Annotated in this window: 45 protein-coding genes and 1 pseudogene (1 of these 46 cut by a window edge); 21 read left to right on the top strand and 25 right to left on the bottom strand. The window is 63.7% G+C overall.

Translation table 11 applies throughout. The annotated features are described in order from the left end of the window. The first annotated feature begins 21 nt into the window (after nucleotides 1-21). Nucleotides 22-324, top strand: coding sequence for a GDCCVxC domain-containing (seleno)protein (locus ACP7BY_RS14600; RefSeq protein ID WP_426288171.1), 303 nt, complete (start codon nucleotides 22-24; stop codon nucleotides 322-324). A 222-nt stretch (nucleotides 325-546) separates the two neighbouring features. Here the strand turns inward: ACP7BY_RS14600 and ACP7BY_RS14595 are convergent, their stop codons facing one another. Beyond that, on the bottom strand, nucleotides 547-1,782 hold the full coding sequence (locus tag ACP7BY_RS14595; RefSeq protein ID WP_405053036.1) for an integrase: 1,236 nt from the start codon (nucleotides 1,780-1,782) through the stop codon (nucleotides 547-549). 454 nt (nucleotides 1,783-2,236) lie between these two features. On the opposite strand from ACP7BY_RS14595, the gene rnk reads away from it, so the two are divergent. Continuing rightward, on the top strand, nucleotides 2,237-2,644 hold the full coding sequence (gene rnk, locus ACP7BY_RS14590) for a nucleoside diphosphate kinase regulator (RefSeq protein ID WP_033965536.1): 408 nt from the start codon (nucleotides 2,237-2,239) through the stop codon (nucleotides 2,642-2,644). Between the two features lie 72 nt (nucleotides 2,645-2,716). Here rnk and ACP7BY_RS14585 read toward each other — a convergent pair whose 3' ends face one another. Further along, nucleotides 2,717-3,727 carry a rod shape-determining protein gene (locus tag ACP7BY_RS14585; RefSeq protein WP_137902487.1) on the bottom strand — a complete coding sequence of 337 codons (1,011 nt, stop codon included), beginning with the start codon at nucleotides 3,725-3,727 and terminating at the stop codon, nucleotides 2,717-2,719. A 200-nt stretch (nucleotides 3,728-3,927) separates the two neighbouring features. Between ACP7BY_RS14585 and ACP7BY_RS14580 the strand changes: the two genes are divergently transcribed. Next, nucleotides 3,928-4,365: a hypothetical protein gene (locus ACP7BY_RS14580; protein ID WP_033965537.1), complete on the top strand. Its 438-nt coding sequence runs from the start codon at nucleotides 3,928-3,930 to the stop codon at nucleotides 4,363-4,365. 489 nt (nucleotides 4,366-4,854) lie between these two features. Here the strand turns inward: ACP7BY_RS14580 and ACP7BY_RS14575 are convergent, their stop codons facing one another. From ACP7BY_RS14575 to ACP7BY_RS14545, 7 genes are all read right to left on the bottom strand, one after another. Next, nucleotides 4,855-6,282, bottom strand: coding sequence for an efflux transporter outer membrane subunit (locus tag ACP7BY_RS14575; protein WP_137902486.1), 1,428 nt, complete (start codon nucleotides 6,280-6,282; stop codon nucleotides 4,855-4,857). Next, a complete protein-coding gene (locus ACP7BY_RS14570) occupies nucleotides 6,276-7,175 on the bottom strand; it encodes an efflux RND transporter periplasmic adaptor subunit (protein WP_033965539.1) in 900 nt (299 codons plus the stop codon). The genes ACP7BY_RS14575 and ACP7BY_RS14570 overlap by 7 nt, the downstream gene beginning before the upstream one ends. A 1-nt stretch (nucleotide 7,176) precedes the next feature. After that, a complete protein-coding gene (locus tag ACP7BY_RS14565) occupies nucleotides 7,177-7,401 on the bottom strand; it encodes a DUF1656 domain-containing protein (protein WP_033965540.1) in 225 nt (74 codons plus the stop codon). Next, nucleotides 7,398-9,464 (bottom strand): FUSC family protein, encoded by a 2,067-nt coding sequence (locus tag ACP7BY_RS14560; protein WP_426288170.1) that lies wholly within the window; start codon nucleotides 9,462-9,464, stop codon nucleotides 7,398-7,400. Before ACP7BY_RS14560 ends, ACP7BY_RS14565 begins: the two co-directional genes overlap by 4 nt. A 187-nt stretch (nucleotides 9,465-9,651) precedes the next feature. Next, nucleotides 9,652-9,903: a hypothetical protein gene (locus ACP7BY_RS14555; protein ID WP_033965541.1), complete on the bottom strand. Its 252-nt coding sequence runs from the start codon at nucleotides 9,901-9,903 to the stop codon at nucleotides 9,652-9,654. A 49-nt stretch (nucleotides 9,904-9,952) separates the two neighbouring features. Then, complete coding sequence (gene metB, locus ACP7BY_RS14550; protein ID WP_033965542.1) at nucleotides 9,953-11,122, bottom strand: cystathionine gamma-synthase; 1,170 nt, start codon at nucleotides 11,120-11,122, stop codon at nucleotides 9,953-9,955. 285 nt (nucleotides 11,123-11,407) lie between these two features. Continuing rightward, entirely contained in the window at nucleotides 11,408-11,818 is a 411-nt protein-coding gene (locus ACP7BY_RS14545) for a MarR family winged helix-turn-helix transcriptional regulator (RefSeq protein WP_033965543.1), read from the bottom strand. Nucleotides 11,819-11,893: 75 nt separating this feature from the next. Here ACP7BY_RS14545 and ACP7BY_RS14540 point away from each other — a divergent pair, with 75 nt between their 5' ends. Both ACP7BY_RS14540 and ACP7BY_RS14535 read left to right on the top strand, forming a co-directional pair. Continuing rightward, nucleotides 11,894-13,684, top strand: a complete 1,791-nt coding sequence (locus ACP7BY_RS14540) for a chloride channel protein (RefSeq protein WP_334685374.1) — start codon at nucleotides 11,894-11,896, stop codon at nucleotides 13,682-13,684. 123 nt (nucleotides 13,685-13,807) lie between these two features. Then, a pseudogene (locus tag ACP7BY_RS14535) lies at nucleotides 13,808-14,242 on the top strand (OmpW/AlkL family protein); the annotation flags it as partial. Between the two features lie 60 nt (nucleotides 14,243-14,302). Here the strand turns inward: ACP7BY_RS14535 and ACP7BY_RS14530 are convergent. The 5 genes from ACP7BY_RS14530 to ACP7BY_RS14510 all read right to left on the bottom strand — a co-directional run bounded on the left by ACP7BY_RS14530 (nucleotide 14,303) and on the right by ACP7BY_RS14510 (nucleotide 19,662). Further along, a complete protein-coding gene (locus ACP7BY_RS14530; protein ID WP_033965544.1) occupies nucleotides 14,303-15,106 on the bottom strand; it encodes a universal stress protein in 804 nt (267 codons plus the stop codon). A 77-nt stretch (nucleotides 15,107-15,183) separates the two neighbouring features. Beyond that, entirely contained in the window at nucleotides 15,184-16,521 is a 1,338-nt protein-coding gene (hemN, locus tag ACP7BY_RS14525) for an oxygen-independent coproporphyrinogen III oxidase (RefSeq protein WP_137902545.1), read from the bottom strand. Nucleotides 16,522-16,808: 287 nt separating this feature from the next. Beyond that, nucleotides 16,809-16,913 carry a cytochrome bd-I oxidase subunit CydX gene (cydX, locus tag ACP7BY_RS14520; protein WP_010405986.1) on the bottom strand — a complete coding sequence of 35 codons (105 nt, stop codon included), beginning with the start codon at nucleotides 16,911-16,913 and terminating at the stop codon, nucleotides 16,809-16,811. Between the two features lie 17 nt (nucleotides 16,914-16,930). Beyond that, nucleotides 16,931-18,079, bottom strand: coding sequence for a cytochrome d ubiquinol oxidase subunit II (gene cydB / locus ACP7BY_RS14515; protein ID WP_033965554.1), 1,149 nt, complete (start codon nucleotides 18,077-18,079; stop codon nucleotides 16,931-16,933). An 11-nt stretch (nucleotides 18,080-18,090) separates the two neighbouring features. Then, nucleotides 18,091-19,662: a cytochrome ubiquinol oxidase subunit I gene (locus ACP7BY_RS14510; protein ID WP_137902485.1), complete on the bottom strand. Its 1,572-nt coding sequence runs from the start codon at nucleotides 19,660-19,662 to the stop codon at nucleotides 18,091-18,093. Nucleotides 19,663-19,799: 137 nt separating this feature from the next. Between ACP7BY_RS14510 and cydD the strand changes: the two genes are divergently transcribed. From cydD to ACP7BY_RS14495, 3 genes are all read left to right on the top strand, one after another. Continuing rightward, the gene (gene cydD / locus ACP7BY_RS14505; RefSeq protein ID WP_137902484.1) at nucleotides 19,800-21,464 is read left to right on the top strand and encodes a thiol reductant ABC exporter subunit CydD; all 1,665 of its coding nucleotides are present in this window, start codon (nucleotides 19,800-19,802) and stop codon (nucleotides 21,462-21,464) included. Beyond that, nucleotides 21,461-23,083, top strand: a complete 1,623-nt coding sequence (locus ACP7BY_RS14500) for an ATP-binding cassette domain-containing protein (RefSeq protein WP_137902483.1) — start codon at nucleotides 21,461-21,463, stop codon at nucleotides 23,081-23,083. Before cydD ends, ACP7BY_RS14500 begins: the two co-directional genes overlap by 4 nt. Nucleotides 23,084-23,234: 151 nt before the next feature. Next, nucleotides 23,235-24,026, top strand: coding sequence for a formylglycine-generating enzyme family protein (locus tag ACP7BY_RS14495; protein ID WP_249340808.1), 792 nt, complete (start codon nucleotides 23,235-23,237; stop codon nucleotides 24,024-24,026). 22 nt (nucleotides 24,027-24,048) lie between these two features. Here the strand turns inward: ACP7BY_RS14495 and ACP7BY_RS14490 are convergent, their stop codons facing one another. Beyond that, nucleotides 24,049-24,654 (bottom strand): TetR/AcrR family transcriptional regulator, encoded by a 606-nt coding sequence (locus ACP7BY_RS14490; RefSeq protein ID WP_310065935.1) that lies wholly within the window; start codon nucleotides 24,652-24,654, stop codon nucleotides 24,049-24,051. 141 nt (nucleotides 24,655-24,795) lie between these two features. Between ACP7BY_RS14490 and ACP7BY_RS14485 the strand changes: the two genes are divergently transcribed. Both ACP7BY_RS14485 and ACP7BY_RS14480 read left to right on the top strand, forming a co-directional pair. Beyond that, complete coding sequence (locus ACP7BY_RS14485) at nucleotides 24,796-25,878, top strand: MBL fold metallo-hydrolase (protein WP_033963606.1); 1,083 nt, start codon at nucleotides 24,796-24,798, stop codon at nucleotides 25,876-25,878. Beyond that, nucleotides 25,875-27,659 carry a sulfatase-like hydrolase/transferase gene (locus ACP7BY_RS14480; RefSeq protein ID WP_137902482.1) on the top strand — a complete coding sequence of 595 codons (1,785 nt, stop codon included), beginning with the start codon at nucleotides 25,875-25,877 and terminating at the stop codon, nucleotides 27,657-27,659. The genes ACP7BY_RS14485 and ACP7BY_RS14480 overlap by 4 nt, the downstream gene beginning before the upstream one ends. Here ACP7BY_RS14480 and ACP7BY_RS14475 read toward each other — a convergent pair. The 8 genes from ACP7BY_RS14475 to hisN all read right to left on the bottom strand — a co-directional run bounded on the left by ACP7BY_RS14475 (nucleotide 27,656) and on the right by hisN (nucleotide 35,758). Next, nucleotides 27,656-29,242: a peptide chain release factor 3 gene (locus ACP7BY_RS14475; protein ID WP_033963605.1), complete on the bottom strand. Its 1,587-nt coding sequence runs from the start codon at nucleotides 29,240-29,242 to the stop codon at nucleotides 27,656-27,658. The two genes, ACP7BY_RS14480 and ACP7BY_RS14475, sit on opposite strands and share 4 nt — an antisense overlap. A gap of 17 nt (nucleotides 29,243-29,259) precedes the next feature. Continuing rightward, nucleotides 29,260-30,138 (bottom strand): aldose 1-epimerase family protein, encoded by an 879-nt coding sequence (locus ACP7BY_RS14470; protein WP_033963602.1) that lies wholly within the window; start codon nucleotides 30,136-30,138, stop codon nucleotides 29,260-29,262. Nucleotides 30,139-30,289: 151 nt separating this feature from the next. Next, nucleotides 30,290-32,653: a phenylalanine--tRNA ligase subunit beta gene (gene pheT / locus ACP7BY_RS14465; RefSeq protein ID WP_137902481.1), complete on the bottom strand. Its 2,364-nt coding sequence runs from the start codon at nucleotides 32,651-32,653 to the stop codon at nucleotides 30,290-30,292. Further along, nucleotides 32,650-33,726, bottom strand: a complete 1,077-nt coding sequence (gene pheS / locus ACP7BY_RS14460) for a phenylalanine--tRNA ligase subunit alpha (RefSeq protein ID WP_033963625.1) — start codon at nucleotides 33,724-33,726, stop codon at nucleotides 32,650-32,652. Before pheS ends, pheT begins: the two co-directional genes overlap by 4 nt. Further along, nucleotides 33,723-34,187, bottom strand: a complete 465-nt coding sequence (locus ACP7BY_RS14455) for a GNAT family N-acetyltransferase (RefSeq protein ID WP_033963599.1) — start codon at nucleotides 34,185-34,187, stop codon at nucleotides 33,723-33,725. The genes pheS and ACP7BY_RS14455 overlap by 4 nt, the downstream gene beginning before the upstream one ends. An 81-nt stretch (nucleotides 34,188-34,268) precedes the next feature. Beyond that, nucleotides 34,269-34,634: a 50S ribosomal protein L20 gene (rplT, locus tag ACP7BY_RS14450; RefSeq protein WP_010406000.1), complete on the bottom strand. Its 366-nt coding sequence runs from the start codon at nucleotides 34,632-34,634 to the stop codon at nucleotides 34,269-34,271. A gap of 18 nt (nucleotides 34,635-34,652) precedes the next feature. Then, nucleotides 34,653-34,856, bottom strand: coding sequence for a 50S ribosomal protein L35 (rpmI, locus tag ACP7BY_RS14445; RefSeq protein WP_010406001.1), 204 nt, complete (start codon nucleotides 34,854-34,856; stop codon nucleotides 34,653-34,655). 119 nt (nucleotides 34,857-34,975) lie between these two features. Beyond that, a complete protein-coding gene (hisN, locus tag ACP7BY_RS14440; protein ID WP_033963624.1) occupies nucleotides 34,976-35,758 on the bottom strand; it encodes a histidinol-phosphatase in 783 nt (260 codons plus the stop codon). A gap of 173 nt (nucleotides 35,759-35,931) precedes the next feature. Here hisN and ACP7BY_RS14435 point away from each other — a divergent pair, with 173 nt between their 5' ends. Next, nucleotides 35,932-36,984, top strand: coding sequence for a GGDEF domain-containing protein (locus ACP7BY_RS14435; RefSeq protein ID WP_033963597.1), 1,053 nt, complete (start codon nucleotides 35,932-35,934; stop codon nucleotides 36,982-36,984). Between the two features lie 366 nt (nucleotides 36,985-37,350). Continuing rightward, the gene (locus ACP7BY_RS14430; RefSeq protein WP_249340806.1) at nucleotides 37,351-38,817 is read left to right on the top strand and encodes a S41 family peptidase; all 1,467 of its coding nucleotides are present in this window, start codon (nucleotides 37,351-37,353) and stop codon (nucleotides 38,815-38,817) included. A gap of 3 nt (nucleotides 38,818-38,820) precedes the next feature. Here the strand turns inward: ACP7BY_RS14430 and ACP7BY_RS14425 are convergent, their stop codons facing one another. Further along, the gene (locus ACP7BY_RS14425) at nucleotides 38,821-39,342 is read right to left on the bottom strand and encodes a ferritin-like domain-containing protein (RefSeq protein ID WP_010406006.1); all 522 of its coding nucleotides are present in this window, start codon (nucleotides 39,340-39,342) and stop codon (nucleotides 38,821-38,823) included. A 227-nt stretch (nucleotides 39,343-39,569) separates the two neighbouring features. Here ACP7BY_RS14425 and ACP7BY_RS14420 point away from each other — a divergent pair, with 227 nt between their 5' ends. From ACP7BY_RS14420 to ung, 3 genes are read left to right on the top strand one after another with little or no spacing between them, the layout of a single operon-like run. Further along, entirely contained in the window at nucleotides 39,570-39,698 is a 129-nt protein-coding gene (locus tag ACP7BY_RS14420) for a hypothetical protein (RefSeq protein WP_260591484.1), read from the top strand. 2 nt (nucleotides 39,699-39,700) lie between these two features. Further along, a complete protein-coding gene (locus ACP7BY_RS14415) occupies nucleotides 39,701-40,009 on the top strand; it encodes an alkylphosphonate utilization protein (protein WP_033963595.1) in 309 nt (102 codons plus the stop codon). Between the two features lie 9 nt (nucleotides 40,010-40,018). After that, a complete protein-coding gene (gene ung, locus ACP7BY_RS14410) occupies nucleotides 40,019-40,723 on the top strand; it encodes a uracil-DNA glycosylase (protein ID WP_137902480.1) in 705 nt (234 codons plus the stop codon). 27 nt (nucleotides 40,724-40,750) lie between these two features. On the opposite strand, the gene ACP7BY_RS14405 is transcribed toward ung, so the two are convergent. Then, complete coding sequence (locus ACP7BY_RS14405) at nucleotides 40,751-41,497, bottom strand: hypothetical protein (RefSeq protein WP_052192076.1); 747 nt, start codon at nucleotides 41,495-41,497, stop codon at nucleotides 40,751-40,753. Between ACP7BY_RS14405 and ACP7BY_RS14400 the strand changes: the two genes are divergently transcribed. From ACP7BY_RS14400 to ACP7BY_RS14375, 6 genes are all read left to right on the top strand, one after another. Further along, complete coding sequence (locus ACP7BY_RS14400; protein WP_269430257.1) at nucleotides 41,496-41,630, top strand: hypothetical protein; 135 nt, start codon at nucleotides 41,496-41,498, stop codon at nucleotides 41,628-41,630. The genes ACP7BY_RS14405 and ACP7BY_RS14400 overlap by 2 nt on opposite strands. Before the next feature lie 40 nt (nucleotides 41,631-41,670). After that, entirely contained in the window at nucleotides 41,671-41,934 is a 264-nt protein-coding gene (locus ACP7BY_RS14395; protein ID WP_033963593.1) for a ribbon-helix-helix domain-containing protein, read from the top strand. Further along, a complete protein-coding gene (locus ACP7BY_RS14390) occupies nucleotides 41,918-42,211 on the top strand; it encodes a type II toxin-antitoxin system RelE/ParE family toxin (RefSeq protein ID WP_052192074.1) in 294 nt (97 codons plus the stop codon). Before ACP7BY_RS14395 ends, ACP7BY_RS14390 begins: the two co-directional genes overlap by 17 nt. 36 nt (nucleotides 42,212-42,247) lie before the next feature. After that, on the top strand, nucleotides 42,248-42,568 hold the full coding sequence (locus ACP7BY_RS14385) for a ribbon-helix-helix domain-containing protein (RefSeq protein ID WP_231564901.1): 321 nt from the start codon (nucleotides 42,248-42,250) through the stop codon (nucleotides 42,566-42,568). Beyond that, nucleotides 42,565-42,849 carry a type II toxin-antitoxin system RelE/ParE family toxin gene (locus ACP7BY_RS14380; RefSeq protein ID WP_033963589.1) on the top strand — a complete coding sequence of 95 codons (285 nt, stop codon included), beginning with the start codon at nucleotides 42,565-42,567 and terminating at the stop codon, nucleotides 42,847-42,849. The genes ACP7BY_RS14385 and ACP7BY_RS14380 overlap by 4 nt, the downstream gene beginning before the upstream one ends. A 141-nt stretch (nucleotides 42,850-42,990) precedes the next feature. Next, nucleotides 42,991-43,489, top strand: partial view of an MvdC/MvdD family ATP grasp protein gene (locus ACP7BY_RS14375; RefSeq protein ID WP_137902479.1) — the 5' portion only. It continues 461 nt past the right edge of the window; 499 of the gene's 960 nt are visible here — the first part of the coding sequence; its start codon is at nucleotides 42,991-42,993; its stop codon lies off the right edge, out of view.

Here is a 43,489-nt window from a genome sequence, read left to right as displayed (position 1 = left end):
AGTCGTTCCGCATTCCGATCGCTGCACCCATGGCCATGCCCTCCAATCGACAGCCATAGAGTCAGAGTTTCGCCGCTTTGGGAATCCCCCCGTGAGTCAGTATCATCGGAGGTTGGTATAAGTTCGACGATCACCTGTCCCGAGTGCGGCACGATGACGACCGAGCAGATGCCAACGAACGCCTGCCAGTTTTTCTACGACTGTACTGGCTGCAACGCTATGCTTCGGCCCAAGCCCGGCGATTGCTGTGTGTTCTGTTCGTATGGAACTGTTCCCTGTCCGCCGATTCAGATCGATGGCAAGGGCGCGCACTGTTGCAGCTAGTTTCCGGTGTTGTCGTGGACGAAGTATAATAGAACGAAGGATCGAAGCGAAACGGCCTGCAACAATCTGTGTCGAGGTCGCGGTCAGGTGTCCGCAACGTAAAGCGAAACTTCTCCTTCCTGTCCCAAGGTCGCGGCTAATTCGCTGGGCGATAGAAGGCGCCGAGTCGATTTCATGGGTAGGCGGTACCCCACGGTCTTGACCAGACGGGGAGCAACCTGGTCATCCCAGCTTGACCATCAGCCTTCCGGCTGCCCCCTGCTCCGCAGCCAGGTTGCGGTTGTAGGCAAGCGGCATGCGTGGAGATTTCCACCGCAGCGCGTCCATGATGCCGGCCAGATCCTCGCCGCTGGTAAACAGGTCCTGGTTGAGCCCCACGCGCGTCGAATGCGCGCTGATCCCCTTGAGCAGCCGGACCAGGTCGTCGGCGGTGAGATCGGCCAGAGCTCCACAGTCGAACGCGCGCTGGATCATCGACCGATAGATCGGGCCAACCGATGCGGGATGCAGCGCGCCCTCCCCCACATCATACTCGACCCGCGCAGGCACCGCAGATTTTGACAGTGTCTTGCGCAGATCCCAGCTTTCTCGCCCCGAGATGCTATCGATGGATCGCCCGCGCACCGCCGCCTTCGCCTTGTATCGCCGCACATTAACGCGGCGAAACACCGCCCCTTCCCCTATGCCGGCCGCCTCCAACCAAGCCGCAATCGCACGCACCGTACGCGGGCTCAGATAGGCGGTCGCCCCCTCCCCCTCCTGATCACCCTTGCTGCGCGGGATGCTGAGCAGCCGCGCGTCGGGATCGATCGCCTCGATGATGTGCTCGACCTCGATCGCGACCAGCTCCGAGGCCCGCAGGCCGGTATCGTAACCGGCCGAGAGCAGTGCGCGATCGCGCAGGCCCGGCAGATCCTCCGCGCAGCACTCAAGCAGCGCCCGCACATTCAGCCCGCGGGGTTCGTCACGTTCGACATTGCGTACCGGTCCCTTGAAGCGCAGCGGCCGCGCTTGCTTCTGCGCGGTGCCGAGACGACGACGGATCGCCTGCAACCGGAGTTTCACCAGCGACGCCGGCGTTGGATCCTTGAGATCGAGCAGCATGTGGATTTTGGCGATCGACGCTTTGTAGCGGCCGAGCGAAGCCGGCTTGCTCCCCTTCTCGGCGCGAGCGTCGAGATAGTCCGCCACGGTTTCAGGGCTCGCTGGCAACGCGACCCGGTTGTGGCGCCGGCACCAGAGATCGAATGCTTCGAGGTCGGACTTGAGGGCGCGGATGCTGTGGGGCGACGACGCGGCCTGATAGGCGGCAATCAGCGCCTCGTTGACGACGACGCGTTCTCCCGCGTGCATCTGCACGACCGCCCACGACAGATCGTCGGCCGACGCAGCTGGCGCGGGCGCTCCGCTTTCCCCCGTCACCAGGGCGGTTTCATCGATCGGCGCAGCGCGTTCCATCGGCGCCGAGCATACGCCACCTTATAAAGAGAGGCAAATACGGACATGTGATAACTGTATTATCAGCATGTGCATATCCGATGAAGCTCATGCATAATCAACTTAACATACCTATTATTATCAAACCGCAATCGCCGCGCTAGATGGAGATGTCATCCCCGCCGTTGATGGCGCGTGACTTGGATAATTTTGAGCTCATCGGTAACTAATATCGCTCGAACGCGAGAAAGTGGTGCCGCGTTTGACAATCCTTGGATCAACCTCCACATTGAAACGATGAGCACCGTCAATCTTTTGCAGCGTGTCCGCACGCACGCGGGTCAACTCCTGACCGGCAAATAGCCCCGGACTCCCTTGCGGCTTCCCGCTCGAGTTCGGGGTCGCTACCTTTCACACACATACATACGAGTGCGGCGCAAGCATTTGCGCGCCCGTCACATGAAAGTATCATATCATGACCCGCCCCGCGGCGCGCCCCCCAATACATCTTTTGGACAGCGAAGCTGACCGCCTCTCCGACCTGGCTATGAGCATTGAAGACCGCCAGCCGGAGGTCAGTGCTTTGCTCCTGTCCGAGATTGAACGCGCCAAAATTCATCGTCCAGGAAAGCTGCCAGCCGGGATTGTGACGATGCTTTCGACGGTCGAATTCGTCGATGAAGGGAGCGACACGCGCCGAACCCTCAAGCTGGTATTTCCGCCTGACGCAGACATCGAAGCCGGACGAATATCGATACTGACGCTCGTGGGTGCAGGCCTGATCGGATTGGCAGAAGGTCAATCGATTCTCTGGCCGGATCGCGAACATCACGAGCGACGGCTTCGGATCGTCAGGGTGACCCGGGACGGCGAACTGCCGTGACGGCCGATCGCGAATATCGAGCAGCCTGATAGTGCTAAAACTCAGTGATGCGCGATCGAGCCCTGCCCGACTTCAGACCATCATAGCGCCAAGACCCTTCGCGACGCAGCGAAGGGGTTCGTCGGCGACGTGCGTTCGCAGGCCTGTCGCCTGCGTTATAGCATGCTGAAGAATCTTCACTGAGGCACTGCCACCGCTGAGGTAGATCCCGCGATCATGAATATCGCGGGATAGCTCTGGCGGTGTCTCGTTCAAAGCGTCTCGAACAACGTCTACGATAAGAGCCGCATGGCGGTCGATAACGCCGATTAATTCTTGCGCGCTGACACAAAAAGTAGCGGGGCCTCCCGACAAAACGTTATGGCCTTTCAATTCCAGATCCGACGTATTGGATTGATCGTCAAAGAGTCGCTCAGAGATCTCCAGCTTTACGCGTTCGGCTGTTTCTTGCCCGATCAGAAACTTATGCCTGGAATGAAGATGATTGATGATAGCCTGGTTTAGGGCATGCCCGCCGATACGCACCGACCGTTGAACGCAAAGTGCACCAAGTGAGAGCACGCCGACTTCCGTCGTCCCGGCGCCACATTCTATGAGCATCGAACCTTCCGGCTCTTCCACGGGTAGTCCCGCCCCGAACGCTGCTGCGAGCGGCTCGGGCACCAGTTCAACAACGCGGACACCGGCATCGTTGGCGGTTGTTACCAAGGCGGTTCTCTCGGCATGTGTCGCATCGGCGGGCACTCCGATGATCGCGCGCGGTGATCGGAGTCGACGGCGACCGATGCTTGCATGGATCGCATGGCGCAACATTTCGCGGCCAGCTTCGATGTCGTTCAACACCCCACGGGCCAAGGGACGCGCTATGCGAAGCGGCCCCGACGTTCGACCGACGATGCGAGTGACGGCTTCACCAACAGCGAGCAACTTCGGTTCCCAGGTCTCATCGCTGAAACAGCAAAGCGAGGGTTCTTCGAACACGATTCCAGAACCGCGCACATAGATCCGCGTGTTCGCTGTTCCAAAATCGATCGCAAGGTCGGCAGCACCTCTTTTGAGGGCTGCATGCTGTGTCGTTGTCATAAGGACGCGCTAGCAGAATCTAGCTGGTTTGTATTCCTCGTGGGCATCGCGTGCGTTAACACCACGGTAGCCCGACATGCTGCCAGCGTTCAGGTCGGTTCGCTCAGCTTGTTGTGGTGCCGCCTTTCCTTAACGATAGAAACTTCACCCTCTCAGTCTTGCTATTTATATCGTAACGCGATATATAATGAGAAGCAGAAATGGAGGGGATTGCGGTCGAGCGAGTCACCGGAATCGGTGGCGAACTGACCCGTCCACATTCGATGAACATGCTTGATATCGCTTTTGAAGCAATCACGGCAGTCTTGGGCGGTCTAGCAGCCGCACTGGTGCTTACATGGCTGGGCTGGACTGCCTTCAAGGTCGTCCGCCATCCCGAATGGGGGCCGCCAGCCATGCTGGTTTTGCTCGTGGCAGTTTCTGGTGGTGCCCTCAGATCGAGCGACTTCCTGCGCATGGTGGTTCTGTTTAGCGCAATCGCGGGCATGCTCGTTTGGGCCGAAGGCGGCGACTGGCGCGAACGCCACAAATCAAAAGGACGAAACGCGAGTCCCGATGCACACCCTTCGTCTGAGAGTGGCGCATTACCATCCACGCGGGGAGCCAAATTCCTGGATCGAAATCACCTGAAAGGATGACGTAATGCCACGTACCTTGGCCATCTATCCTGCGATCGTGGCATGCATCAACGAAACGCGCTTGCCGGAGCGACAGGAGATCGAACTGGTTGCCGCTCGCGTGTGGAATGAGACCCGGGACGCAAAGACACGGCGGTCGTCGATGCTTGTCCCCGGATCAGCGGAGCACAGGAAAGTCCTTCGAGTTGCCGTAGTAGCGCTCGGTGTCAGAGGCGAAACTGCCATCACGAAAATGCTCGAACGACTGAACGACAGGCACACAAAGCTTTAGGGAACCGAATTCGCGGGGGAGCTTAAAACAAAGGACCGATATTGTGACAACCACCGGCCTAATCGTTGCGGCGGTAGCTGCTCTCGTCGTGCTCGGGTACATTGGTTGGATAACGCGACGCGCGAAGACAGGATCAGGCGCTGCTGCACCCCGTCAAAGACAGGGCTGATGCATTTTGTCGATCTCATGGCCGCGAACAACCGACGTGTGCAGTTTTCTCATTGCTTTGACGGTGTTGACCATCCTCCCCCGAGGGCCAAAAAAAGCGCAATCTGATCGCGATTGATATCGGTCTGCGCGGCTGTAACGGCTTGCTCGGCAATGATCCGACTGCGCTGGGCATCCAGCGCAACCAGACCTCCCAGCTTGCCACCCCGCCGCAAAGCGGCCGTTCGCTCGGAAACCTGTACCGCGCCACCGCGTGCCGCTTTCAAATCTTCCAGTCGCACAAGATCGGCCGCATAGTTGTTCAGTGCGCTTTCCACCTCCCGCAAGGCGCTCAGCACCGTGCCGTCAAAGGCCGCGAGATTAGCGCGTGTCTGCGCCTCGCTCTGCGAAATTCGCGCCCGAATTGCGCTTCGGTGGATGTTCCAGCTGATCAATGGGCCAATGCCAAACCGATTGGTCAACGACGATAGCAGGTCTGTCGCAGCGCCGGTGGAGCCAAGCGAAGCCCCGAGTTTGATGTCGGGATAGAGCGCGGCCGTTGCTATACCGATCCGTGCCGTCGCCGCAGCCAATCGGCGTTCGGCCGCGCGAACATCGGGTCGTCGCTTGAGCAGCCCCTGTCCGTCCCCAACCGGCATCAGCGAGCGCAGCACCAACGGCGCGTGACATCCTAGCAGGCCGTGATCGAATTCTGCAGGCACCCGTCCCATCAACGTCGCAATGCGGAATACAGCGTTCCGCTGGCCTGCTTCCATGCGGGGCAAGCGCGCCCTGGTGTTTGCCAGCAGGCTTAGCTGGCGATCCTGCTCGAACTTCGGCGCACGGCCATGCGCAATCATAAGGCGGGTGAGGCGCAGGTCTTCGTCCAGTACAGCAATTAGCTGGCGAAGGTCCGCGATCTCGTGCCCGGCGTTGCAGACATCGGCATAGGCCTGCGCTGTCTGGGCCGCGACGTTGATCCGGACCAGATCGCGGGCGGCAACCGCGGCTTCGTCCTCGGCGGTGGCTGCCTCGACACCGCGCCGGATCCCGCCAAACAGGTCAAGGTCGTAACTGATCGAAAGCCCGCCATTGTAGATCTGATGTTCCGGCGGTTGGACATGTTGCATGACCGCTTCTGCTGAAGGCTGCGCCCAGCTCGTCTCCAGATTTGCGGTGCCTCCGACCTCTCGACCGGTTCGTGCCTCGGCGAGCAGCGCGTCACTGCGCTGAAGATTGGCTTCGGCAACCCGCAGATCGGTGTTGGCGATGAGCGCTTGTTCGATCAAACGGTTCAAAACCTGGTCGTCGAATAGCTTCCACCATTGATCGGGTAGCGGATCGTTAGTGGTCCCCTGCCCGCCGGATATAAACGCGCCCTGCCCTTTTGGCGCGTTGACGAGGGCCTCGTCCGGCATCCGATAATTCGGGCCAACGGTTGCGCAGGCGGACAGGCAGAAGAGCGCGAGCGGCGCCAGCAGCCGGCGAAGGTTCACCATGGCAGGCTCCGGCGACCGGGCACATCGACAGCGCGGGCATGAACGATCACGGTCGCCGTTTGGCCCGGGATCAGCCGGACATTACTGGGCACTTTGTCGATTTTGATTCGCACAGGAATGCGCTGCGCCAATCTGACCCAGGTGAAGGACGGGTTGACGTTGGCAAGTTGTGCTTCCCCCCCGGCGCGTTCGCGATCTTCGACCCCGGCGGCGATGCTTTCGACATGACCGGTGATTTCGTCGGCGACGCCCATCAGGTAAACGCTCGCGGGATCGCCGAGATGGATAGCGGGCAATTTCGTTTCCTCGAAATACCCCTCCACCCGCAGCGACTGGCCATAGACAAGCGCGACCGCTGGCTTTCCGGCGTTCAGGTAGACGCCAGGCTGTAGCGTCATGTTCGACACCGTCCCGTCGACGGGCGCACGTACATAGGTACGATCCAGATTGAGCCGCGCCAGATTGCGCGCGGCAATGGCCTGATCCAGTCCAGTCCTAAGGGCATCGACCCGCGCCCGCCCCTGCTCGATCACCTCGGCCGCCAGCAACTCGGTCATCGAACGATTGCGACGATCCTCCCGCGCGGCCTGCGCCAGGCTCACCCGCTGGGTCGCCAGGTTCGCGTCAGCCTGATCGAGTGCCAGCTGATAGCGTGGGCGGTCGATGACCAGCAGAATCTGGCCCTTGCGCACGAATTCATCGTCACGGATGCGCACTTCGGTGACAAGCCCACTGACATCAGCGGCGACCGGCACGAGATCGGCCCGAACCTTGCCGTCACGCGTCAGCGGTTCAACCTGGTAGCGCATCCACAAGGCGTAGATTGCCGCGAGCACGATGCAGATCACCAGCGCGGTGACCGCTGTGCGCAGAAGGGAACGACGATGGATCATATCAGGATACCAGAGCACGGGAGAGGAAGTTGTCGGCAAGGAAGGTCAGAGCCCACCAAAGCGTCGCGAACAGCGCCAGCTCGAGAACGCCCGGGTGCCAAAGCAATTGGGAGAAAGGGAGGCGCTGCAGCAGATTGCGAAGACAATAAGCGAGGATTCCCGCTACAACCGCCCAGACGAGCGCGGCTGGCATATAGATGCCAAAGAGATGCAGTTCCTCGATCATCGCGCGCGCGCACTCTCGAAAGGCAGCGCTGCCGGGAACAGGTTGCACCGCATGCCGACGAGCGCCAGCAGCGCTTGATGGCGTGGCGCAAGCTGCGCGCTCGCAAGCATATCGTCGATTGCTGCATCGATCGCTTCAAGCAAAGACACCGGGGGTGACACGGCTTCACCGGCTTGTCGGCGCGCGCGAAATAAGGAGGATGTCTCAGACAGCACCATGCCGAGGGCGTGACGGACGTCATGGGGCACGGCGACCAGCGCGCGCCGGATCGGGATGATGTTCCGGCCGATACGCAGGTCGGCAAGACCATCGGTCTCGTGTAGCGCATCGCCGGCGGGCGCAACCGCCATGCGCGCCGCGATCTGTCCCAGCCGATCGACTGCCAGGCCCGTCCAGCGTTCGGCTTCGAACGGTCTGCGAATGTTAGCGAGTTGCTCGAGATCAGCCCAATTTCCCCGTACGATCCGGCGCGCCGTCCACAGCACATTGGTCGAACGAAACAACTTGGTCACGGCGAGCGTGGTCACGACACCCCCCACCTGGGCAAGCCCGGTGTTGATGAACACGGCAAAGTCCGCCTGAAAGCGCGCCAGAAAACCAAGGCCGACGATGAAACAGGAAAACATCGGTAAAGCCCGTACGGACCGCAGCGGGTCGGCTTGGATATACCCCATCCAGAGCAGCGCTGGCGCAAGAGTGACGATCAGCATTCCGTAGCCATCGACACGCGGCAAGATCGCAAACAGGTAGAGCGCCGCCAGAGGGAATGTCATCAGCGTCGCGCCAAGGTAACGGCCAATCACGGGCGCCGGGTCGTCCTGCACCGCGAACGAGCAGGTGATTAACGCGGCAAAGGCAGCCGTGGCCGATCCATTGGGCCAGGCCAGAAGAATCCACACTGCGCAATAGAGCGCGATCGCCGTGGCTGTTGCGAGCCCAGCAAGCGCCGCGACGCTATGGTCCCGCGCAAGCGGGTAGCTTTCGCTAACCGTTTCCGGCGTGACAGGCTGTGGCCCTTCGGGCGCACCCCCAATTTGCTGGACGAGCCGGCGGCTGTCATCCAGCGCTTCCAGAAACTCAGCCACGCGCTCGCAGACGCTGACGACCAAAAGCCCCTCCCAGTCGGCTGTTTGTTCATGAAGAGCTGCCAGGGATCGACACCGATCAACAAGCGCACGCTCAACAGCGCCAGGCGTGTCGATCACGCCCCCAAGCCAGAGGATGACGTCGTCAATCAGCGCCTCAAGCGGGGCGTCGAGCGGCGAAAGCTCCCGCAGAAGGTCGAGCCGGTTTGCTGCAGCCGATGCCAGTGGCAGCACCGTTGCCAGACGTTCTTGCAGGCTCAGAACCAACCGTCGCGTTGCTGGCGCCGCGCGTTGATCAAACGGAAGGTGGATGGCGATCATGCCAAGTTCGGTCACGTCGGCGGCAAGGGTCCGACGATGCTCATATTCCAGCGCCGTATGGCGGCTTCCAAGCGCCTCGGCGGTCCAGCGGGACGCATGCGCGAGAAACGCTTCCGCCTTGCTGCGGATGACCGGGGTGGCGCTCCATGGCTGGAGCAGGGCGTGCGCGATCGAAACGCAGACGATGGCCACCGTCATTTCCTCGACCCGGGATATGGTTGTGGTGAAGATATTACCCGGGTCGTCGAGATAAGGGAAACTGATCACGGCTGAGCTGAACGCTGCCATCTGGAACAGGAAGGCACGCGGCGTACGGTCGAGAACGGCAAGATAGATGCAAAAGCCTGTCCAGGCCGCCAGGCATAATATCAGAAGCTCGGGCGAATTCTGCAGGTTCGGAACCAGCGCGACCGTAACCACAGCACCCGTCACTATACCGCCGAGACGATAGAAGATCTTGGGCCTGAAGGCCCCTGCCATAGGTTGCGCGGTGACGTAGACGGTGAGAAGTGCCCACCATGGGCGCGGCAAGCTTGCGGAAAAGGCGATCGCAAGCGTAGCCGCTGCAGCAATATAACTGCTGAAGGAAAAGAGAAACTTCTGAGAGTCGATCGCGAAGAAGGGCTGCGCTGCGCCCGCGCTAGTCTGTACTGGCATGAAGATGGCTATCGCGTCGCTGTACAGACCGACGGCAAAAGCGACGGTCATTGTGAGAACATCGTCCGAAGACGAGCGCCTATTGCCTCACGGAAGCCGGTCTCCGAAGTTCAAAATATTTATGGCATAGCGCAAATATATTGCGGTACGTCTCCACGCGCATTTGGGGTGAACATCACCAGCGACCTCAGCGGAGGTGGGAAAGCGTGAACAGGAGGGTTATCGCGACACCAAAAGCAAGGATCATCACTCCAGAAATGCGCATTGCATAGCGGGCGGGATCCTCGTCGGTCAGCGGTTGCAAGCGAGCCGGCGCATGGCATTCATGGCGCAGCACTGACCACCATCGGCGCACCAGATTCTGGCGGAACGCCAGATGGAATCCCAGAACGATCAGAATTAGCCCCAGTAGATCGATGAGTATGACAGCTGTGGGCATGGCTCGCCTCCTTTCGCCTAGTGGTCGAATTCGGCGGTGAGTCGTCGCTTCAACATGCGGACAACCCAAGATCGAGCCCTGCGATCAAATCCCTTTCATCTTCCAGGCCAACCGACAGACGCAGCAGGCCATCGCTGATGCCAGCGATGCGGCGGGCCTCATCACCCATATCTGCATGGGTCATCGTCGCAGGGTGTGCGACGAGGCTTTCGACGCCTCCGAGCGATTCCGCCAGCGTGAACATACGAACATGCGATATAAAGCGACGGACCGCCTCGACACCACCGACAAGCTCGAAGCTGAGCATCGCGCCATAGCCTCTTTGCTGACGGCGGGCGATCGTGTGGCCTGGATGGGATTTGAGACCCGGGTAATGCACCCGCGCCACTGCAGCATGATGCTCGAGATGATTGGCGATCACGGTTGCGGTCAGTTGCTGCCGTTCGATGCGAGGAAACAGCGTACGCAAGCCGCGTAAGGTGAGCCAGGCGTCAAAGGGCGCGCCGATGGAGCCGACGACATTCGCCCATTTACGCAGCACCTCGACCTGTGCGGGATCAGCCGCGATGATCGCGCCACCGATAACGTCGGAGTGGCCATTCAGATATTTGGTCGTGGAATGAATGACGTAATCGGCGCCGAGCGTCAGCGGTCGCTGCAGCGCGGGCGAAAGGAAGGTGTTGTCGACAGCAACCGCGGCACCGGCACTTTTGGCCTTGGCGGCGATCGCCGCTATATCGACGATCCGCATGAGGGGGTTGCTCGGGGTTTCGATCAGAACGAGGGCCGGCACGTCCTCAAGCGCGGCATCGAGTGCCCTGTCATTCGACTGATCGACGAAGACGACCTGAAACTGGCGGCGTTCGGCGCGCGCATTCAACAGGCGATAGGTGCCGCCGTAGCAATCGTGAGGCGCGAGGACGAGATCATCGGGGCCAAATTGACCAAGAAGGAGATCGATCGCGGCCATGCCGCTCGAGGTAATGACGGCCCCCGCGCCACCCTCAAGCTTTGCAAGTGCGTCGGCGAGCAGATCGCGGCTAGGATTGCCGGATCGGCCATAATCATGAGCACGCGGTTGGTCATAGCCTTCGAACGTATAGGTGCTGGACATGTAGAGCGGCGGCGTTACCGCGCCGAAGGCCGTATCGCTCGCGACTCCATGCGAGGCAGCGATTGTTTCCAGAGCAGGGCGCCCCGGGGAAAGATTCTCAGTCATTGCGCTGGCGCCCTTCGCTCACTTCGCGGCGGGACACTCCCGAGCGAGACACCTTTGTCCCAGGATCTGGATGTGCCCTGGAGAGTCGGTTTTCGTCATTATCTGCACAACCTCAACATTGTGGCCCCCGCGCGCTCCGGTCTGCCAAAGCAGAATCCTCTCCGGGCGCGTTTATTGGGGGGCAATTCGTATGCGAACAGGTTGACGGTAACATGAGCATAAGACAAACGAGTATTATTGCCGGTTAATAGCAATATTTTGTGGATTTACCTGCGTGGAGCCACCCTAACCGAATTTGGCCAATAGATCCGCAAGGAGAGGTTTCAGCCGACGGATCTCCTCGCAATGGGTCGCAGATAAAGCAGCGAGCATCGTTTCCGCCTTAGGTGTGAGCCGAAGCATTGCCCGACGGCGGTCGACGCTTGCCTCGTGCCGGGTAACCAGCTCAAGCGCCTCCAGTCGATCAACCAGTCCGGTTGCGCTATGCGGCTTGAGGATAAGCCGCTCGGCGATAATGCCGACGGTCACCTCGGCCGGAGACGCCGCGCGGATTGCCAATAAGGCCTGATGCTGTTGGGGCGTGAGACCAACATTCGTCGCATTCGCCTCGCTGAATGCCTGGAAACGACGCAACGCATGGCGAAAGTCGGCCAGCGCAATGTAATCCTCATCCGTCAACGCAACGCTATTTGTCATGCAACCCCATCTCACCCATTGAATTATATCGCACTGCGATATAACGGATCGCCCACCCCGTATCAAAGGCGATTCATGACGTCCGCAGCAAAAGCCATATCAGAAACACATCGTCTGGCCGACCATAGCGCGAATTGGCGCATGCTCATGCTCGCCGCCATGGCGCTCGTCGTCGGCACGGGCGGCGCGCTCGGCGCCTGGATCCTGATCCGCCTGATCGCGATCGCTACCAACCTGTTCTGGTTTGGGCGGCTTTCGGCGCAATCGGTATCTATAACCGATACCACCGTCGGATTGTGGATCATCGCCATTCCGATCATCGGGAGCCTGATCGTCGGGCTGATGGCCCGCTATGGCTCCGATAAAATTCGTGGGCATGGTATCCCCGAGGCGATCGAGACGATCTTGTATGGCGAGAGCCGGTTGTCGCTCAAGGTCGCGATCCTGAAGCCGCTTTCGTCTGCGGTATCGATCGGCAGCGGCGGCCCCTTCGGCGCGGAAGGACCGATCATCATGACCGGCGGCGCGATCGGATCGCTGTTCGCGCAATGCTTTCATCTGAGCGCGGCCGAGCGCAAGACATTGCTCGTGGCCGGCGCCGCAGCCGGGATGACGGCGATCTTTGGTACGCCGCTCGCCGCGATTCTGCTGGCGATCGAGGTGCTGCTCTTCGAATGGAAACCCCGCAGCTTCGTGCCGGTCGTGGTCGGTGTTATAGTTGCGTTTGCATGGCGCCCCTGGCTGATTGGCAGCGGCGCCATGTTTCCGTTTGTCGCGCTCACCCCGACGGGCCTTTGGCCAATCGCGGCGGCGGCGGGCGTTGGTATTGTCGTGGGACTCGAGGCGGCCCTGCTCTCGACATCCCTCTACCGCGTCGAGGATCTGTTTCACCGACTGCCAGTTCACTGGATGTGGTGGCCGGCAATCGGCGCCATCGTGGTTGGTTTCGGCGGCCTGATCGATGCCCATGTGCTGGGCGCAGGTTATCAGAGCATCCAGGCCTTGCTGGACGGGTCGCTGACAACGCGGGTCGTCGTTGCGCTGCTCGTCGTCAAGGCGGTCGTCTGGCTCGTAGCGCTGGGTTCGGGGACATCGGGCGGTGTGCTGGCGCCGTTGCTGATTTTGGGCGGCGCGGCCGGGTGTCTGCTCGGACATCTCCTGCCAGGTGGCCCCGGCTTCTGGGCCATGATCGGCATGGCAGGCATCATGAGTGGTGCCATGCGGGCGCCCATTACCGGCGCCCTTTTTGCCGCTGAACTCACGGGCCATTTCGACGCTCTGCCGCTTACCGTCACGGCGGCAGCCTGCGCATATGCCGTCAGCGTCCTGTTGATGCGTCGATCGATCCTGACCGAAAAAATTGCGCGGCGGGGTCGCCACATTCTCCAGGAATACAGCGTTGATCCACTGGACCTCGTGCAAGCCGCTCAATTGATGACACGCGATCCCGCCACGCTTCCGGGTACAATGACGATCGCTACGGCCGCAACCTTCTTTGCCGATGGTGCGGATCATCGTAGCTATCCCGTTGTCGATGACGATAATGCGCTGCTTGGCCTCGTCTCCCGAACGGATGCCTTGCGGTGGCAGGTTGGCGAGCATCCCGCCGATACCAGCCTTGCCGAAACGCTCTCCGACGCATCGCTTCTTGTCGCCTACCCCGCGACGCCGATCGGCGTGGTGGCCGACCTCATGGTCGATTCCGGGGTCGGCCGGATACCGATCGTCGAACCGGGCAGCCGCCGCGTCGTCGGCATTCTTTCCCGCCAGGATCTGTTGAAGGCACGCAGCGCGCATCGCCAATCGGAAACCGGTCGTGCCCGTTTTGTCAGTCCGTCGAGCAAAGCGCCAGAAACTGCACTGTAGAACGGCATAGAAGCCTCTCGGGAATCAGTGCTTATCAAGTTCGCGACGGATCGAGATTTGTGCGACCCGCGCGCCTTCGCCGTGCAGCGCCGTCGTCCAGACGATGTCCGCAGCGTAATAATCATCGGTGCCGAGCTGATCCTCGCGACGACCGAACACAAGGCACAGGGCCGGGGCACCCTCTCCGGCGTTCCGACTCTGGCCAAGACCTGGGTGCTGCCGCCTACGCTGACGCTGCAATATCACTTCCTGCCCGATGCCAAAATCCGGCCCTATGTCGGCGCGGGCATCAACTACACGATCTATTATTCGACCAAGGCCAGCGACGAACTGGTCAAGGCGATCGGGCCGACCAGCGTCCATATGAATGACAGCGTGGGCTATGCGCTGCAGGCCGGCACCGATATCGACATCACCAAAAAAGTGTTCTTGAACCTCGACGTCAAATATATCGGGATGAAGACCACTGCGCGGCTCAACACTGGCGGCGCGATCAACACCGCGCGGATCGATATCGATCCGTTGGTGTTCGGCGTGGGCTTGGGCTTCCGCCTCTAAATCTAAATCCCCCGCCTCCAATCCCCCCGGGCCGCCAGTGCGACCCGGGGTTTTTGTTGGTCAATGCGCGAGCAGCGTCGGCACCGGGCATTCTGCCAGCATCCGCCGCGTAACCCCGCCGAACAAGGCCTCGGTCAGGCGCGCATGGCCGAACCCGCCCATCACCAGATAGTCCGCCGCTTGATTGCCGATTTCGTTCAGGATCACCGTGCTCGCGCTATTGCCGCCCGCGGCCAGCGTGCTGACCACTGGTTTGACGCCATGCCGCGACAGGTAAGTAGCGGCGTCGCCTGCGGGCAGCGCAACCGAGCCGTCGTCAATCTCGAGCAACGTTACCGATTTGGCGAGCTGCAACAGCGGGACGGCGGCGCGGAGCGCGGCTTCCGCTTCCGGAGAACCATCCCATGCGACCACCGCAGTGCCGGTGAGATCAAGGCCGGTGGCGTCTTCGGGCACCGCCAGGATTGGCCGATTGGTGCGGATCAGCAGTTCGCCCGGCAAGTTCGCCATGTCGTGCGTCGCGAAATTGGGGAGTTTTTCGCTGACTACGATGATGTCGCTGAGCCGCGCCGCCCGCACCACCTGATCACCGAGGTTGCCGGCGACGTCGATCCAGTCCCATGGCACGTCCTCATGCGCCAGGCGGGGTTCGATCCGTTTGCGGTTGCGGGCTTCGGCCGCGCGCTCGTCTTCCATCAACAGCGCAGCGCCTCCCAGCGATACGTAATCGTCCATCACCTCCGGGGCGATCGATACGTCGAGACAGGTGAGATGGCCCCGCAGGCCGCGAGTCAGGTCCAGCGCCACTTGCAGGCGCCCTTCCTGTCCCGAATCATCGTGTACCAGCAGCAGGATGCTTTTCATCGGTCGGCTCCTCGCATTGAGAGCAGGCAGGATTGGGCGATCCCGATCTTCGAACAATGCGTAGCTTTACGGACCGCTCACACCGCAGTGCTGAAACGCGCTTCACGCGCCTGCAGCGCGGTGTCGAACGCCGAAGCGACGAGACGCGCATAGGGCCGACCCACCGGGCTGATCGTTACGGTCGTGCCCCGCGTCAGGACGAGGCCGCGTTCGGCGAACTCTGCCAGCCGGTCCATGTCCCCAATTACGGCGCGACTGCTTTGGCCGTGTTCGGCGGCGACCTCCGCAACATCGACGCGACCGGTGCAGAGCAGCCGCTCAATCAACGCCCCGCGCATGCGGTCCTCGGGCGTGCGCAGCAAGCCGCGCGATCCCATCAGCAACCCGTTGGCGGCTCCCACCCGATAGCTGCCGACATGCTTCTCATTTTGCAGGAACAGCCCGTCAAACTGGCTGATCGCGGAGGCTCCAAGGCCGATCAACGTGGTTGCGCGATCGTCGGTGAAACCCTGAAAATTGCGGCGCAGCGTGCCGTCGCGCGCGGCGCGGGCGAGCGAATCTTCGGCGCGCGCGAAGTGATCGAAGCCGATCGCCTCGAACCCTGCTCCGATCAGCAAGTCATGCGCCAGTGCGCTTTGCCAGAAGCGCGCTTCGGCATCAGGAAGGAGTGTATCATCGATCCGGCGCTGTCGCGGCAGGAGCTGCGGCATATGCGCGTAACCGAACATCGCCACCCGATCGGGCGCGAGCAGAAAGGCAGCAGAGAGCGTTGCCGCGATATCGTCGAGCGTCTGGCCGGGCAGGCCGTACATCAGATCGAGGTTGAACCGGGCGATCCCTGCACGGCGCGCGTCGGCCATTGTCTGGGCAATCTGACGCCATGGCTGCAGCCGCCCGATCCTGGCCTGGACCTGGGGCGAAAAGGTCTGCGCGCCGATGCTGAGGCGCGACACCCCCGCCGCTGCATAGCTCTGCGCCGTTTCTTGTGTGAAGTGCCGGGGGTCGATCTCGACCGCCCATTCGGCATCGGCGGCGATCGCGAAATGCCGCCGCAAGGTCGCGCTGAGCGCGAGAAAGGCGGTTGGCGACATGGCATTGGGGCTGCCGCCGCCGAAATGCACAGATCCGACCGGCGCGCGGAGCATACTGCCAACGCGCGCGATCTCTCCCTCAAGCGCGGCGAGATAGCTGTCCATTCGTGCCGGGCGGCCAAGCGCACCGGTGTTGCACCCGCAATACCAGCAGATTTCATGGCAATAGGGGATGTGCAGGTAAAGCGAGACCGGTGTGTCGTCGGCGACACTGGCAAGGGCGGCAGCGTGCGCATCGGGCAGCGGCTTGAACGCCGCTGCCGTCGGGTAGCTGGTATAGCGTGGGACGGTGCGTCCGGCCAGATCGGGATAATAGCGGTGCATGATGGCGGCAGCGTGCATCGGCAATGCCCTTCGGGATTTGACGGCAATCAAGGAAAGCGCCGCTTCAGCGCCGTAGATCGCGTGCTGGATCATTAAAAACGGGAGAGCGCGATGCTGTCGGACACTTGGTTTCTGGGCCTCGTGGTTGGGGCAACGGCCTGCTTCATGGCGGTGATGCTGTTCGCTTCGGTCAGCGATCGCGATCCGAACCCGCCCCCCGGCACCGAATAGTCATTCGACCCTCCCTCCTGGCCGCTGCGGTACCCCTGCCGCAGCGGCCTTTTTGGTCAGGCGTCGCCATCGTCGGGCAAGTGGAATTCATGCCACAAGCCATTGAGGATGCCGAAGCCGACAGCGAGGCCGAGGCCGAGAACCCAAGTGAAATACCACATCGATCGCGGTCCTTTTCTTAGTAGAAGTCATGGCTGGCGGCGATCGCGCGCTCGCTCACCCGGCCGAACATCACGCGGTACGCCCACGCGGTGTAGGCGAGCACGATCGGCAGGAAGACGACCGTCACGATCACCATCAGGAACAGCGTCGATTCGCTCGATGAGGCGTTCCACACCGTCAGGCTCGAATGCGCGTCGATGCTCGATGGCAGGATGAAGGGAAACATCGACAATCCGACCGTCGCGATGATACCTGCGGCCGACAGTGTGGATCCGGCAAAGGCCGCAGGCTCGCTCTTGGCGCGAATGCCGACCAGCGCCAGCGCCGCGCCGACAAAGCCCAGCACAGGTGCCACCAGCATCCACGGATGCGCCGCATAATTGTTAAGCCACGCGCCGCCGGACGCGACCGAGGTTGAGCGCAGCGGGTTGGAAGGGCCGCTCGGATCGACTGCGGAGGTCAGCTCGAAACCCATGCCGCCGCGCGCGACGAACAGTCCGCCAAGCGCGAACAGCACGATCGAGGCGATAGCGGCACCCGTGCCATACAGGCGAGCCCGGTCTTGCACGGCACCGCGCTCGACCTTCATCGCCAGCCATGCGCTGCCATGCAGCACCAGCATTGCCACCGACAACAACCCGCAAAGAAGCGTGAACGGCGTGAACAGGCCGAGCAAACCGCCTTCATAGCTGGCGCGCATGTCGCTATCGATGCGGAACGGCGCGCCTTGCAGGACATTGCCGACCGCGACGCCGAACACCAGAGCAGGAACGAAGCCGCCAACGAACAACGCCCAGTCCCAGCCGCTGCGCCAGGCGCGCCCTGGCCGTTTCGACCGATATTTGAACCCCACCGGGCGCAGGATCAGCGCGGCCAGCACCAGAAACATCGCAAGGTAAAAGCCCGAGAAGCTGATCGCATAGACATACGGCCAGGCGGCGAAGATCGCCCCGCCGCCGAGGATGAACCACACTTGGTTGCCTTCCCAGGTCGGCGCGACGGTGTTGATCGTCAGGCGACGTTCGCCATCGGTTCGCGCGACGAAGGGCAGCAATGCGGCAACGCCAAGGTCGAACCCGTCGGTCAGCGCAAAGCCGATTAGCAACACCCCTAGCAGCGCCCACCAGATCAGGCGCAAGGTTTCATAGTCGAACAATAGATGCATCATCATGCTCCTCAGGCAGCGGGGGCCAGGGCGGGCGCGTCGGTGGGGTGCGGCGCGGCTTCGAGCGGATCTTCGACCGGCCCGTGCGCGATGGTCGCCAGGATCAGGCGTACCTCGATCACCGCCAGCGTTCCGTACAGCGCGGTGAAACCGATGATCGTCGTCCACAGCATCGCCGGGGTCAGCGTGGAATTGGCGAGGAAGGTCGGCAGGACACCGTCAATCGCCCAGGGCTGACGGCCGAGCTCGGCGGTCACCCAGCCCAGTTCGATCGCAATCCAGGGCAGCGGGATCGCCCAGAGCGCGATGCGCTGGAACCAGCGCGCCTTCATGTGCAGGCGCAGGCTCGCGAGGAGGAAGGCGGTGGCGAACAGCGCGATCATCAGGAAGCCGATTCCGGCCATGATACGGAACGTCCAGAACATCACCGGCACGCTTGGCACGACGTCCCACGCGGTCGATGCGATCAGCGCGGGGCTGGCTTTGCCGGGATCCGCGATATGCGCCTTCAACAACAAGGCGTAGCCAAGGTTGTTGCGGTGTGCCTCGAACACGGTGCGCGCCGCGCGATCGGTCGGGTTGCGCTTCAGCACGTCGAGCGCGCGATAGGCGATCACCCCCGATTCGATCCGCTCCTGCGCCTTCAGCACCAGCTCGGACATGCCGGTGACTTCCTTGTCGACGCTGCGGGTCGCGATCAGACCGAGCACCCACGGGACCTTGACGGCATAGCGCGTGGTGCGGGTGGCGATGTCGGGCAAGCCGAACAGTGTGATCCCTGCCGGTGCCGGCTCGGTGTGCCATTCCGCCTCGATCGCGGCGAGCTTCATCTTCTGGTTGTCGGTGAGCGTGTAGCCGCTCTCGTCGCCAAGCACGACCACCGACAGCGACGACGCCAGTCCGAACGCCGCCGCGACGACGAAGGAGCGCCGCGCGACGGCGGTCCACTTCCCGCGCAGAAGATAAAAAGACGATACGCCCAGCACGACGAGCGAGGCGGCGACATAGCCGGCGCTCACGGTGTGGACGAACTTTGCCTGGGCTACGGGGTTGAACAGCACTGCGCCAAAGTCGGTCACTTCCATCCGCATCGTATCGGGGTTGAAGGCCGAGCCCACCGGATTTTGCATCCAGCCATTGGCGACGAGAATCCACAGCGCGGAGAGATTGGTCCCAACCGCGACCATGAAGGTCACCGCCAGATGCCCCAGTTTCGACAAACGATCCCAGCCAAAGAACATCAATCCGACGAAGGTTGCTTCAAGGAAGAAGGCCATCAGTCCTTCGATCGCGAGCGGCGCGCCGAAAATGTCGCCGACATAATGCGAGAAATACGACCAGTTAGTGCCGAATTCGAACTCCATGGTCAGTCCGGTAGCGACGCCGAGAACGAAGTTGATCCCGAAGATCTTTCCCCAGAACCGCGTGATTTCGCGCCAGATCGCGCGGCCCGTCATCACATAGATCGCTTCCATGATGACGAGCATGAAGCTCATGCCGAGCGTCAGCGGCACGAACAGAAAATGATACAGGGCGGTTAGCGCGAATTGCAGCCGCGACAGATCGACGACACCAATATCCATGCGTGTAACTCCATCATCGCCGGTCGACGGCGCAGCCTCCCGGCACCGACGCCGGGCCTTCAACCGGAATGATGTTTAGCAGAGTATTGGGATTAGTACGTATTCGAGACGCTACTGCCGGGCGTATAGGCGGCGTTATGGCCGCACCTATCGTACAAGCCCGCGCTGGAGCGCGACGCGTATTGCCGGGCCCCGCTTTGGCCGCTGCGGCAGGCAACCGTGCCCGCGGATCGAGCGTGTGTCTGCTGGGGGACGCCGTTGCGGCGATTTTGTTTGCCGCCGGAGTCGCAGGGGGTGTCGCCGCAGTTGCGCGCGGTCTGCCGGCATGGCCCTGGGCGCTGCTGATGGGGCTGGCAGGTTTCGCCCGCGCGGCGTGTCTGTGGGGATCGCTTAGGCTGGGGAGCGGCGCGGCGGCGATTGCCAAATCCACGCTGCGGCGGACCGCTGCGCGGGCGGCGCTGCGTCGACCGGCTGGAAGTGGGTCGGTAGGCGCGCTGCTCGGTGCGGTGGTCGATGAGGTCGAGGCGATTGACGGCTACATCGCCCGTTTCCTGCCTGCGCGGCGCGCGGCGGCGATCGCACCGATGATCGTGCTGGGGGCAATCGCGTTCGCCAGTCCGGTAGCGGCACTGATCCTGCTTGGCACGCTGATACCTTTCATCGGGGCGATGATCCTTGCAGGCGGGGCGGCAGCGGACCAGTCGCGGCGACAATTCGATGCGCTGTCGCGCCTGTCTGGCCTGTTCGCCGATCGAGTCCGCGGCTTGCCGGTGATTCTCGCCTTTCACGGCGAATCCCGCGAGGCCGAGCGCCTCGGATATGTCGCACGGGAGGTTGCGGCGCGGACGATGCGGGTGCTTCGCGTCGCCTTCCTGTCCTCGGCGTCGCTGGAATTTTTCGCCGCGCTGTCGGTGGCGTTGGTCGCGGTCTATGCCGGGTTTGCTTTGCTTGGGCAGTTGCCCTTTCATGCTCCCGAACGGCTCGATTTGGTGCGCGCATTCTTCGTGCTGGCGCTGGCCCCGGAATTTTACGCGCCGATGCGCCGCCTCGCTGCTGCCTATCACGACCGACAGGCGGCCGAGACCGCCAGTGCACGGCTGGCCGCGCTCGATGCGGCGGCCATGCCGCCTGTAAGGGAAGGTCTTGCGGTGGTGGCGGCCCCGGCGATCGCGTTCGACCACATCACCATCCGTTACCCGGGGGAGGAACGCGATGCGGTCGGCGACTTGTCGATCGATATTCGGCCGGGCGAGATCGTCGCGCTGGTCGGGCCCTCGGGAAGCGGCAAAAGCAGTTTGCTGCACCTGTTGCTTGGGCTGGTTCCGGCGCAGGAGGGTCAGGTTACCATCGATGGCAAGCCGCTTCTGGAGATCGGCAGCGTCGCCCCTTTCGCGGCCTGGGCGGGGCAGGCTCCGCTCATGCTCGCGGGGTCGATTGCCGACAATATCCGGCTGGGACGCGCGGATGCGGCACCCGCCGAGGTCGCGGCGGTGGCGGCGGCGGTCGGGCTGGAGGATGCCCTGGCGCGGCGCGTCGGTGGGCTCGAGGAGCGGCTCGATCATCGCGGTGGCGGCTTGTCGGGCGGCGAGCGCCGTCGCATCGGGGTGGCGCGCGCGCTGCTGAAGGACGCGCCGCTCCTGCTGCTGGACGAGCCGACCGCCCATCTTGACCACGCCGCCGAGGCCGCGCTGATCGCCGTCATTGCCCGTGCCTGTGTCGGGCGTACTGTTATTATCGCGACGCACAGCGCCGCGCTGGCCGCACTTGCTGATCGCATCGTCGATCTCGGGGGTGTTGCGTGAACGGCACGTTGAAAGATTTGCTGGCCGACCGTCCACGCACCGAACGACAAGCGGTTCGCCGCGCCGTTCTGTGTGCTGCCTTGGTGGCGGTCGCCTCGGTCGCGCTGCTCGCCTTATCGGGGTGGTTCCTCACGGCGGCGGCGCTCGCGGCGGGGGCCGGGACGGCGCTGGCGTTTAATTACATGCTGCCCAGTGCCGCGATCCGGCTGTTTGCGATCGTGCGGACCGGTGCGCGCTATGGCGAAAGGCTCGCCAGCCATGATGCGGCCCTGTCGGCGATTGCGCGGGTGCGCCCGGCGCTGTTCGCCGCGCTCGCGGCGACACCGGTGGCGCGCGCGCTGAGCCTGTCGACCGGGGAAGCCTCCACCCGTTTGGTGCAGGATGCGAGTGCGATCGAAACGGCGCTGGTGCTGCGATCGGGTACAGTCGGCGGGGCCGTGGCGATCCTGTCGGGCGGAGCCTTGATCGCGCTCGCCGGCCCGCTTCCGGTCGTCGCCGTCGCGCTGGTCGCGGTCCTGCTGTACGCGGCGATCTGGACGGTGTCGCGCGAGCTCGAGGCCAGCGGAAGTGCGCTGTTGCGCGAGGCGGAACGGCTAAAGGCCCAGACCGCCGCTCTGGTCGAGGGCGCGGCCGAGCTGCGCTGTTATGCGCTGGAAGATTGGGCCGTGGCGCGCATCGTCGACGGCGGCACCGCACTCGCCGCCGCCCAACGGCGCGACAGCGATGTGCGTGCGTGGATCGAGGTGGCGTCGCCGGTTGCGATCGGGGGTGGGGCGGCGTTGGCGCTGGTCTTGGCGGCACCCCAAGGGGCGGCGATCGCTGCCTTGGCCGCGCTGGCGGCGGCGATGGCGCTTGACGGCCTGGCACCCGCGATCCGGCAAGTGACGCAAGCGCGCGCCGCGCACGCCGCTTATGCTCGGCTCGGCGCGTTGCTCGAGGACGCCCCCCGGACCACCGTACCAACGGTCGCGCTGAAACCAGACCTGATCCTTCGCGGTACGCCGATTGCGCCGCCAGCGCGGATTGCGCTGCGGGGGGTGTCAGGTAGCGGCAAGTCCAGCCTGGTCGAACGGTTGGTCGGGCTGCGTACCCCGATCGCGGGCGAAGTGGCGCTGGGCGGGGTCGATATCGCTTTGCTGCCCGCGACCACGTTGCGAGCGTCGTTCGCGTGGCTGCCGCAGGATGCGGCACTGCTGGCGGGGACGGTGCGCGACACGCTGTTGCTGGCGCAGGCCGATGCGCCGGATGCGGCGTTGTGGGAAGCGCTGGAGGATGCCGCCTTTGCGGAGCGGGTGCGCGCCATGCCGCAGGGGCTGGATAGCTGGATCGGCGACAATGGGGCGAGTCTGTCCGGCGGTGAACGGCGGCGGTTGGCGCTTGCGCGGGCGTATCTCAAGCCCGCGCCGTGGCTGCTGCTGGACGAGCCGACCGAGGGCCTCGACTCCGTCACCGCACGGATCGTTCTCGAACGGTTGGACGATCGGTTACGGCGGCGCGGGCAGGGGCTGCTGATCGTGAGCCATGCGCCGCTGACACCGGCGCTGGCGCTGGATGGTGAAATTATGCCCGCTTCGCGGACCGCGGCTTCAGACCATAGGGGCGTGCTGTTCGTCGGCTGAAATCTCGCTAGGGTGTCGGTTGGAGGGGATCGATGACCCGATGAGATTGCGGTGGTTGGCGATTGTTGGGCTGTTGGCGATGAGCGCCTGCTCGCGGGCTCCAGCGGGCGCGCCCGTTCAACACGCGTGTGCCACGTTCGCGCCCGGAGCGATGCGCTGGATTCCGGCGGGGCGCTTCGTCCAGGGGGAAGATCCGCATTATCCTGAAGAAGGACCGCCACGCACCGTCACCGTGCCCGGCTTCTGGATCGACACGCATGAGCTGACCAACGCCGAATTCGCCACCTTCGTGAGGGCGACCGGCTATCGCACGATGGCGGAACGGAGACCGCCGGTTCTGCCGGGCGCGCCGCCCGAGATGCGGGTCCCGGGGTCGGCGGTGTTCGCGGTCCCGTCCGGCGACGATCCGCGCTGGTGGCGGTGGGTGGTGGGGGCGACGTGGCAACATCCGGCGGGCCCGAACGAATCGATTGTCGGCAAGGGTACGACTCCCGTCGTCCAGATCGCCTATGAAGATGCCGAGGCCTATGCGCGCTGGGCGGGCAAGGCCCTGCCGACCGAAGCGCAATGGGAATATGCCGCGCGGGGTGGCCAGCCTGCTTTGCCCGAACCGATCGACGCGCACGGCACGCCGACCGCCAATTACTATCAAGGCGTGTTCCCGGCCCGCGATCTTGGCATCGATGGCTATCGCGGTCGCGCGCCGGTCGGATGCTTCCCTGCCAACGGCTATGGCCTGTACGACATGATCGGCAATGTGTGGGAATGGACCAGCGGGGTTGCCGACGGCGACCGGCGTGTGATCAAGGGCGGGTCGTATCTATGTGCCGCCAATTATTGCGCGCGCTACCGCCCGGCGGCACGGCAATTTCAGGAATTGGGGCTCGGCACCGATCATATCGGTGTGCGGCTGGTCGACAATCGCCGCGCGCCGCCGGGTTGATCGACGCGGACCGCAGGCCTGCTCAATCGTCGATATGGGCGAGGATCGCTTCGATGAGCCGCACCACCACGGCGCGGGCCTCGGCAATGGTCAATTCCTGGTCGTGCCGCAACAAGCGCCATGTCTGAAAGCTGAGCGGCACATTCAGCGCATCGACGAGCGTGGTGTCGGCAAGGACGTGCGGCGGCAGCACCGCTTCGAGCGAGCTGCGCTCCAGCCGCAGCATGCGGCGATAATCCTGCATCAGGAATTCCGACTGGAAGCGTTTGATATTGGCCGAGATACGGAAGGGCAGGATTGCCTCGAAGACGAGCGCGCGACGTTGAGTGATTTCCAGCAGCCGGTCGCGCCAGCTCGCCCCCGTCAAGGGTTTGAGCGCCATCGGCAAGACCTGTGCTTCGATGACCTGGGACATTTCGCTGTAGAGCGTGTCCATATCGGCAAAGTGCCGGAACACAGACCGCAAGCCGACACCGGCGGTTTCGGCGACGCGCGCAGCGCTCGGGGCGATATCGCCTTTGCCGACGAGATGGAGCATCGCGGCGACGATCTTGGCGCGGCTGTTTTCACTGCGCGCACGGCGCCCGTCGGCTGCTGAGTTGTCTTTTGGTCCAGAGACCGGCGTCATACTGCGCTTCATATCCACGTGGTGCGCTTATCCCTCCGATCCACCTCGGTCTATTGTCCTCCCAATGTGGCATTGAATGTGTCATAATTTTGTCGCAGGCTCAACCGCAACGACATACGCCCAAGGGAGGAGGGTGGCCGAATGCGCAAATACGGGAAGTGGACGTTGGCCGTTGCCCTGATTGGCCTTGTCGGGATGACGCTGGTCAGCCTCTTCCAGCGGCAAATCGCGACCGCCATGCTGGCGTGGATTGTCGATGCGCGGGTGGGGCGAGACGGTACCGAGACATTGCCGGATGGACTGCATGTCGCGTTGTGCGGAACGGGTTCGCCTTTGCCCGATCCGACCCGGGCGGGGCCGTGTTCGGTGGTGATCGCGGGGAAGCACCTTTTCGTGGTCGATATCGGGGAAGGCGGCGCACGCACGATCGTTGGGATGGGTTTGCCGATCGGGCGAATTGAGGGGCTGTTCCTGACGCATTTCCATTCGGATCATATCGACGGACTCGGTCCGTTGATGTTGCAAAGCTGGATCGCGAGCTCCGCCACGTCTCCGCTACCGGTGCACGGTCCGGTCGGAGTGGAGGCGGTAGTGGCGGGATTCGATGCGGCCTATGCGACCGACTCACGGTATCGCACCGCGCATCATGGTGCCGGCGTCGCACCCCCGAGCGGCGCAGGTGCGGTGGCGATTCCGTTCGCCATGCCCAAGCCCGATGCGCCCGAGGTCGTGTTCGCACATGATGGGCTGCGGGTTACCGCCTTCTGCGTCGATCATGGCCCGGTTCGCCCAGCGGTCGGCTATCGCTTCGACTATAAAGGCCGTTCGGTTGTATTCAGCGGGGATACGGGGCCAAGCGCATCGCTGGTTGCGGCGGCCAAGGGAGCGGACCTGCTGGTCCATGAGGCCTTGCAGCCGCGGCTGGTCGGCTTGTTGACCGCTGCGCTTGAGCGGAACCATCGCTACAATCTGGCGCAAGTCACGCGCGATATTCGCAACTATCACACGACACCCGAGCAGGCTGCGGATGCTGCGAAAGCCGCCGGAGTAAAGCGGCTGGTGCTCAACCATATTGTACCGCCATTGCCTTTGCGCTTCGCCTATCCAGCGTTTCTGGGCGACTCCGCGCGACATTTTGCGGGGCCGATCACGGTGGGCGAGGACGGGATGCTGTTCAGCTTGTCCGCTGGCACGACCACCATCGCGCAAAGCCGGCTCGAGTGAGGCGGGCGGCGCGACGGGGGCTGGCGACGGCGCTGGCCTTGCTGGCGCTTCCCGCCGTGGGTGCTCCGCCCGCGCCCCGCCCCAATATCGTCCTGCTGGTGGCGGACGATTGGGGCTATACGGACATTGGCAGCTTCGGCAGCGAGATTCGCACCCCCAATATTGATGCGCTCGCCGCGCACGGCGTCCGCTTCGCCAATTTCCACGTCGCCGGATCGTGCGCTCCCACCCGCGCTATGTTGCAGACCGGCGTCAGCAGCCACCGCGCCGGGCTCGGCAACATGCCCGAAACCATTCCGCCCGAGCATATCGGCAAACCGGGTTATAACACCGTGCTCAACCACCATGTGGTGACGTTGGCGGAGGTGCTGCACCAGGCGGGCTATCGCACCTATCTCACCGGCAAATGGCATTTGGGCAAGGCGAGCGACGGGCTGCCGACCGCGCGTGGTTATGACCATGCCTTTTCGCTGGCGGATGCCGGGGCGGACAATTTCGAGCAGAAGCCGATCGCCGGGCTCTATGACAAGGCCGACTGGACCGAGGACGGTAGACCCGCCACCTTGCCGACGCCGTTTTATTCCTCGACCTTCATCGTCGATACGATGCTGCGCTACATCGATGCCGGGCGGGGATCGGGCAAGCCGTTCTTCGCCTCGGTCAATTTCCTGGCCAACCACATTCCGGTGCAAGCGCCCGACGCGTACATCGCGCGCTATGCCCATGCCTATGATGGCGGTTGGCGCGCTTTGCGCGCGGCGCGGCAGGCGCGGGCAATCGCCATGGGGCTGGTTCCACCGGAAACGCGCGCGGCGGTGATGCGCTCGACCGCCGACTGGAACCGGCTGTCGCCCGATCAACGCCATGCGGCGGCCCGGGCGATGGCGGCTTATGGCGGGATGGCGGAGGCGGCCGATCATGAGATCGGGCGTTTGATCGATCATCTGAAGGCGACGGGTGCGTATGACAATACGATCTTCGTGTTCCTGTCCGACAATGGCCCGGAACCGACCGACCCGCGCGGGCGGCTGCTCAACCGGCTGGTGCTCGGGCTGCTGCGCGATTTCGCGCCCGACCATCAGGGCGAGCGCGGCACGTTGACCGCGATTGGGCCGAGTTGGGCAAGTGCCGCCGCCGCGCCGCTTGCGGGCTACAAGTTTTCGGCCGGAGAAGGTGGCTTGCGCGTGCCGCTGATCGTGAGCTGGCCCGGTAATCCTGCGATGCGCAGCGGCACGATCGTTGGCGGCTTCACGCATGTTACCGATATTGCGCCCACCTTGCTTGCGCTGGCCGGGGTGCCCGCGCAGACCGGGCACTTTGCCGGGCGGGCGGTGGAGCCGATGGTTGGGTTCAGCCTGGCTGATATGCTGCTGGGCCGACGCACCAATGTGCATGGCGATACGCCGCTTGGCTATGAGCTATCGGGCAATGCGGCGTTGTTCCGCGGCGACTATAAGCTCGTCAGGAACCTGCCGCCGCTCGGCGACGGTCGCTGGCAGCTGTTCGACATCACGCATGATCCCGGCGAGACACACGATCTGTCGACCGAGCAACCCGATCGTTTCATCGGCATGCGCCGCGATTACGACGCCTTTGCCCGGCGCGATCAGGTGCTGCCAATGCCCGCCGGTTACACCGCCGACCAGCAGATCAGCGACAATGCCCTTCGGTATTGGTTGCCCAGGCTCCTCCCGGCGGTGCTGGGGGTCGCGGCGGCGGCGTTCGCAGTCGGCGTCGTACTTTGGCGTCGACGTCGTCGTGCCGCGATCAAAGCGCGCTAGCGCTCGCGCGTCGCGGCGAAGGTGACCTTGGGATAGCGGTCCGCGACATAGCCGACGTCCCAGGCCGTCTTCGCAAGGTACACGGGATTGCCGTCGCGATCCTTCGCCATGGAGGTGCGATTCAAGTCCATGAACGCCTTGAGGTCGGCCGGATCGGCTGCGGACACCCAACGCGCGGTATCATAAGGGGCCATTTCGAGCCCGGCATCGACCTTATATTCGGCCTCGAGCCGCGAGAGCAGCACTTCGAGCTGGAGCTGCCCGACCACGCCGATGATCCAGTTCGAGCCGATTTCGGGGTAGAAGACCTGCGTCACGCCTTCCTCGGCCATGTCGTCGAGCGCCTTGCGGAGCTGCTTGGTCTTGGTCGGATCCTTCAGCGCAACGCGGCGCAGGATTTCCGGCGCGAAATTGGGGAGCCCCGTGAAGCGCACGTCGGCGCGTTCGGACAGCGTGTCGCCCACCCGCAAGGTGCCGTGGTTGGGGATGCCGATGATGTCGCCCGGAAACGCCTCATCGGCCAGTTCGCGTTCGCGCGCGAAGAACAGGATCGGCGAATGGATCGCGATCGGCTTGCCGTGGCCGGTCGGCGTCAGCTTCATGCCGCGCTTGAAGGTGCCCGAACACAGCCGCATGAAGGCGATGCGGTCGCGGTGGTTGGGGTCCATATTGGCCTGGACCTTGAACACGAACCCGGTGACATCGGCGCGCTCAGGCAGCACTTGGGCGGGCTCTGCGGGTTGCGGGCGTGGGCCGGGCGCATGGCGACCGAGCGCGTCGATCAGCTCGGCGACGCCAAAGTCCTTCAATGCCGAGCCGAAATAGACCGGGGTCTGGTCGCCCGCGCGATACGCCTCGACATCGAAGGCACCATAGCCGCCAAGCGCGAGCTCGGCCTCGTCGCGCAGCGTCGCGAGGCCGTTTGCGCTCAGCACGCCTTCCAGCGCGGGATCGTCTAGCCCGGTGAAACGCCTCGCCTTGCCCATGAATTCGCGGCTCGGCCCCTCGGGCTGGCTCAGCGCATTGGCGTGGAAATCGTAAATGCCTTCGAAATCGCTGCCCATGCCGACCGGCCAGCTCATCGGCGTGACGTCAAGCTGGAGCATCTCGGCCACTTCGTCGAGCAATTCGAACGGCGGGCGTCCCTCGCGATCGACCTTGTTGACGAAGGTGATGATCGGCACCGAGCGCAAGCGGCAGACCTCGAACAATTTGCGCGTCTGCGCCTCGATACCGCGCGCCGCGTCGATCACCATCACGGCGGAATCGACGGCGGTCAGCGTGCGATAGGTATCTTCCGAGAAATCCTCGTGGCCCGGCGTGTCGAGCAAGTTGAAGGTAAGGCCACCCATGCCTTCGATCTCGCGCTCGAAGGTCATCACCGAGGAGGTGACCGAAATGCCGCGCTGCTGCTCAATCTTCATCCAGTCCGAGCGCGCACGCCGGTTTTGCCCGCGCGCCTTGACCTCGCCCGCCAAATGGATCGCACCGCCGAACAGCAACAGCTTTTCGGTCAGCGTGGTCTTGCCCGCGTCGGGGTGGGAAATGATCGCGAAAGTGCGGCGGTCGGAAGTGTGATTCATCGCCGCGCTGTAGCGCTTCAGGCCTCCAACGTCACCTGCATCGCGCAGCGCCATGTCGCAGCCGGTGCGATGGTGACGATGCCGGGTTTCTCACGGATGTCGCCGGTGAAGCCCTCGGGGTCGGCGATGCCGTGCCATGGCTCGATACAGACGAAGGCGGCACCAGGTTTGGTCCAGATGCCGAGCATCGGCGTGTCGGGGAAATCAACGCGGAGCTGTGGGCCGGTCGAGGCACCATAACGGACGCTTTGCGAATGGACCGGATCCCAGATCAGCGCGTCCTGGGTGAACAGCGCGTCGTCGAGGGCGAGGGTTCGCCCTTGCAGCGGGGAGGGGCGGCGGCCGGTGGAAATCGCGCTGCCGACGAGTTCGCGCAAAGGGTCGGGCTCATCCTTGGCGAAGACGATGCGGTGGTCGGCGCGGGGCAGGCCGTAAGGCAGCGGCCAGGCGAAGGCGGGGTGGAAGCCGAAGCTGGCGGGCAGCGTGCCTTCGCTGCGATTCTCGATCGCCACCGCGATGGCGAGCGTCGCGTCGGTGATCGTGTAGGTCACGCGCAGCGCGAAGGTGAAAGGATAGGCCGTGCGGGTCTCGGCGCTGTCTTGAAGCAGAAAGACCGCGTGCGTCGCGCTTTGCTCCACCAGCGTGAACAGGCTGCGGCGGGCGAAGCCGTGCTGCTTCATCGGATAGGCCGCGCCGTTAACGCGCAGCACGTCGCCGTTGAGCCGCCCGACGACCGGGAAGAGCAAGGGCGCGTGGCCGGTCCAGAAAGCGGGGTCGGCATCGGTCATCAGTTCGCGGCCGTCGGCATCGCGCAGGTGGGTGAGTTCCGCACCGAACGGGTTGATCGCGGCGGAGAGCTGCGCGGTGGCGATGGTGATCAGGTTGGGTTGGGGCATAGCGTCGATCCTCCAATAAAAACCACGACCACCCCGGCGAAGGCCGGGGCCCAGGCGCGGGCCGGGCATGGCGAGTGCCGTGCCCTATTACCTCGACCCGCCCTGCTGGGCCCCGGCCTTCGCCGGGGTGGATGCGGGGTGACGCTCGGCCTTACCCCCGCAAACTTGCCCCAAGCTTCGCCGCCGCCGCCACGACCTTGTCCGCCACCGCCTTCAGGTCCGCCTCGGTGAAGCTCTTTTCGCCCGGCTGGAGCGTGACTTCGATCGCGATGCTCTTATGCCCCGGCTCGACGCCCGTGCCGGTGAACACGTCGAACACGCGCGCAGCCACGATCGCCGCTTTGTCCGCGCCGCGCGCCGCGCGCACCAGTGCGTCGCCCGACACGCTGTCGGGCACGAGGAAGGCGAAGTCGCGCCGCACCGCCTGCAACGCCGGTGGCGCATAGGCCGCGCGCGCGAAGCTCGACGCGCGCTTGGGCGGAATCGCATCGAGATACAGCTCGACCGCCGCGACCGGGCCATCGACGTCGAAGGCGCGCGTGGTCAGCGGGTGGACGATGCCGAACGCCGCTAGCACGGTCTTTGGCCCCAGCCGCAGCGTGCCCGATTGGCCGGGGTGCCAGGCATCGCCCGCGTCGCCCATGACTTGCAGATTGTCGACCGGTGCCCCAGCCGCCGCCAGCAGCGCCAGCGCCTCGGCCTTGGCGTCAAAGGCGGTGAACAGCGTCGCCTTGCCGTTCTGCCAGCCGCGTGGACGCGCTTCGCCGGCCAACACCACGCCCAGCGTCGAGCGTTCGCCGTCGCTGAGATAGCGCCGCCCAAGCTCGAACAGGCGGACACCGCCAGCACCACGCTTCAAATTGCGTTCCGCCGCCGACAGCAAGCCGGGGAGAAGCGACGGGCGCATCACCTTCAACTCCTCGCTGATCGGATTGGCGAGCGTCCAGGTGCCGCCGCCGATCGCCTCGGCCTGGGTTTCCGACAGGAAGCTCCAGGTGATCGTCTCGTTGAGACCGCGCGCGGCGGCGGCGCGGCGGACGCGGCTTTCGAGTCTTTGCGCAGGCGTCGCGGTCGGCTTGGCGACACCCGCCGCGCGCGGCAGCGGGGTTGCGGGTACCGAATCGATGCCGACGATGCGGATCACTTCCTCGACCAGATCGGCCGGGCCATCGACATCGCGGCGCGCGGGCGGGGGCAGGACGGTCCAGTCGGCCTCGACCGTGAAGCCGAGCGCGGTCAGGATCTCGCGCTGGCGATCGGGCGCAACTGCCAGACCGCCGAGCGTTTCCGCGCGGGCGGGATCATAAGCGATGCGCTTGCGCGTGGTCGGCGGGGTGCCGGCATGGGTCGGCAGGCTTGCCGTGCCGCCACACAGATCGAGCACCAGCCGCGTCGCGATGGCGAGACCCTGTTCGAGGAACGCCGGATCGACGCCGCGTTCGAAGCGCGAACGCGCGTCCGAGGTGAGCATCAGCGCCTGGCCGGTGCGGGCAATGCCGTCGGGATCGAAATAGGCGCATTCGATCACGACATCGGTCGTCTCGGGCGTCACGCCCGAATCCTCGCCGCCCATGATGCCGCCAATGTCATGAACGTGCGCGTCATCGGCGATGACGGTCATCGTCTCGGTGAGCGTGTACGTCTTGCCGTTGAGCGCGAGCACTTGCTCGCCCGCCGCCGCCTTGCGCGCGACGAGGCCGCCCGACAGCTTGACGCGATCATAGACGTGCAAGGGGCGGCCGAGATCGAACATCACGTAATTGGTGATGTCGACCAGCGTGGAAATCGACCGTTGGCCGATCGCGGTGAGGCGGCGGCGCATCCATTCGGGCGCGGTGCCGTTGACGAGGCCGGTGACGCTTTGCGCGTAGAAAGCGGGGCAGCCCTCGGCATCGTCGGTGCGGACATCGGGGCCAGCGCCTGTGCCTTCGACGGGCGCATAAGCGAGCGGCCTGGCGGTGCCGAGCCCGGCGGCGACCAGATCGAGCGCGATGCCGCGCACGCCCATGCAATCGGGGCGATTGGGGAGGACGTTGATCTCGATCACCGGATCATTCAGCCCGGCATAATCGGGATAAGCCATGCCGATCGGCGCATCGGCGGGAAGCTCGATGATGCCGTCATGGTCCTCGCCCAGTTCCAGCTCGCGCGTGGAACACATCATGCCGTTCGATTCGACCCCGCGGATGGCGGCGACTTTGAGCACCATGCCGTTCGAGGGCACCGTTGCGCCGGGGGAGCCGAACACGCCGACCAACCCTGCGCGGGCATTGGGCGCGCCGCACACGACCTGGAGCGGGCCGTCCCCGGCATCGACCGACAGGACTTGGAGCTTGTCGGCCTGCGGGTGCGGGGCGGCGCTGAGCACCTTCGCCACGCGGAACGCGGCGAGCTTGGCACCGGGGTTTTCGACGCCTTCGACTTCAAGGCCGATGCGCGTGAGCGTCTCGACGATCGTCTCCAGCGAGGCGTCGGTGTCGATATGCTGCTTCAGCCAATCGAGGGTGACCTTCATGCGCCGACTCCCTGGCTCAGCGTGGGCACGTCGAGTGCCGAGAAACCGTAATGCTTCAACCAGCGCGCATCGCCTTCGAAGAAGGGCCGCAAATCATCCATGCCGTATTTGAGCATGGCGAGGCGATCGACGCCGACGCCGAAGGCGAAGCCCTGCCATTGGTTCGGATCGAGCCCGCACGCGGCGATCACCTTGGGGTGGACCATGCCGCTGCCGAGCAGCTCCATCCAGCCCTCCGACCCGCCGAGCACACGGCGGCCCTTTTCCATCGTCCAGCCGACATCGACTTCGGCCGAAGGCTCGGTGAAGGGAAAATAGCTCGGGCGCAGACGCAGCACGATGTCGTCACGCTCGAAAAAGGCCTTGAGGAAGGTCTCCAGCGTCCATTTGAGATGGCCGAGCGTGATGCCCTTGTCGATCACCAGCCCCTCGATCTGGTGGAACATCGGCGTGTGCGTCGCGTCCCAGTCCGAGCGATAGACGCGGCCCGGCGCGATGATGCGGATCGGCGGCTCCTGCCCCATCATCGTGCGGATCTGGACGGGCGAGGTGTGGGTGCGCAGAACCTTGGCCTCTTCGCCTTCGCCCGCCTTCAGGTAGAAGGTGTCGTGCATCGCGCGCGCGGGATGGCTCTCGGGCATGTTGAGCGCGGTGAAATTGTGCCACTGATCCTCGATCTCGGGGCCGGTGGCGACCGCGAAGCCGAGATCGGCGAATATCTCCGCCATTTCGTCGAGCACCTGGCTGACCGGGTGGACCGACCCCTGCGGTGCGGCCTCTGCCGGGAGCGTCATGTCGAGCGTCTCGCGCGCGAGCCTTGCATCGAGTTCGGCACGGTCGAGGGCGGCCTTGCGCTCGGCGATGGCGGTGGTCACCGCCTCGCGCACGCCCTGGATGCGCGGGCCCTGCACCAGCCGCTCGTCGGGCGACATGCCGCCCAGCGTCTTGAGCAAGGCGGTGATGCTGCCCTGCTTGCCGAGCGCCTGGACGCGGACCGCCTCCAGCGTATCGAGCGTGGCAGCGGCCACGACAGCATCGACGATATCGGCCTTCAGCTTCTCTATGTCGCTCACGCCGTCCACTCCACTACCCATTGATCCACCGTGCCGTCTTCCGGGTGATCGAATTGCCCGATGCACACAAAGCCATTCCGTCGCAGCACGCTTGGTGACGCTCCACTGTCGGGCAAGGTCTCGGCGGTCAAGCCGCGAGCACCGTGCGCACGCGCGATCCGCTTGAGCGCGGCAACTGCTGCGGTTGCATGGCCGCGGCCCTCGCGCTCTGGCGCGACGCCGTAGCCGATATCCCATCGCCCCTGCGCGTCACGCTTCTTGATGCTGACAATGCCGACCGCTTCGCGTTCCACAACCATCAACCAAGCGGATTCTCCACCAACTTCCGCAGCGACGCCGCGCAACAGATCGAGGATGTCTCGGGAGGCAATGCCGCCTTCCGGCAAATGCGGCGCATCATCGACCCCGGACTGGCCCAGCAGCCAGGCAAAATGCGCATCGGTCATCGGCAGGAGGTGCATTAGATAGGTCTTTCGTCAAAACGAAAAGGGCGCCGGTGTTGCCACCGACGCCCCAATCTTTCGTCTCGCAGCAGGTCGCCTTTAGGCGGCCTGGGGCAGAGCCGCCTTCGCCTGCGCGATGATGGCGCTAAACGCGGCACCTTCGTGCATCGCGATGTCGGCCAGGACCTTGCGGTCGAGCTGGACACCGGCGAGCTTCAGGCCGTGCATGAACACGCCGTAGGTCAGGCCTTCGGCGCGGACAGCAGCGTTGATGCGCTGGATCCACAGCGCGCGAAAGTTGCGCTTCTTAACCTTGCGGTCGCGATAGGCGTATTGGCCAGCCTTTTCGACGGCCTGGCGGGCGATACGGATCGTGTTCTTGCGACGGCCATAATAGCCCTTCGCCTGATTGAGGATCCGCTTGTGCTTAGCGTGGGTGGTTACACCCCGTTTGACGCGTGCCATTCTTTAATTCCTTTCCGCTCAGCCCAGACCGTAAGGCGCCCACGCCTTGACGGTTGCCGTATCGGCCTTCGACAGCACCTTGGTGCGACGGTTCTGGCGGATGTACTTGGCGTTGTGGCTCATCAGCCGGTGGCGCTTGCCAGCGACGCCGTGCTTCAGCAGGCCGCTCGCGGTGAGCTTGAAGCGCTTTTTAACGCCGCTCTTCGTCTTGAGTTTGGGCATTTTCGTCCTTTCAGTTGTGCGACGATCTATGAACGGCCACGGCAGCCCATACCGGCCGGGCAGTTCCTCTTACTCGCAGGAAGGCGGGCGCATAGCGGTGAGTCGCGCAAAACGCAAGATCAATGGCCGCGACAGGCGAGCAGTTCGAGAATTTCCTCGATCCGCGCCGGGTCGCCCGCAGCGATGACTTCACCGATCGAATCACCGGTGAGCGGATCGCCCGACCAATCACACATCCGCCCGCCCGCGCCCTCGACGATCGGGACGAGCGCTGCGAAATCATAAATCTTGAGCTGCGCTTCGACCACCACGTCGAGCCACCCGCTCGCCACGCAGCCGTAATTATAGCAATCGCCGCCGAGCACCGTGCTCATCACAGCAGCATCGAGATGCTCGAAGGCGTGGAGCTGGGTATCGTCGAACAAAGCGGGGGAGGTGGTCGCCAGCAGGGCCTTGGCAAGGTCGGGGCAGCGCCGCGCGACGGCTGCGGTGCCATTGAACAGGGTCGGGCGGCCCATCACGCCCAGCCAGCGTTCCTGCAGGATCGGCTGGTCGATCACGCCCATCATCGGCCAGCCGTCGATCATCAGCGCAATCAGCGTGCCGAAGATCGGGCGACCGGAGATGAAGGCGCGGGTGCCGTCGATCGGATCAAGCACCCAGGTCCGACCCGACGTGCCGTCCTTGGTGCCATATTCCTCCCCGATGATCGCGTCGGCGGGAAAGGCCCGTTCTATCAACGCGCGCATCGCCCCCTCGGCAGCCCGGTCGGCGAGTGTGACGGGCGAGGCATCCGATTTTGCCTCAAGCCCGTGGTCGGCCCGGTAATAAGGACGAATGGCAGATCCGGCGGCATCGGCGAGAGCCGCCGCAAGGGCAAGATCGGTGTCGGTAACGCGCATCTTGCTTGCGTAAACCGGCTCGCCGCGTTGCGCCAGCCCGCATGCCCCGGTTTCCCGCCCGAGTGCGCTCATCGCGCCTGCGGTCACCCAATGTTAGCAGTTTTGCGCTACTTCGTTCCTGCAGGCAGAGCGCGCTATCAAGCGACGCTTGGCGTAATGAGGCCAATGGAGCGATGGGGGCAGCAAGGGAAGCGAGGCTGATCGCCGTCGAAGAGCGGGCTGACGCCGTCTTTGACCGGATTCGCGCGTTCTTGACGCTTCACCGCTTGGGCCCCGACCCGGTCCATTACGCTTTCGCATATCACGTGATGACCAACCCGACGGGCGCGCTGGCCCGATCGGTGGCAACCCTGACCGAGGGCGGTATCCGACTTTCGACTCGGGACATCGAGGCCCTGGGTGGCGGCCTTGCGAGCCAGAACCCTACGCATTGGGGAGAAGCACTAACCCCCAGGGTCGATGACGACGTCGCGGCCAGGTTGGTGGCACAGACCCAGATGCACGTCGAAGGCTTTAGCGACATGATGCGGTCCATGCAGGAGGAGACGGCCGATTTCGGGCGCGATTTGGCTGCCAGCGCCAATGCGGTGCGCGGGGCCGCCACCGGTGCCGATGTCGTGCGACTGGCGACCGTAATGCTCGATCGCGTGCAATCGGCTGAGTCGCGCCTGGCCGTCGCGACGCGCGAAGCGGATCAGTTGCGCGCGAAGCTGGAGGAGGCACGGGGCGATGCGCGTCGCGATCCGCTGACCGGTTTGCCCAATCGTCGTGCCTTTGAGGAGGCGTTTTCCGAACAATCCCGTAATGGGCAGCGTTTGTGCCTGGCGGTATGCGATGTCGATCGCTTCAAACGCGTCAATGACCAGTTTGGCCACTCTGTGGGAGACCGGGTATTGCGCGCCATCGCGGCGGCATTGCGCGAGGCGTGCGCCAGCCACTTTGTCGCACGGTATGGCGGGGAGGAATTTGTCGTCCTGTTTCAAGGCGAAGATGCCGAGCAAGCCCGCGCTACCTTGGAGACTGCGCGGGTCGCCGTTGCGGCGAAGCGCTATCGCATCCGGGAAACCGACGCCCCCTTGGGCGCGGTGACGTTTTCGGGTGGGATCGCCGTAGCCGAACCGGGCGAGCCCCTCTGCTCGGTTTTCGGGCGTGCCGACCGGTTTTTGTATTTGGCCAAGGACAATGGCCGCAACCAACTTTGCAGCAACGGCATTTTTTGCCAATAGTTGGGAAGTTGTGCCAGTTTATTATTGCGGCGCAAGCGCCTTTCGCCACAATAGTTATTGTAAATCAATATCTTGAGAACTTGGCACGCTCCCTGCAAATCCTTTGTGCGTTGGCGGACGGGTGGTCCGGACCGCCAAGTAACAAAGGGAAAATCATCATGTCCGTTCGTTTTGAATCGCTGTCGCGCGTTGCCTTTTCGCTCGTCGCCGCCGTCGCTTTCACCTTCGTTCTCGCATCCACGGCCGTGTCGCTCTCCCCGATCGCATGATCGGCGGAGGCGGCATCTTTCGCTAAATGTTTGATTGGAGCGCTTTACCGCACACACCGCTCGTGGCACGTTTCCGCGCAACGACAAAGAGGTGGGTATGATCCGTGCGCGCGTCCCAACGGTTCTCTTTAGCCTGATCGTGCTGCTGTCCGCCTGCGGCGAGGGGGGCAGCACGTCGAGCGGATCGACCCCAACGCCGACCGCGTCCACCCCGACCCCAACGCCAGCAAGCGGCGGAACTTGTTCCTTGCGGGATCGGCAGGATTGGGCGGCGGCGCAGTTGCGGGAATGGTATCTCTTTCCGGATACCTTGCCGAGCACGCTCGATCCCACGCCCTACACCACTGTAGGCGATTATATCGACGCGCTGACCGCGACCGCGCGCGCGCAGCGCAAGGACCGCTATTTCACCTATCTGACCTCGATCGCGTCGGAAAACGCTTATTATAATTCGGGTACCAGCGCGGGCTACGGCTTTCGCCTGACGCTTGACCCGACGGCGGGACGGCTGTTCGTCGCGGAGAGCTTTGAAGGCGCGCCGGCGCTTTCCGCCGGGCTGGACCGCGGCACCGAGATTCTCGCCATCGGCACCAGTGCGAATACCCTTCGCACGGTATCGGCGATCCTTGCGGCGGAGGGCAGCGCCGGGCTCAGCAACGCGCTGGGGCCGGACACCTCCGGCACGAGTCGCACGTTCCAGGTAACCGACACCGGCGCCACACGCACCGTCTCGATCAGCAAGGGCGACTATGCGCTGACGCCAGTGTCCAGCCGCTTTGGCGCGCAGATCCTCAACGACGGTGGGCGGCAAGTCGGCTACATCAATTTGCGCACCTTCATCTCGACCGCCGATCCGGCGTTGCGCAGCGCTTTCGCGTCGTTTCGCGCAGCGGGCGTGACCAATATCATCATCGATCTGCGCTACAATGGGGGCGGGCTGATCTCGATTGCCGAGTTGATGAGCAATTTGCTCGGTGCGAACCGCTCCACCTCGGAGGTGATTGATTACACCACCTTCCGGCCTGAGAAATCGGCGAACAACATAACGGCGATGTTCGCGCCGCAGCCTGAGTCGGTCGCGCCGACCAAGGTTGCGTTTATCGGGACTTCCGGCACCGCGTCGGCGAGCGAATTGGTGATCGCCGCTCAAATCCCGTATCTGCACGCCAATGCCGCGCTGATCGGCACCAACACTTACGGCAAACCCGTCGGCCAGATCGCGCTCGACCGCACCCAATGCGACGATCGTCTGCGCGTCATTGCCTTCGCGCTGCAGAATGCCAATCACCAGGGGGCCTATTATAACGGCCTGGCGGGTACGGTGGAGGCGAGTTGCCAGGCCGATGACGACCTGACCCATCCCATGGGCAACCCGCAGGAACGATCGACGCGCGCGGCGCTCGACTATCTGGCGGGGCGGAGTTGTACGGCTGTTACGGCCACGGCCACGAGCGCGTTGCAAAGCGGGCAGGCCGCACGCGTCGCAACGCTGCGTCAACCGATGGAGCTGCTGTCGCCCGAACGCCCCGGCACCATTCAGCGTGAGGTGCCGGGGGCATTCTAGTGCTTATTGCGCCGAAACGGCATCCTCGGCGGTGAGGTTCACCCGGCTCGTTGCCAGGTCGGTCAATTTGTCGTCGGTCGCATATTCTTCGTTGAGCGTTTCCTGCAGGATCGCGGCAACATCGGTGCGACCGAGCTGATTGGCCCAGGCAATCAACGTGCCGTAGCGCGTGATTTCATAATGCTCGACCGCCTGTGCCGAGGCGATCAAGGCTGCATCGAGTACTGCTTTGTCGGCAATGTCGCCGGCAACTTCATTGGCTTCCTTGATGATGCCCTCGATCGCCGGGCACGTGGCCCCCTTTGGCTGCTCGCCGATCAGGTCGAACACTTGCTCCAGGCGGCGTACCTGGCCCTCGGTCTCGCGCAGATGCTGGTCGAAGCCCGCCTTCAGCGTACCGTTGGTCGCCTTCTCGGTCATCTTGGGGAGCGCCTTCAGGATTTGATGCTCGGCATAATAAACGTCCTGCAACTGGTGCAGGAACAAGTCCTCGAAGGTCACAATGTCTTTGGTGAACAGTCCCATCGCATGTCTCCTAACGCATTTTTCGGGGGCGGTACGCCGGGCGCGAAGGGGGGCACGCCCGGCGTCTGCCATCAACGGCGCGCGCGCGCAGAGGTTGCTGGCTGGGTCCGGAAATCATGTTGACTTCGATCAAGTGACGCTCTTTTACGGCGCGCGAATTGATGCGGGTCGCGGCACGGTTTGGGATTAAGGTCGCGCGGGGCCTTCCGCCCCGGTCAGGAACCGCAATGGCCAAGAGCCAGAAGAAGTCGAACAAGGAAGTGCGCAAGCCCAAGGCCGAAAAGGCCCCCAAGGCGAACGCGTCCAACCCAACCTCCAAGGGCCAGCCGGTGGCGATGGTCAATATCAAGGGATGAGCATGACGAACGACGACGACACCTTCGTCTATGACGAAGCCACCGGCGAATGGGTCGCCGCCAGCGCCGCCAGCACGGCGACGGGCGGCGACGACGCGGTGGTGGTCCGCGATTCGGTCGGCAATGTGCTGGCCGATGGCGACCAGGTGACGCTGATCAAGGATTTGACCGTGAAGGGTGCCGGGCAGACGCTGAAGCGCGGCACGCTGATCAAATCGATCCGCCTGACCGGCGACGCGCAGGAAATTGACTGCCGCTATGACGGGATCAAGGGCCTCGTGCTGCGCGCCGAGTTCGTCAAGAAGCGCTGAGTCTCGCGAGTGGCCGAGCGCGCGATCAAGCTGCATCCGAGCTGGCGCGAGCCGCTGTCGGCGGAGTTCGAGCAGCCCTATATGCACGCGCTCAAAGGCTTTCTCTCGGCCGAACGCGCGGCGGGCACCCCGGTGTTTCCGCCCCCTGCCGCCTGGTTCCGCGCGCTCGATCTCACTCCGCGCGAGGACGTGCGCGTCGTCATCCTGGGGCAGGACCCCTATCACGGCGCGGGGCAGGCGCATGGCCTGTGCTTCTCGGTCCAGCCCGGCGTGCGCCTGCCTCCGAGCCTGCGCAATATCTATAAGGAGCTGGAGGCCGATCTCGGCATCCCGCCCGCGCGCCACGGCTTTCTGGAGGCATGGGCCAGCCAAGGCGTGCTGCTGCTCAACGCAGTGCTGACGGTGCGCGAGGGGGCGGCCGCCTCGCATCAGGGGCAGGGGTGGGAACGCTTCACCGACGCCGTGATCCGGCTGGTGGCGGAGAGCGCGCAGCCGACGGTGTTCCTCTTATGGGGCGCCCATGCGCAGAAAAAAGCCGCGTTCGTGGCCGATGTGACGCAGGGCGGGCGGCATCTGGTGCTGAAGTCGGCGCATCCCTCCCCGCTGGCAGCGCATAACGGCTTTTTCGGCAGCCGCCCCTTCTCCAAGGCTAATGCGTTCCTTGCCGCGCATGGCCGCGCGCCGATCGATTGGGCGCTGCCAGAGACGGTGTGAAGCGCGCGGAAGTCCACAAAGTCCACGCTACGTCCCCCCGGATTCGCCCCCGCTCCGGTCCTCTCCCGCGTCGGGACCGAGCGTGTCGAGATACGCTTGCCAGTCCGCTTCCTCCTCGCGCGCGGCGGGCTGCTGTTCGGCCGCCTGGTGCCGCGCCTCGGCGTGCGCGCGCATCGCATCCAGCTCGTCGGGCATCACCAGATGCGTCTGCCGGATCGGTTCATGCCGTCGTGGCACCTGGCCGAAGTCGCGGTAATAGGCATCCTCCTCGACGCGGTGAACCATTTTGGACAGGTCGATCGCCCTGCCATCGTACCGCTCGGTCGTGACCATCCCGTCGAGCCATTTGCCGTAGCGCGGAGCGTCGCGGTAGCGCAGCAGGAACATCGTCAGCCGCTCGTCATAATGGCGGCGCTCGCCAATCTGTTCGCCCTGATAGAAGACCGGGCGCGAAACGCCGTTGATGGCGCGCGAAAACGCCGCGTCGGACAAGCGCCGGATCGCATAGGACAAAGCGAAATCCCAGGCCTGGCGAAAGCTCTGCGCGTCCACCCGGCGGCGCAGGCGATAGGCGGAGCTCGGGTCCAGCCCGACACGCCGGCACGCGGCATCGACACAACCGCATTCGGCGAGCGCCTCGATAAACTCGGTTTGTCGCTCAGGCGTCCAGCCATCGTGGCGGCCGCGCAGCGCGACGGGCACGAAGTCCGGGAGGGGGGCGGAAGAAGCACTGCCGGACGCAGCGCGGGCGGAGCGTTTGGGAGCCTTGGTCATGGACCAGGATGAACCAGAAAGCGCGCGTGTAGGACAGCGGATTTTGGCGGGCGGGAGCGGGCTGGTGTACCGCGTGAGCGGCAAAGGCGACGCGCCGGTGATCGAAGTGGCGCAGTGCCGGTATCGTTATTGAGGCGCTTGTCGGCCTTGCTCTGCCATCATATATTTCGGCGATGGCGCAACTCAATGTCATCCTTCCCGACGATCTCCAAAGTTGGGCAGACGCGCGCGCTGTCGAGGGCGGCTTCGGTAGCACTGGCGACTATATCGGCGAGCTGATGCGGCGCGACCGGGAGGATGCTGAGAAGCTGGCGGCGTTGCAGGCGGCGATCGACGCGGGGCGGGCCTCGGGGGTGAGCGAGCGCGATCCGTTCGACTATTTCGACGAACTGCGCGCCGGGCTGCGCGCGCAACACCCGAGTGCCGATCCGGCTTGAGCTAAGCCGCCGGGCCGAAAGCGATCTGGCGGATATTCGCGATTACAGCGTCGAGCAGTTCGGCGTGGAGCGCGCCCTTCTCTATCTCGACGGGATTGAGGCGGCGTTTCGCCTCATTCTGGACCACCCGGAAATCGGCGGCGTGCATTCAAATGTGGTGCCGCCCGTGCGGGCCTACACGGTTCAGCGGCATCGGATTTTCTATACCGTCGCGGCGGATGCGGTGCTGGTAGAGCGCGTTCTGCATAGTGCGATGGACGTGGGGCGGTGGTTGTAGGCGAAGGCGTTGCCGCGTCGGAGGTGAGCCTGTCCGGTGCGGTGCAGGTGGCGCAGTGCCGGTATCGTTCTTGAGTCGCTTGTCGGCATCGGCGCGGCAGCGTATATTTCCGGGATGGCGCAGCTCAACGTCCAGCTTCCCGACGACCTCCAGCGCTGGACCGACGCGCGCGCCGTCGAAGGCGGGTTCGACAGCGGCAGCGAGTATGTCCGCGATCTCGTGCGGCGCGACCGGGACTATGCCGAGAAGCTGGCGGCGTTGCAGGCGGCGATCGATGAGGGGTTGGCGTCTCCCGTCGTCGAGACGACGATCGAGGACATCATCGCGCGGGGTTTGGCGCGCCACGGGCTGCGTTGAAGCCGGTATACCGCGCCGCCTCCGTCCGCGATATCGACGGTATCTTCGATTATAGCGTGACCACGCACGGCCCCGAAGTCGCCAAGGCGTATCTGCGCGATATCGACGCCGCGATCGCCCGTCTGCTCGACTATCCCGAGATTGGTATAGCGAGCGGCCTCCGGCAGGGTGTGCGCTCGATCGCGGCGCGCGAACATCGCATCTATTACCGGATCGACGGCAGCAAACTCGTCATCGCGCGCGTGCTGCATAAGGCGATGGACCCTGCGCGGTGTTTGTAGGGAGAAATTTGCCGCCGAGCTTTACTTTAAATGCGCAGGTTTTTGGGTATCACTACTGTTCTAAATATCCATTATCTTATAATCGGGATTTTAATCGCCTGAGAAGGTTAATCCTATAAGGCTCACTGTTAGGGAAAAGCCGTGATTCTAATTATTGCAGATATATTTGATACCCACGCAGATGTTGTCCAGGGGCACCTGTCCCGATCCGGGGCGACGCACTTTCGATTAAATCTCGATGTCAATTCGTTAGAAAATACGGTTCTGGATCACGCAGCAAATGAGTGGGTAATCAATCAAAGCGGCAGGCAGTTCCGTGCTAGTGAAATTAAATGCGTGTGGCCGCGGCGACTGACAGTCAGCCTGACGCTCGAACAGCAAACAGAACAGGAGACGTCTTCATTTAGACTCTGGAGATCGGAGTGGAATAGATGCCTGTATGGTTTATACGCTTCTCTCCGAAGTCAATATTGGATGAATCCAATATCAAACTCCTCCTTGGCGGATAATAAATACTTTCAATTTGAATTGGCAAGATCAGTTGGCTTCAATATCCCGGATATGATTTCGTCCAATGATCAAAAAGCGTTACGAAGGTTCAGCGAGGCCGGTCCTACAGCCATAAAATTTATGACTCAGG

The sequence above is a fragment of the Sphingomonas sp. PSPC2-2 genome (assembly GCF_049897725.1).
Lineage (GTDB): Bacteria > Pseudomonadota > Alphaproteobacteria > Sphingomonadales > Sphingomonadaceae > Sphingomonas.
Note: the sequence above shows the minus strand (reverse complement) of the source record. Positions and strands in the feature narration are given on the sequence as shown.

Coding starts and splice junctions, on each gene's coding strand:
- ACP7BY_RS14595 (WP_405053036.1), bottom strand. CDS start 1,782: ATGGAACGCGCTGCGCCGATCGATGAAACCGCCCTGGTGACGGGGGAA.
- rnk (WP_033965536.1), top strand. CDS start 2,237: ATGACCCGCCCCGCGGCGCGCCCCCCAATACATCTTTTGGACAGCGAA.
- ACP7BY_RS14585 (WP_137902487.1), bottom strand. CDS start 3,727: ATGACAACGACACAGCATGCAGCCCTCAAAAGAGGTGCTGCCGACCTT.
- ACP7BY_RS14580 (WP_033965537.1), top strand. CDS start 3,928: ATGGAGGGGATTGCGGTCGAGCGAGTCACCGGAATCGGTGGCGAACTG.
- ACP7BY_RS14575 (WP_137902486.1), bottom strand. CDS start 6,282: ATGGTGAACCTTCGCCGGCTGCTGGCGCCGCTCGCGCTCTTCTGCCTG.
- ACP7BY_RS14570 (WP_033965539.1), bottom strand. CDS start 7,175: ATGATCCATCGTCGTTCCCTTCTGCGCACAGCGGTCACCGCGCTGGTG.
- ACP7BY_RS14565 (WP_033965540.1), bottom strand. CDS start 7,401: ATGATCGAGGAACTGCATCTCTTTGGCATCTATATGCCAGCCGCGCTC.
- ACP7BY_RS14560 (WP_426288170.1), bottom strand. CDS start 9,464: ATGCCAGTACAGACTAGCGCGGGCGCAGCGCAGCCCTTCTTCGCGATC.
- ACP7BY_RS14555 (WP_033965541.1), bottom strand. CDS start 9,903: ATGCCCACAGCTGTCATACTCATCGATCTACTGGGGCTAATTCTGATC.
- metB (WP_033965542.1), bottom strand. CDS start 11,122: ATGACTGAGAATCTTTCCCCGGGGCGCCCTGCTCTGGAAACAATCGCT.
- ACP7BY_RS14545 (WP_033965543.1), bottom strand. CDS start 11,818: ATGACAAATAGCGTTGCGTTGACGGATGAGGATTACATTGCGCTGGCC.
- ACP7BY_RS14540 (WP_334685374.1), top strand. CDS start 11,894: ATGACGTCCGCAGCAAAAGCCATATCAGAAACACATCGTCTGGCCGAC.
- ACP7BY_RS14530 (WP_033965544.1), bottom strand. CDS start 15,106: ATGAAAAGCATCCTGCTGCTGGTACACGATGATTCGGGACAGGAAGGG.
- hemN (WP_137902545.1), bottom strand. CDS start 16,521: ATGCACCGCTATTATCCCGATCTGGCCGGACGCACCGTCCCACGCTAT.
- cydX (WP_010405986.1), bottom strand. CDS start 16,913: ATGTGGTATTTCACTTGGGTTCTCGGCCTCGGCCTCGCTGTCGGCTTC.
- cydB (WP_033965554.1), bottom strand. CDS start 18,079: ATGCATCTATTGTTCGACTATGAAACCTTGCGCCTGATCTGGTGGGCG.
- ACP7BY_RS14510 (WP_137902485.1), bottom strand. CDS start 19,662: ATGGATATTGGTGTCGTCGATCTGTCGCGGCTGCAATTCGCGCTAACC.
- cydD (WP_137902484.1), top strand. CDS start 19,800: ATGGCCGCACCTATCGTACAAGCCCGCGCTGGAGCGCGACGCGTATTG.
- ACP7BY_RS14495 (WP_249340808.1), top strand. CDS start 23,235: ATGCGCTGGATTCCGGCGGGGCGCTTCGTCCAGGGGGAAGATCCGCAT.
- ACP7BY_RS14490 (WP_310065935.1), bottom strand. CDS start 24,654: ATGACGCCGGTCTCTGGACCAAAAGACAACTCAGCAGCCGACGGGCGC.
- ACP7BY_RS14485 (WP_033963606.1), top strand. CDS start 24,796: ATGCGCAAATACGGGAAGTGGACGTTGGCCGTTGCCCTGATTGGCCTT.
- ACP7BY_RS14475 (WP_033963605.1), bottom strand. CDS start 29,242: ATGAATCACACTTCCGACCGCCGCACTTTCGCGATCATTTCCCACCCC.
- ACP7BY_RS14470 (WP_033963602.1), bottom strand. CDS start 30,138: ATGCCCCAACCCAACCTGATCACCATCGCCACCGCGCAGCTCTCCGCC.
- pheT (WP_137902481.1), bottom strand. CDS start 32,653: ATGAAGGTCACCCTCGATTGGCTGAAGCAGCATATCGACACCGACGCC.
- ACP7BY_RS14455 (WP_033963599.1), bottom strand. CDS start 34,187: ATGCACCTCCTGCCGATGACCGATGCGCATTTTGCCTGGCTGCTGGGC.
- rplT (WP_010406000.1), bottom strand. CDS start 34,634: ATGGCACGCGTCAAACGGGGTGTAACCACCCACGCTAAGCACAAGCGG.
- rpmI (WP_010406001.1), bottom strand. CDS start 34,856: ATGCCCAAACTCAAGACGAAGAGCGGCGTTAAAAAGCGCTTCAAGCTC.
- hisN (WP_033963624.1), bottom strand. CDS start 35,758: ATGCGCGTTACCGACACCGATCTTGCCCTTGCGGCGGCTCTCGCCGAT.
- ACP7BY_RS14435 (WP_033963597.1), top strand. CDS start 35,932: ATGGGGGCAGCAAGGGAAGCGAGGCTGATCGCCGTCGAAGAGCGGGCT.
- ACP7BY_RS14430 (WP_249340806.1), top strand. CDS start 37,351: ATGATCCGTGCGCGCGTCCCAACGGTTCTCTTTAGCCTGATCGTGCTG.
- ACP7BY_RS14425 (WP_010406006.1), bottom strand. CDS start 39,342: ATGGGACTGTTCACCAAAGACATTGTGACCTTCGAGGACTTGTTCCTG.
- ACP7BY_RS14420 (WP_260591484.1), top strand. CDS start 39,570: ATGGCCAAGAGCCAGAAGAAGTCGAACAAGGAAGTGCGCAAGCCCAAG.
- ACP7BY_RS14415 (WP_033963595.1), top strand. CDS start 39,701: ATGACGAACGACGACGACACCTTCGTCTATGACGAAGCCACCGGCGAA.
- ACP7BY_RS14400 (WP_269430257.1), top strand. CDS start 41,496: ATGGACCAGGATGAACCAGAAAGCGCGCGTGTAGGACAGCGGATTTTG.
- ACP7BY_RS14405 (WP_052192076.1), bottom strand. CDS start 41,497: ATGACCAAGGCTCCCAAACGCTCCGCCCGCGCTGCGTCCGGCAGTGCT.
- ACP7BY_RS14395 (WP_033963593.1), top strand. CDS start 41,671: ATGGCGCAACTCAATGTCATCCTTCCCGACGATCTCCAAAGTTGGGCA.